This is a genomic window from Methylobacter sp. BBA5.1 (assembly GCF_000746145.1).
In the GTDB taxonomy this organism is placed as follows: Bacteria; Pseudomonadota; Gammaproteobacteria; order Methylococcales; family Methylomonadaceae; genus Methylobacter; species Methylobacter marinus.
This window is the reverse complement of record NZ_JQKS01000008.1, coordinates 57,672-115,342: the sequence shown is the minus strand read 5'-3', so window position 1 is coordinate 115,342 and position 57,671 is coordinate 57,672. Positions and strand designations below refer to the sequence as shown.

Annotated in this window: 47 protein-coding genes and 4 tRNA genes (2 of these 51 cut by a window edge); 35 read left to right on the top strand and 16 right to left on the bottom strand. The window is 45.4% G+C overall.

From position 1 onward, the window contains the following. A protein-coding gene (gene rlmN, locus EK22_RS07340) for a dual-specificity RNA methyltransferase RlmN (protein ID WP_036249420.1) crosses the window boundary here: on the bottom strand, positions 1–853 show its 5' portion. It extends 185 nt beyond the left edge of the window; 853 of the gene's 1,038 nt are visible here — the first part of the coding sequence; its start codon is at positions 851–853; the stop codon falls past the left edge of the window. A 784-nt stretch (positions 854–1,637) separates the two neighbouring features. Between rlmN and EK22_RS07335 the strand changes: the two genes are divergently transcribed. The 3 genes from EK22_RS07335 to EK22_RS24655 all read left to right on the top strand — a co-directional run bounded on the left by EK22_RS07335 (position 1,638) and on the right by EK22_RS24655 (position 2,809). Continuing rightward, the gene (locus EK22_RS07335) at positions 1,638–1,871 is read left to right on the top strand and encodes a hypothetical protein (RefSeq protein ID WP_036249418.1); all 234 of its coding nucleotides are present in this window, start codon (positions 1,638–1,640) and stop codon (positions 1,869–1,871) included. Then, complete coding sequence (locus tag EK22_RS07330; RefSeq protein ID WP_036249415.1) at positions 1,868–2,290, top strand: GTP pyrophosphokinase; 423 nt, start codon at positions 1,868–1,870, stop codon at positions 2,288–2,290. Before EK22_RS07335 ends, EK22_RS07330 begins: the two co-directional genes overlap by 4 nt. Positions 2,291–2,635: 345 nt before the next feature. Then, on the top strand, positions 2,636–2,809 hold the full coding sequence (locus tag EK22_RS24655) for a hypothetical protein (protein ID WP_161786398.1): 174 nt from the start codon (positions 2,636–2,638) through the stop codon (positions 2,807–2,809). A 296-nt stretch (positions 2,810–3,105) separates the two neighbouring features. On the opposite strand, the gene EK22_RS07320 is transcribed toward EK22_RS24655, so the two are convergent. The 3 genes from EK22_RS07320 to EK22_RS07310 form a co-directional block, all read right to left on the bottom strand. After that, a complete protein-coding gene (locus EK22_RS07320; protein ID WP_036249409.1) occupies positions 3,106–3,402 on the bottom strand; it encodes a hypothetical protein in 297 nt (98 codons plus the stop codon). Positions 3,403–3,989: 587 nt separating this feature from the next. Next, positions 3,990–5,264 (bottom strand): hypothetical protein, encoded by a 1,275-nt coding sequence (locus EK22_RS07315; protein ID WP_152565023.1) that lies wholly within the window; start codon positions 5,262–5,264, stop codon positions 3,990–3,992. A gap of 162 nt (positions 5,265–5,426) precedes the next feature. Beyond that, positions 5,427–7,517 (bottom strand): spermidine synthase, encoded by a 2,091-nt coding sequence (locus EK22_RS07310; RefSeq protein WP_152565022.1) that lies wholly within the window; start codon positions 7,515–7,517, stop codon positions 5,427–5,429. Between the two features lie 493 nt (positions 7,518–8,010). Between EK22_RS07310 and EK22_RS07305 the strand changes: the two genes are divergently transcribed. Together EK22_RS07305 and EK22_RS07300 are read left to right on the top strand one after the other, a co-directional pair. Beyond that, positions 8,011–8,823 (top strand): class I SAM-dependent methyltransferase, encoded by an 813-nt coding sequence (locus EK22_RS07305; protein WP_027147444.1) that lies wholly within the window; start codon positions 8,011–8,013, stop codon positions 8,821–8,823. A gap of 260 nt (positions 8,824–9,083) precedes the next feature. Next, positions 9,084–9,157, top strand: a tRNA-Gln gene (locus tag EK22_RS07300). Positions 9,158–9,422: 265 nt separating this feature from the next. Here the strand turns inward: EK22_RS07300 and EK22_RS07295 are convergent. The 4 genes from EK22_RS07295 to queF all read right to left on the bottom strand — a co-directional run bounded on the left by EK22_RS07295 (position 9,423) and on the right by queF (position 11,833). Beyond that, positions 9,423–9,926, bottom strand: a complete 504-nt coding sequence (locus EK22_RS07295; RefSeq protein ID WP_020160588.1) for an MgtC/SapB family protein — start codon at positions 9,924–9,926, stop codon at positions 9,423–9,425. Between the two features lie 369 nt (positions 9,927–10,295). Further along, positions 10,296–11,156: an archaetidylserine decarboxylase gene (gene asd, locus EK22_RS07290; protein ID WP_020160589.1), complete on the bottom strand. Its 861-nt coding sequence runs from the start codon at positions 11,154–11,156 to the stop codon at positions 10,296–10,298. Continuing rightward, positions 11,153–11,437, bottom strand: a complete 285-nt coding sequence (locus tag EK22_RS07285; protein WP_020160590.1) for an EscU/YscU/HrcU family type III secretion system export apparatus switch protein — start codon at positions 11,435–11,437, stop codon at positions 11,153–11,155. Before EK22_RS07285 ends, asd begins: the two co-directional genes overlap by 4 nt. Positions 11,438–11,443: 6 nt before the next feature. Then, complete coding sequence (gene queF / locus EK22_RS07280) at positions 11,444–11,833, bottom strand: preQ(1) synthase (RefSeq protein WP_020160591.1); 390 nt, start codon at positions 11,831–11,833, stop codon at positions 11,444–11,446. Positions 11,834–11,937: 104 nt separating this feature from the next. On the opposite strand from queF, the gene smc reads away from it, so the two are divergent. From smc to EK22_RS07260, 4 genes are all read left to right on the top strand, one after another. Beyond that, positions 11,938–15,447 (top strand): chromosome segregation protein SMC, encoded by a 3,510-nt coding sequence (gene smc, locus EK22_RS07275; RefSeq protein WP_036249406.1) that lies wholly within the window; start codon positions 11,938–11,940, stop codon positions 15,445–15,447. Further along, on the top strand, positions 15,447–16,151 hold the full coding sequence (locus EK22_RS07270; RefSeq protein ID WP_020160593.1) for a cell division protein ZipA C-terminal FtsZ-binding domain-containing protein: 705 nt from the start codon (positions 15,447–15,449) through the stop codon (positions 16,149–16,151). Before smc ends, EK22_RS07270 begins: the two co-directional genes overlap by 1 nt. Positions 16,152–16,158: 7 nt before the next feature. After that, positions 16,159–18,105 (top strand): helix-hairpin-helix domain-containing protein, encoded by a 1,947-nt coding sequence (locus EK22_RS07265; protein WP_020160594.1) that lies wholly within the window; start codon positions 16,159–16,161, stop codon positions 18,103–18,105. 303 nt (positions 18,106–18,408) lie between these two features. After that, the gene (locus EK22_RS07260; RefSeq protein ID WP_020160595.1) at positions 18,409–19,587 is read left to right on the top strand and encodes an OmpA family protein; all 1,179 of its coding nucleotides are present in this window, start codon (positions 18,409–18,411) and stop codon (positions 19,585–19,587) included. Between the two features lie 155 nt (positions 19,588–19,742). Here EK22_RS07260 and EK22_RS07255 read toward each other — a convergent pair whose 3' ends face one another. Further along, entirely contained in the window at positions 19,743–21,068 is a 1,326-nt protein-coding gene (locus tag EK22_RS07255; RefSeq protein WP_036249403.1) for an HDOD domain-containing protein, read from the bottom strand. Between the two features lie 478 nt (positions 21,069–21,546). Further along, positions 21,547–21,954 (bottom strand): ketosteroid isomerase-related protein, encoded by a 408-nt coding sequence (locus tag EK22_RS07250; protein WP_036249400.1) that lies wholly within the window; start codon positions 21,952–21,954, stop codon positions 21,547–21,549. A gap of 117 nt (positions 21,955–22,071) precedes the next feature. On the opposite strand from EK22_RS07250, the gene soxC reads away from it, so the two are divergent. The 3 genes from soxC (at position 22,072) to aqpZ (ending at position 25,029) form a co-directional block, all read left to right on the top strand. Further along, on the top strand, positions 22,072–23,340 hold the full coding sequence (gene soxC / locus EK22_RS07245; protein WP_020160598.1) for a sulfite dehydrogenase: 1,269 nt from the start codon (positions 22,072–22,074) through the stop codon (positions 23,338–23,340). Continuing rightward, the gene (locus EK22_RS07240) at positions 23,264–23,848 is read left to right on the top strand and encodes a c-type cytochrome (protein WP_235209242.1); all 585 of its coding nucleotides are present in this window, start codon (positions 23,264–23,266) and stop codon (positions 23,846–23,848) included. The genes soxC and EK22_RS07240 overlap by 77 nt, the downstream gene beginning before the upstream one ends. 488 nt (positions 23,849–24,336) lie before the next feature. After that, a complete protein-coding gene (gene aqpZ / locus EK22_RS07235; RefSeq protein WP_020160600.1) occupies positions 24,337–25,029 on the top strand; it encodes an aquaporin Z in 693 nt (230 codons plus the stop codon). Between the two features lie 113 nt (positions 25,030–25,142). On the opposite strand, the gene EK22_RS07230 is transcribed toward aqpZ, so the two are convergent. Further along, positions 25,143–25,997, bottom strand: a complete 855-nt coding sequence (locus EK22_RS07230) for an EAL domain-containing protein (RefSeq protein WP_020160601.1) — start codon at positions 25,995–25,997, stop codon at positions 25,143–25,145. 341 nt (positions 25,998–26,338) lie between these two features. On the opposite strand from EK22_RS07230, the gene EK22_RS07225 reads away from it, so the two are divergent. From EK22_RS07225 to EK22_RS07215, 3 genes are all read left to right on the top strand, one after another. Next, positions 26,339–27,190, top strand: a complete 852-nt coding sequence (locus EK22_RS07225) for a hypothetical protein (protein WP_036249396.1) — start codon at positions 26,339–26,341, stop codon at positions 27,188–27,190. Positions 27,191–27,321: 131 nt separating this feature from the next. Next, positions 27,322–27,966, top strand: coding sequence for an FMN-binding negative transcriptional regulator (locus EK22_RS07220; RefSeq protein ID WP_036249394.1), 645 nt, complete (start codon positions 27,322–27,324; stop codon positions 27,964–27,966). Positions 27,967–28,047: 81 nt separating this feature from the next. Continuing rightward, the gene (locus tag EK22_RS07215) at positions 28,048–28,485 is read left to right on the top strand and encodes a cupin domain-containing protein (RefSeq protein WP_020160604.1); all 438 of its coding nucleotides are present in this window, start codon (positions 28,048–28,050) and stop codon (positions 28,483–28,485) included. A 95-nt stretch (positions 28,486–28,580) separates the two neighbouring features. Here the strand turns inward: EK22_RS07215 and EK22_RS07210 are convergent, their stop codons facing one another. The 5 genes from EK22_RS07210 to EK22_RS07190 all read right to left on the bottom strand — a co-directional run bounded on the left by EK22_RS07210 (position 28,581) and on the right by EK22_RS07190 (position 34,115). Continuing rightward, positions 28,581–30,245 (bottom strand): glutamine--tRNA ligase/YqeY domain fusion protein, encoded by a 1,665-nt coding sequence (locus tag EK22_RS07210; protein WP_020160605.1) that lies wholly within the window; start codon positions 30,243–30,245, stop codon positions 28,581–28,583. 206 nt (positions 30,246–30,451) lie between these two features. Further along, a complete protein-coding gene (locus EK22_RS07205) occupies positions 30,452–30,715 on the bottom strand; it encodes a hypothetical protein (protein WP_020160606.1) in 264 nt (87 codons plus the stop codon). A 123-nt stretch (positions 30,716–30,838) separates the two neighbouring features. After that, positions 30,839–32,647: a Na/Pi cotransporter family protein gene (locus EK22_RS07200; protein ID WP_036249391.1), complete on the bottom strand. Its 1,809-nt coding sequence runs from the start codon at positions 32,645–32,647 to the stop codon at positions 30,839–30,841. A 124-nt stretch (positions 32,648–32,771) separates the two neighbouring features. Beyond that, positions 32,772–33,596 carry an MOSC domain-containing protein gene (locus tag EK22_RS07195; protein ID WP_081917790.1) on the bottom strand — a complete coding sequence of 275 codons (825 nt, stop codon included), beginning with the start codon at positions 33,594–33,596 and terminating at the stop codon, positions 32,772–32,774. 117 nt (positions 33,597–33,713) lie between these two features. Then, positions 33,714–34,115 (bottom strand): PilZ domain-containing protein, encoded by a 402-nt coding sequence (locus EK22_RS07190; protein ID WP_036249386.1) that lies wholly within the window; start codon positions 34,113–34,115, stop codon positions 33,714–33,716. A gap of 205 nt (positions 34,116–34,320) precedes the next feature. On the opposite strand from EK22_RS07190, the gene EK22_RS07185 reads away from it, so the two are divergent. The 20 genes from EK22_RS07185 to EK22_RS07085 form a co-directional block, all read left to right on the top strand. Next, positions 34,321–35,460 carry an ABC transporter substrate-binding protein gene (locus EK22_RS07185; RefSeq protein WP_081917793.1) on the top strand — a complete coding sequence of 380 codons (1,140 nt, stop codon included), beginning with the start codon at positions 34,321–34,323 and terminating at the stop codon, positions 35,458–35,460. A gap of 11 nt (positions 35,461–35,471) precedes the next feature. Beyond that, positions 35,472–36,434: a PQQ-dependent catabolism-associated beta-propeller protein gene (locus EK22_RS07180; RefSeq protein WP_036249384.1), complete on the top strand. Its 963-nt coding sequence runs from the start codon at positions 35,472–35,474 to the stop codon at positions 36,432–36,434. After that, the gene (locus tag EK22_RS07175; protein ID WP_036249382.1) at positions 36,431–37,171 is read left to right on the top strand and encodes an ABC transporter ATP-binding protein; all 741 of its coding nucleotides are present in this window, start codon (positions 36,431–36,433) and stop codon (positions 37,169–37,171) included. Before EK22_RS07180 ends, EK22_RS07175 begins: the two co-directional genes overlap by 4 nt. Further along, positions 37,168–37,971: an ABC transporter permease gene (locus EK22_RS07170; RefSeq protein WP_036249379.1), complete on the top strand. Its 804-nt coding sequence runs from the start codon at positions 37,168–37,170 to the stop codon at positions 37,969–37,971. Before EK22_RS07175 ends, EK22_RS07170 begins: the two co-directional genes overlap by 4 nt. 88 nt (positions 37,972–38,059) lie before the next feature. After that, entirely contained in the window at positions 38,060–38,968 is a 909-nt protein-coding gene (gene cysK, locus EK22_RS07165) for a cysteine synthase A (protein WP_036249377.1), read from the top strand. A gap of 45 nt (positions 38,969–39,013) precedes the next feature. Beyond that, positions 39,014–40,594 (top strand): hypothetical protein, encoded by a 1,581-nt coding sequence (locus EK22_RS07160; RefSeq protein ID WP_036249375.1) that lies wholly within the window; start codon positions 39,014–39,016, stop codon positions 40,592–40,594. Positions 40,595–40,882: 288 nt separating this feature from the next. Continuing rightward, positions 40,883–41,407 (top strand): hypothetical protein, encoded by a 525-nt coding sequence (locus tag EK22_RS07155; RefSeq protein WP_036249521.1) that lies wholly within the window; start codon positions 40,883–40,885, stop codon positions 41,405–41,407. A gap of 56 nt (positions 41,408–41,463) precedes the next feature. Next, a tRNA-Gly gene (locus EK22_RS07150) sits at positions 41,464–41,538 on the top strand. Between the two features lie 52 nt (positions 41,539–41,590). Continuing rightward, positions 41,591–41,664 (top strand) — tRNA-Cys (locus EK22_RS07145). 16 nt (positions 41,665–41,680) lie between these two features. After that, positions 41,681–41,755: transfer RNA gene (locus EK22_RS07140), tRNA-Gly, on the top strand. 1,487 nt (positions 41,756–43,242) lie between these two features. Next, positions 43,243–44,643, top strand: a complete 1,401-nt coding sequence (locus EK22_RS07130; RefSeq protein ID WP_020160617.1) for a mannose-1-phosphate guanylyltransferase/mannose-6-phosphate isomerase — start codon at positions 43,243–43,245, stop codon at positions 44,641–44,643. A 107-nt stretch (positions 44,644–44,750) separates the two neighbouring features. Further along, entirely contained in the window at positions 44,751–45,638 is an 888-nt protein-coding gene (gene galU, locus EK22_RS07125) for a UTP--glucose-1-phosphate uridylyltransferase GalU (RefSeq protein WP_020160618.1), read from the top strand. 363 nt (positions 45,639–46,001) lie between these two features. Beyond that, positions 46,002–46,973: an ExeA family protein gene (locus EK22_RS07120; protein WP_020160619.1), complete on the top strand. Its 972-nt coding sequence runs from the start codon at positions 46,002–46,004 to the stop codon at positions 46,971–46,973. 1,197 nt (positions 46,974–48,170) lie between these two features. Beyond that, positions 48,171–50,591 carry a tetratricopeptide repeat protein gene (locus tag EK22_RS07115; protein ID WP_020160620.1) on the top strand — a complete coding sequence of 807 codons (2,421 nt, stop codon included), beginning with the start codon at positions 48,171–48,173 and terminating at the stop codon, positions 50,589–50,591. A gap of 63 nt (positions 50,592–50,654) precedes the next feature. Continuing rightward, the gene (locus EK22_RS07110; protein WP_020160621.1) at positions 50,655–51,677 is read left to right on the top strand and encodes an NAD-dependent epimerase; all 1,023 of its coding nucleotides are present in this window, start codon (positions 50,655–50,657) and stop codon (positions 51,675–51,677) included. Next, a complete protein-coding gene (locus EK22_RS07105) occupies positions 51,670–52,953 on the top strand; it encodes a nucleotide sugar dehydrogenase (RefSeq protein WP_020160622.1) in 1,284 nt (427 codons plus the stop codon). The genes EK22_RS07110 and EK22_RS07105 overlap by 8 nt, the downstream gene beginning before the upstream one ends. Positions 52,954–53,089: 136 nt before the next feature. Continuing rightward, positions 53,090–53,704 (top strand): polysaccharide biosynthesis/export family protein, encoded by a 615-nt coding sequence (locus tag EK22_RS07100; RefSeq protein WP_232216386.1) that lies wholly within the window; start codon positions 53,090–53,092, stop codon positions 53,702–53,704. A 70-nt stretch (positions 53,705–53,774) separates the two neighbouring features. Continuing rightward, the gene (locus tag EK22_RS07095) at positions 53,775–55,337 is read left to right on the top strand and encodes an XrtA system polysaccharide chain length determinant (RefSeq protein WP_020160624.1); all 1,563 of its coding nucleotides are present in this window, start codon (positions 53,775–53,777) and stop codon (positions 55,335–55,337) included. A 9-nt stretch (positions 55,338–55,346) separates the two neighbouring features. Next, positions 55,347–56,264: an XrtA-associated tyrosine autokinase gene (locus EK22_RS07090; protein ID WP_036249368.1), complete on the top strand. Its 918-nt coding sequence runs from the start codon at positions 55,347–55,349 to the stop codon at positions 56,262–56,264. Continuing rightward, positions 56,254–57,671, top strand: partial view of a TIGR03016 family PEP-CTERM system-associated outer membrane protein gene (locus tag EK22_RS07085; protein ID WP_036249515.1) — the 5' portion only. The gene runs 160 nt beyond the window's last position; 1,418 of the gene's 1,578 nt are visible here — the first part of the coding sequence; it begins with the start codon at positions 56,254–56,256; the stop codon falls past the right edge of the window. Before EK22_RS07090 ends, EK22_RS07085 begins: the two co-directional genes overlap by 11 nt.

The window sequence follows — 57,671 nt, the reverse complement described above, 5'->3', positions numbered from 1 at the left end:
TACCAGCCAGTATCGTCCCCAATTTTTTAGCATCATCTGGAGAATCATTTAAATCTTTTATCAGAATATATTCATAAGTAATAAATTGTTTTTTATTTAAAGGTATCTTGTCAATATATGCCAATACCTCATCTAGCGGATATTTTTTATTAATGGGAATAAGTTCATTTCTCTTTTCTTCAAGGGGTGAATGAAGAGATAGTGCAAGGTTCACTCCCGGAATTTCCTGGCTCCATCTTTTAAGTCCAGGAATATAGCCAGCCGTTGAAATAGTGATTTTTTGAACACCAATTGAAGTTCCGTGTTGCGATAAAAAAATTTCACACGCTTTTTTAACGGCATCAAAATTATGTAAAGGTTCGCCTTGTCCCATAAAAACAATATTTAAAATCCTTTCTTCCCCAGGTCTGTTTGCTGCTAACCAATGCCAAGCTTGTAGAAATTGACCAACAATTTCACTGGTAGTTAAATTTCTTTTAAGTCCTTGTTTTCCGGTAAAACAAAAAGAACAATTCATTGCACAGCCGACTTGCGATGAAAGGCAAATTGAATATTTGTTATGAAAAGGAATAAGGACGGTTTCAACTTTATGATTGTCTTTAAGCTTAAAAAGAAACTTTACTGTTCGATCTTTTTTTGACTCATAAACCGTATCGATTTCGGGCAGAGAAAAGTCGAAATTATTTTGAAAAAAGGCCAATGAGCATTGGGCAATTTTATCAAAGCATTGAGTATTTTCTTTTTTCTTATAATGCCAATTAAAAAGAACTGATGCTGCTGAGGGATTTAAATTATTTTGATTTATAACCGTTTCTAAATCAGAGTAATTTAGGTCATAAAAGGATTGTTTCAAAAATGTCTCCTGGTAATATCAATATATTGCCAATATCTAATAGTTTTAAATATTGGATTTGATATCGTAATTATATTGAACCTGTTTATAAGGTTTGATTTTTGTTATGTACAGAGGATAATGTTTTTTATTATATATAAGCATCCGGACTTTTTGCCTATCCTCCGAAAGGAAAGGTTTTCGCCCAAGCTTTACCGCACTTCATTCTGCCATATTTATCGTCATAAAGCTGTCAGTTACGACAGGCAGTTTATGGACGATACTAGTACTCAGTCAGTCTTGTTCTGACGAGTAAAATTTGCAGAGTATTCATAGCGTGCGAATAGTGCGAATACCCTGAAGGGCATAAATAAATTCGCACCTACAATTTACCCGCCATAATTAAATTGACTGACTACTAGTACTTAGTCAGTCTTATTCTGACGAGTAAAATTTGCAGAGTATTCATAGCGTGCGAATAGTGCGAATGAATTCGCACCTACAATTTACCCGCCATAATTAAATTGACTGACTACTAGAGCAATCAGCAGTTACCTGAAAGCAACGGCTGTTGTAAAAACTCTCTGTACGCGACAAAAAGCTAACTGATTGATTTACAAGGCAGGAAAAATAAAGGACTTAGGAGATGAAATATATAATTCTGTCGCAACTAAAATCGGTATTGCTGGTGGGCAAGGCCACAAATTTTATGAACAATGGAGAACGCTCGCAGATGGAGATCCAATGAGACCAATAATAGAATCTCAAAGCAAAGCTTATTATGAATCAATCAGGAATTTGACAAATGGCAATTAAGACAGGCGAATATTTGAACACAAAAGATATCTATATTGATTATCCATATGAAGAAGTCATGTTCAGACGCACCTGCTCCAACGTACTGATATATAGAAAATTTTATGGGAAAAACGAAAATCCTGTGCCAATAAATTATGATAATAAATTGTATAATGAAGCGTTATTGTCAGGTCATGAAATTACTCAAGAGGAATATAACAAAGGAAAAATAAGAAAGTGAGTAATTTGGAAACAGCCATTGCAATATCATCTCGTGTTCATACTGGTCAGGTTGATAAAGCGGGGCAGCCTTACATCCTGCATCTGCTGAGGGTGATGTTAAAATTTCAAAACGAGCACGAAAGAATTGTTGCTGTTTTGCACGATGTTATCGAAGATAGTGAGATTTCGCTTGATGATTTAAAGAGGTTAGGTTTCTCGACGATAATTATTGAGGCTATCGGTTGTTTGACAAAGAGGGGCGAGGAAACTTATGAAGAATTTATTTCACGAGTATCTCTTAATGATTTGGCTAGAAAAATAAAAATCGAAGACATTAAAGATAATATGGATTTGACCAGAATCGACTCAATTAATGATATAGATCTGGCAAGAGTAAAAAAATATCATCGAGCGCTAAAGTTTCTAAGTAAATCTTGAATGTATACCTCGTAATCTTTTACCTGTCGGACTGGAGGTCAGCTTCTTCCCGAACTCTGGTCCAGTCACGGGAGATGTGCTTTCCATTATGGAAATGCATACTATGGGCGATAAGGCCTTATGCAGACATCCTCTGTACACGACAAAAAAAGCTAACTGTTTGATTTACAAGGTAGGAAAAATAAAGGACTTGAAAGTCCATCGCTAATCGATTTCACTCTCTTGCGACCAAACAGGAGGTGAAATGAAATTAAGCGATGGACTAAGAGTGATTCTAAAAGGACATTTAGGCTGGGCAAGTGCCGATTGGATTGTTTTATTGGGATGCTGTTGGCGTTAGTGCGAATGAAGCACATTAATCTGACGCAACTGGCGTTGGCTTTCGCGAGCCAGGCAGACCTGAAGTCGCGCTATCGCCGGCTGCAACGATTTTTCCGGGAAGTCGTCTTCGACTACGATGCCATAGCCCGCTTAATCATGGCCCTGTTTGATTTATACGATCAGTCCTACTATCTATAGCAATCAGCCGTTACTTGAAAGCTAAAGCTGTTGTGAAAGTTGAGTTTTGTTATTGACTGGCCTGCCTGAAAAATACAGTAGGGTACGCAGTGCGTACCTTTTCCAGCGGTTCCGGTGAAAGTCATCTCAAAAGGTACGCGATGCGTACCCTACCGGATTTATGAAAACCTCTGGTGCCCTGTCGGTCAGTGAATGACTTGTTTTCATGGCGACGTATGTCTGAAGGTAATGTTTCCGACTAATGAATAAACGCTCTAGACTGTCAATATCAAGACTAGGTATCGTTTATTTCCCCGTCATATCTTGTCAATATTATTAGCGTTTCCTTGTGAAGTTTTCCGTTGCCGGTGTTCGGTTTCTAAATATTCTGCTGATCGAATGCCGGAAGCGGATAGCAAGTAAATTGCATCCATCATGGCTACGCCGAAATGGTCTGTCTTAATCTGGCTCGAAATCCCGTTATCATTATCCGGGTCTGATCTGTATTTGCTCAACGAATCGCTTAATACGTTGATAGTCACTAATACCTGTTTGATCCTCTCAATGTGATGCTCTACTGAATCAATTGATTTGATTGTGTCCATTCTTTCCATAGCGTTTTTCTTGTTGTTAACGATGATATGCCACTGATGGGCGACGGGCTTAAATGGCGTTAGAAAACCACATTTGCTAGCGGCCAACCCAAATAAGCAAGCCGTAGTAGATCATTCATGAATTAAACGTACGCTGAATGAGGGGAATGAAAGTCATTCAATTTGTCAATAGGGCGCGGTCCGATTCTTGTGGTATTTTTTTGAACTTCATCACGTTTTCGATAAATTTTAATCTCGCACTGTTGTAACAATGGCTTAAAAAATGTCCGCCTGGTCGGAATACAAAGGCTGTATATGTATGGCGAGCGGCTCAGCGTCTGCTGCAAGATGGCCTATAAGTCATTGATTGTGGCTCTGATCGATTCGCAGACCTGAGAACAAAAGACGATATAACCATGTTCGAACGCTATTAAATGATAGCCATGTTCTGATAAATTCTTTTTCCGGTACGACGGCTTCCCAGTTACGACAAGGGGCTTCAATCCCGCATCATTGATGCACTTGGAGAAGCCATCAATCACCTGATGAGCAGCAGCAATACTCCCGTGCCGAAACCGTGCCGCATAGCTGTCCACTTGAAATGCCTATTAAAATTTATCGGCACCCCACTGAGGGCTTTCCATAATGCCTTTGCAGAGACCGGGTTCCTCGCCTTCGATCCAGCCTTTGCCTTCATCAAAGCCTTCCGGAAGGTCGGCCAGGGTAGGGCCGAATTTCCGGGTTTTACAGCCTTGGGAATGAGGCGCGTCGCAACAACACTTCATGGCGGCGACGTGCTTTTTAAACAGCGCCGAATCCACCTGCATGGGCGGCATCCACCTGTTTCGGGCGCTGGTGGTCAGCCACGCGCTCAATATCGTGTCGGGATGATCGGTAGCGGAATCGATGATATAGCCGCAGGTTCCGGAGGTGGTCATGTTATGGCATTGGTTGCAGAGCTGATTGGCACCGTCTATGGGGTCGGTCGTCACCTGCAGGATTTCATGATTGTAGAAAAAATTCCTGAAAGGTTCGCCTACCGGTAAAAAAGGCAAATTGGCCATAGAGCGAATATCTGGCAAGCCGTGCCTGGAATTGATGTAGGGGCTGTATTTGACGCCGTGCGCATTGTGGCAGGCAACGCATCCGGCGGATGCCGTAAATTCGGGGGATTTGAAGGCCTTGTTGGCATCGCGATACCAGAGTTCCTGGGGGAAATCCAGGGGCGGTTTTGCCTGTTCGGGATTGAATTTGGCTAAAAATTCGTTTTTTGCCGGCAGCGGAGTGTCAAGCGGCGGTAAAAAGCCGGCCACGGCATCGCCGTATTGCGTGAGGTAGCAGCTTTTTCCGGTCGTTGTATTGCGCAGAATAATGCCGATATCGTTGAAGGTATTGTAAAGATAATAAAATTCTTTCTTTTCAGCAGCGGGGGCACTTTCATACTGCGCCTTTCTTTGTGCCTGGTTCATGCCGAGATTCGCCTTGGTTTCGCGGAACCAGTTTTTCTCCAGTTGATTGCCTTTCTGGCGGCAATTGACCACCATGATATTTTGATCATCCAGGTTGACTACCTGAAGATGCGAATAGGTCCAGCAACCCTGGTCGCCACCCAGCCAATGGGGGTTATCGCATTTTTTTGACGTGGAGAGTAATTCCCAGTTGTTTTGTTCTATCTCCTGTTTATCGACATAAATTGGAACCTGCTTGCCGTCCAGGCATGACAGTAACGGCAAGTCGCGGGTGATGCCAAGCTCGGCCTTGCATTCCTTGACGTATTGATAAACATCATAGCCGGATGGGGGCGGCTCCTCAGTTGAATCCGACCTGAAAACCAGTAAGAATGAGAAAATACCCATAAGAACAATTGCTAACGCTGTTTTCATATGCCACCTCTTGATTGATCAAGCTCATTGTGGAAAAGAGGCTGTTTATTATGTTGCCGGGAACGGTTGTCCCCGGTTACTGCAATGCTTGCGATCGGTAGTTTTCGACTTAATTGACCGCTCGGCTGGTCACGCGAAAACCCATCGGGGCCTCGCGCCAGTTCATTTCAATAAGCGGAACAGATTGGAAAAGTCGTCAGTCCACATGATGCTCTTGACGGGTGTTGTACTAGCGCTTTTAGCTTTTTGCAATACCGGATTTTGCAGAAATTTCCGGTTGTTGCTGAGCAAGGCCCAGTCGGCGCGATACCAGCCCAGACTGTCTGATGGTTGCGATTGCACAAATAGATAGTCGTAGCCGGCATGCTCGGCCATGCCTCTCACCAGGGGCCGTAGATCCAGGTAGTGGTTGGTAATGTGAATGGCCAGTACGCCATCGGGACGTAGATGATGCAGATACAGTTCCAGAGCCTGCATGGTGAGCAGGTGCATGGGGATCGCGTCGCCGCTGAAGGCATCGAGAATTAACAAATCGAAGCCCTGGGGCGTTTCCCGCTCCAGGGCCAGGCGCGCATCGGACACGACGAGGTCGTAATTGGCGGCCGTATTTTTCAGGTAGGTAAAATAGGTCTGCGCCAGTTCGACGACGGCAGGATCGATGTCATAGACACGGAAATAGTCGTCCGGTTTGCCATAGGTCAGCAAGGTGCCCGTACCCAGACCGACCACGCCGATGCGCCGTCCGTGATCCCGGATAAAATGCGTCAGCGCCAGGCCGACCCCCGACTCATTGCCGTAATAAGCCGTGGGCAAATGCTGCTTGTCGGCCACCAGAAACTGAAAGCCGTGATCAATGGCGCCATGCCTCAAGACACGTTTGGCCAGTGCCGGATTGTTTACGGAACGGTCCTCGACGCGCAGCACCCCGTAAAAATTGCGGTTAACCAGCGTTTTTTCCGAGGCCGTCTGAAAAGCATGGTTGGCCAGATTCACGCCCAGCCAGATCAAGCCGGCGCCCGCCGATAACCAGACCAGCGGCTTGCGGCGTTTATCGTCCGATAATTGCTTGTCGACAGCTACAGCCCATAAGGTCAGCAGGCAGCAGGCGAACAGGGCAATATGGAATTCGAAATAAAGCGGAAACAGCAAGGGCGCCAGGAGGGCGACGAAAACGCCGCCCAATGCTCCGCCCGCTGAAAGGGCAAGATAATAAGCGGTCAGCCGGTTGGGTTGGGGACGCATGCGATAAAGCTCGCCGTGACAGGTCATGCAGCAGCAAAACAACCCGGCGCTGTAAATGCCAATTTGCGCTTCCAGCGTGAAATTCTCCCTGCCATACAGCACCATGACCAGGGCGATCGCCGCAACAAACAGGGCGGGAATGAAAATCCGCCGTTGATACCAATCCTTGCGGGCAAAGCAGAAAACGAACGACAGCACATACAAGCTGAGCGGTACTATCCACAGAAACGGCACGCTTGCCACATCCTGGCAAAGCTGATTGGTGGCCGCCAGCAACAATGTCGTGGTAGCGGCAGGCAAGGCCAGCCAAAACAGCCACAACATGGCGGGAGACATCCGGTCCGAGATCAGCGTTTCATCGTCAGTGGCAACCGGCCTGGCAACAATGGCCTCCGCCTCGGCGAGGCGGCGAAAATCCAGTGCGACACCAGCGCATAGCAGCAGATAAATGACAAAGCCCACGGACCAGCCAAGCGTCTGTCCCCCCAATTTAAAATAGGGCTCAAACAAAAACGGATAGCTCAATAACGCCAGCAAGGAACCGAAATTGGATAGAGCATATAATGTGTAGGGCGAACGATACGGATTGATCCGGACGATCCAGGCCTGGAGCAGGGGGCTGGTGGTCGAAAGGATGAAGTAGGGTAAGCCGATGCTGCTGACCAGCAGTATGAGAATATCAAAGGTAGGCTGCTCGCTGCTCTCGGGCTTGAAGGATGGGTCGGGTGTCACCGGCAATGTCAACAGTGCAAGCAGCAATAACGCGACATGCAGGACAGCCTGGCGGCGAGCGGAGAAAAAATCGAGATTGAAGTGGGCGTATGCATAGCCCGCCAGCAAAAAGACCTGGAAAAAAAGCATGCAGGTAATCCACACCGCCGGGCTTCCGCCAAACCAGGGCAAGATGAATTTACCGATGAGCGGTTCGAGCTGGAATAACAAATAAGCGCCCCAAAAGCTGATAAACGCATACATGCTCCAGCGAAAACCCGCATATAAAGAACCTGGCATAAAGTTAACTCCAGAAAACAAAATCACAATATGTATAAGACTGAATAGGATTTGGTCGTCAATAATTTCCCTGTTTAAACATAGGATGTGCCGACGACAGGAGGCGCATCGTTCGCGAGCGATGCGCTTCGCTGTGCCGCCTGGAGCGCCTACTTTTGGTCAGCGCATCCTATGCAAGATTCCAGTTTCAGGAAGTCATTTTTAGCCAAATCCTTAGGTGTCATGGTTGGGGCGCTCAAATCGCTTCGAAAGGATTTATTTAGCCACAATTTTGGCAATTTTGCCATGTAAGGAAGAGGTCGGGCAGGTCGATGCGGCTAATGTTGTCATTGCCCATGCTCGTCAAGCATGCCGGGAATAAGGATTTGGGCGCTGTCAACAGACGAGGTCCTGGCCGTTGACACCTCACAAGGGTATTTAATATTATGAATTTCTAATGTTGCGTTCTTAAAACGGCACGGATCATTTTGTATTTTTACCTTGGAGAATCATCATGTCAGCATCCCACACAGATTATTCGGCTATCTGTGAGCTTTTCGACCGGTGTCTCGGACCGGTCATGTTCGAGCCGTACGCGGCCGATCTCGTCTGTCGCTTGCCCAAATTGGCCAATGGTTCCGTGCTTGAGATGGCCTGCGGTTCCGGCATTCTCACCGAGCAGTTGCGTCCCTATCTTACGTCCGGCGTTTCTCTGGTTGCAACCGATATCAGCCAGGCGATGCTCGATTATGCACGGACAAAACTGCACAAGCTTGAAGGTATCGACTGGCAACAGGCGGATATCGCCGACCTGCCATTCTCCGATGCTTCGTTTGACGCAGTGGCCTGTCAATTCGGACTGATGTTTGTGCAGGATAAGCACGCAGCCTTTCAGGAAATCCGCCGGGTGATGGTCAAGGGTGGCTTGCTTGCCTTCAATGTGTGGGATCGTATCGAGGATAATCCGCAGAATCTCATCGCACATGAAACCATCGGGCAATTTTTTCCTGAGAACCCGCCGAAGTTTTTCGAGGTGCCGCATGGATTTCATGATGTCGACCTCTTGCGGACTTTATTGAGCGCAAACGGATTTGATCAAATACAGATTGAGGCCGTGCCGTTGGCAGTATACAGCGATACCGCCAAGTCGCTTGCAACCGGACTGGTTGAGGGCGCGCCGGTGATTGCCGAAATTCAAGAGCGGGGTGGTTCCTCCGAGCCAATTGTCGAGGCTGTTGCGGCAGCCCTTGCGCAGGCCGGCGGGGAAGCTCCATTTCGCGCAACCATGCAGGCGATTGTAGTGACTGCGCGAGCGGTTGGCGTTTAACAAGTGCCATTCTGTCCGTCCGGATTAATCTTGACGGTCGCTTGCCATGATCGTCAGGAACAATCCGATTTATTGGCTGATGTTACGCGGACAATTGCCTCGGGTATCGGCAGGGTCGAATATTGAATTTCAAGACTCAATTATTGTCACTATTCCAGTTTTTGAAAAACCTGAACGTTTGGTACTACCACATTACTCTCTTATCGTAGTAGAATACGCGAACTCAATGGAGGCCGCCTTGGCGCCTCTTCAGCAATTACTGGCCCTTCGTCTAGCGGTAGGACTCTGGATTCTGATTCCAGCTGCCGGGGTTCGAATCCCTGAGGGCCAGCCAACTATTCATCAAGTCCCCTTTGGTTTATTTCCACTGTTTCTCTGTATTGACCGCATCGGGTCGGCCGGATTCGATCCCTGTCGTTGCGGCGTTTGCCTGCTTAAAGCGGCATACGGGGGCGGAATGGCTTGCCAGTTAAGCGCAGCCTCGGTCAATCCCGCAAGGGCAGCCAGGGATTAATCTCATTCAAAGTGTCGGTACAGGCGTTATGCCTGTTTTTTACGGATACTCCTGAAATGCATGGAATTTGACACATCCGATCGCTTCACTCCGGTTCCGATCCGTTCTTCTTCCCACGGCTTTCAAAGAAGCGCTCGACCATGGGAACCAAGGACAAAATCGCCAAGGCCAGAAGCGTACTCAATACGGCTGTCGCTTCCCGTCCAATGCCTACGGCCACGCCGATTGCCGCCGTTAGCCAAATGCCAGCGGCCGTGGTTAATCCCTTAACCTCCTTGGGTTGATTGCCCATAATAATGGTACCGGCCCCAAGGAATCCCACTCCCGCGATCAAGCCCTGCAACACGCGCGCTAGATCCGTAGTCGAGGCGCCGGTTTGTTGGGGAATGAGGATGAAGAGTGTCGCTCCGAGGGCAACCAGCATATGCGTTCGCAACCCTGCCGCCTTGCCCTTCATTTCCCGCTCGTATCCCAGTAGGCCGCCAAGGGCCGCGGAAATCAGGAGGCGCAGAGTAATAAGGGTTGCTTGGGTCGCATCGGGAATATCGGAGAATTCCAATAGCACGGTGTTCCATATCTCTTGCCACATACTTGTAGTTGCTCCTTGGTTTGTTTGCACTTCGTTAAGGGACCTTTAATGACCGTCTAAGGCACAGTCCAAGCACTTAGTCATCCTTGTTTCTGACAAGCGAAATTTGCACAATATTCATATAGTACGAATATCCTCAAGGCACGAGTGAGTTCGCATCTATAATTTACCCGCCAAAATAAAATTGATTGAGTACTGGCGGTGGTCAGCCGGGGGAGGGGGGGGGCGGCTTATGGCCGATAATTGTTTTCTTCGGCTTGCGATCCTGGTCTTGGACGGAACGTACCGGCATTCATCAGGCTACCACCCAGAGTGAAGAATGGCAGCCTGTTTTTTGTTTCCATCTCAAGCTATGCAGGTGATTGATGGTTATCCCAATGTCCTGCCTATCAATTCGCCCAATCTAACCGTCTTGCCGGCCTTGAATTCGGCCTCCCATTGCATTTTATGCTGGCCGAATAAAACAATAATTGTGGAGCCCATGTTGAAACGGCCGACCTCTTCGCCGATTTTCAACGTAGGAGCATCATCCTGATACTGCCAACTGCGTACGGAGTGTATGGTCGGCGGTGACACGACACCATGCCAGACGGTTTCAATGCTGGAGACAAAAATGGCTCCGACCAGTACCAGTGCCATGGGACCTGCCTCCGTATCAAAAATGGCGGCCACGCGTTCGTTCCTGGCGAACAGCCCCGGTACGGAATTGGTCGTGGCGGCATTGACGCTGAACAGGCGGCCCGGGATGTGCACCATTTCTTTTAATGTGCCGGTCAAGGGCATGTGCAGGCGATGATAGTCTTTCGGCGATAAGTAAATGGTGGTGAAGGAACCATTATTGAAAGGTTCGGCGCGTTCCGGGCTGCCGCCCAGCAAATCCGTGGCGGTAAAGCTTTTGCCCTTGGCCTGAAAGATATCGCCGTCGGTGATGGCGCCCGCCTGGCTGACGGCACCGTCCGCGGGGCAGGCAATGGCGTTTCTGTCGGCGCAGAAAGGCCGGATGCCCGGCTTGAGTTCGCGGGTAAAGAAATGGTTGAAGCTTTTGTAGGCTTCGATATCCTGCTCCAGCGCTTCATTCATATTGACGCCGTAATGCCTGATGATCTGTTTGATGAACAGGTTTTTCCAGAGGCGGTTCTCAGAATGCGTCAGCACGCTCATCATTTGGGATAAGGTGTGATGCGGTAAAGCATATTGCGGTAAGGTCGTCAGGGCTTCTTTTATATTCATGAATGATTACTGTCGGGTATTTTGCCGCTTAGGAAATAGGCAAAAGCGATGACTTCCGCGACGGCAATATAGAGTTCATTGGGTATTTCTTCACCTAACGGAATTTGAGCCAGAATTCTTGCCAATTCCGGCTCGGTTTGTAGCGGGATTCCGTGTTGTTCGGCGATTTGCAGAATGTGCTCGGCTGTAAGGCCTTGACCTTTGGCGGTCACTTTCGGCGCATTCGTGCCATCGTACTTCAACGCGATGGCGATATCGCTGGTGAAATAGGTCTTGGGCATATCCGATCAGGGTAGGCTGACCAGTTCCGGTGCGCGCCAGTCGCTGTTTCTATGTTCTACGACGACAGTCGTGTAAATCCCGCCGCGCACATTAAATTCGGCGCGGATGCGCATGAAGTTGGGAGATATGGCTTTGACGATATCATTCAGTATTTCATTGGTGACGGCTTCATGAAAAGCGCCTTGCTCGCGGAAAGACCACATATACAGCTTCAGTGATTTCAATTCCACGCAAAGCGCGGCCGGCACATACTCGATCGTAATCTTGGCGAAGTCCGGCTGGCCGGTTTTTGGGCACAGGCAGGTAAATTCAGGAATATCGATGCGTATCGTATAATCGCGGCCCCGTTGCGGGTTATCGAAGATTTCCAGGTCTTTGCTCGGTTGTGTTGTCATTGTTGCGTGATAAGTAAAAAGTAAATAAAAAGTCGAAACTCAGCAGAATATCGTTAATAATACGCGGTTATTTTAATTCAAGTGCAGGGATATTCATACCAGTTATGAAACTGGAAAAAATCAAGCTTTCAGGTTTCAAATCATTTGTCGATCAGACGGTCATCCCGATTACCGGCAATTTGACGGCGATAGTCGGGCCTAACGGCTGCGGGAAGTCCAATATTATCGATGCGGTACGCTGGGTCATGGGTGAAAGTTCCGCCAAGCACCTGCGCGGGGGCAGTATGGCGGACGTGATTTTTAACGGTTCATCCGGGCGCAAGCCGGTCAGCACCGCTTCCGTCGAATTGGTTTTCGACAACAGCGAAGGCAAGTTGGGCGGCGAGTATGCGCAATACGATACCATTGCCATCAAGCGCCAGGTCAGTCGCGATGGTCAATCTTTATATATGCTGAACGGCTCGCGTTGCCGGCGCAAGGATATCACCGACATATTTCTGGGTACGGGTCTGGGCTCCCGCAGTTATGCCATTATCGAACAGGGCACGATCTCGCGCATGGTCGAAGCCAAACCCGAGGATTTAAGGATACATATCGAAGAAGCGGCCGGTATTTCCAAATACAAGGAGCGTCGTCATGAAACCGAAGCGCGCATGAAGCATACGCGCGAAAACCTGGAGCGGTTGAATGATCTGCGCGAGGAAGTCGAGAAACAGCTCAAGCATCTGCAAAAGCAAGCGGAAAAAGCCGAAAAATACACCGAACTTAAAAAGCAGGAACGCCAGTTCAGGCTGGAACTGCTGGCCATGCGCTGGAATGCCTATCATCAGGCCGCGCAGCAGTTGGAAATAAAACTGCAGGCCGTGGCTGCCGAGCATAACCGCCTGTTCGTTCAGTTGCGTGATATCAATAACAGCCTGGAGGACAAGCGTGTAGAGCATAAAGTCCAACAGCAGCATACGGCCAGCTCTCAGGGCGAATATTATCAGGTCGTCGCGGAAGTCAGCGGTCTGGAACAGGCAATCAAGCACAATGAGATGAGCCATGAGGAAACCCGGCTGGAAATCAACCGTTCCCGTCAGCAGGCTGATCAGGCATTAAGCGAACTTCAGGCCGATGTGCAGCAGTTGGAAGAAATACGACAGGCTCTGGAAGAATCCGAAGAAGCTTTGATTGTCGCTGAGGAAAGGCAAGATGAGGTTTTGCATCTTCAGCAGGAATCGCAGCATCAAAGAACATCCTGGCAGCAGCAATGGGAAGCGTACCGTACTGAAAGTGCGAAATACAAGGAACAGGCTGAAGTGCATCGGGTAAAGACCGGTCAATTGGAAAGCCAGAGCCGGCAATTGCAGATCCGTCTGGATAAATTGCATGGCGAGCGTGATGAGTTGTCGGCCAGCCAGCTGCAAACGGATATCGAGACGCTGGATGCCGGCATCGAGCTGATTGAATCGCAACGCGCCGATCTGCAGAGCCAACTGGAGCAGCTCCATCAGCAAATTCGCGAGCAGCGCCAGCAGGTCAATGTCTTGCACGATGAGCTGCATGCGCGCCGCTCGGAAATGCATGGCGTGAAAGGCAAGATCACCTCGCTGGAATTACTTCAGCAGCATGCCATGGGCAAGGATAATAAAAATCTGACTGCCTGGCTGGCGCAAATGAATCTGGCCGATAGCCAGCGCCTGGCGGAATTTCTGGAAGTGGATTCAGGCTGGGAGACGGCCGTGGAAACCGTGTTGGGCGGTTATCTGGAAGCGATCTGCATCGACAGCGCCGATGCCGTCATGCCGGGATTGCCGCATTTGGCAAACGAATCGCTGACGTTGGTTGAGACCAGTCGCAGAAATTCGGCAGAAGCAGGTGCGCCGCAGACGCAATTGCTTGATAAAGTAAAGGCGCCGTGGGATTTAAGCGATCTGCTGTCCGGGGTTTATTGCGCTGACACGGCTGAAGCGGCAAGAACCCTGTCGACCCGGCTCAAGCCGTACGAGTCCGTCATTACGCCGGACGGGACTTGGTTCGGACCGGGCTGGCTGAAAATTATCCGCGCCAAGGACAGTAAAACCGGCGTGTTGCAGCGCGAGAAAGAGCTGCGCCTGCTGAAGCATAGGCAGGAAGAATTACAGTTTGAAATTGAAGGCTTCGAAGATCAGTTGGAAACAACTGAAGCGAGCTTGAAAGAGGCGGAAGTCAATCGCGAGTCCATGCAGCGGCAGGATAGCAGTCTGGGTTCTGAGTTATCGCTTAAAAATGCTGAATTCAGTGCCTATTCGGCACGTTGGGAGCATCAGCAGCGCAGGCTCGACCAAGTTCGCCAAGAAATAGACGATATCGTCCACGAGACTACCGAAAACGCGGCGTTGATTGCGGAGTCCCGCTTGCTGCGGGAAGAAGCTGAACAGGCTTTGACAACACTGGATCAGGAAAGGCAAAGCCTGGAAGCGCTGAACCAGGAACTGCAGTCCCGGCAGCATGAGGCCGAACAATCCGTTCATGAAGCCCGGCAGCAGGTCTATAGCATCAAGGCGCAGGTTGAATCATTAAAGTCGTCGGAAAACCTGACCGCCAGACAGATTGAACGTTTGCAGGTACAACATCAGCAGGCGGTTGAGCGCATTGGCGAGCTGGAGAAAAAGCTACAGCAAACCCTGGCGCCGCTGGACCAAGAGAAGCAGCAACTGGAGCAATTGTACTCAAGCAAGGACCGGCTGGAGGCCGATCTGAAAACACAACGCCAGGCCCAGGATGAACTCGAATTGGTGATTACCCATTTATCGGAAGAGCAGGTTCGTGTACAAAGGGCTCTCGAAAGCGAGAAGGAAGCGCTCGATAAAATACGTTTTGAGCTCCAGGAAAGCAAGGTTCGCCAGCAGACAGTCAATGAACAGCTTAAGGAAATCGATGCCGATGCCGAACAGGTGCTGAAAAACCTGTCCGAGCAGGCCGAAGAGCAAAGCTGGAAACGAAGAGTCGACGATTTGACGGCTCAAATTGAACGTTTGGGTACAATTAACCTGACCGCGATAGAAGAATACAAAGCGCAGTCGGAACGCATGGATTTCCTGAATGAGCAGCACGCGGATCTGATTGAGGCCCTGCAGACGCTGGATCAGGCGATCAGCAAAATTGATAAGGAAAGCAGGCTGCGTTTTAAAGAAACTTTCGATAAAATAAACGGCGGTTTGCAGGAAAAATTCCCCAAGTTGTTTGGCGGCGGTCAAGCTTATCTGGAATTGACCGAGCAGGATTTGCTGGAATCGGGTGTCAACATCATTGCCCGGCCTCCCGGTAAAAAGAACAGCTCCATTCATTTGTTATCAGGCGGAGAAAAAGCGCTAACGGCCGTTGCGCTGGTGTTTTCGATCTTTGAACTTAATCCGGCGCCTTTCTGTTTGCTGGACGAAGTCGATGCGCCTTTGGATGATGCAAATGTTGGAAGATTTTCACGAATGGTTGAAGAAATGTCGGCATCTGTTCAGTTTTTATATATTTCCCATAACAAGGCCACCATGGAAATTGCAAAACAACTGGCAGGTGTTACTATGAAAGAGCCGGGCGTCTCCCGGATGGTCGCGGTTGATATTGAAGAAGCAGTGAGTTTGGCGGAAAACTAATGGATAAAGAAATATTGAGAATTGTAATTATAGCAACCGGACTGGTTGTCATTATCGGCATGTTGCTTTGGGCTTTTTTAAGAAACAGAAAAACACAACATGACATGGATTTTTATGGTGGCGGAGAAGCGCCTAAAGGTGCCGACGAAACGCTGTCATTCAAAGAGGATTACAGCGATGACTTTGAAATTAGGCCTATAAATTCTACTAAACGCGGCACTCATTATGCCGAAAAATCGAATCATCATGATGAAAGCGATGATGACTATTATGAGCCGGAAGACGATGATTATGTCGAACCGCCGCCTCGGTTTGTCGCTCCTGAAATTATCCAGTTCAGCCTGATGGCCAAAAACGAGGAAGGTTTTAACGGTGTGGATCTGGTGAGAGCGTTTGAAATGGTCGGGCTTGAATATGGCAGTTTGAAAATCTTTGAGCGACTGGATGCTAACCGGTTGGTCGATTTCGGCGTTGCCAGCATGGTTGAGCCAGGCACTTTTCCGTCCACGGATCTGGATACATTCTATTGCCCGGGCATCGTGTTTTTTATGCAGCCTGAAGCAGTTGACGATGCGCAGGCCGTTTTTGACGACTACGTGCAAACCATCCAATTATTGGCTGCAGAATTGAATGGCGTGATCCGTGATCATCAAAGGCAGCCTTTGACGGAAACCACAACCCGACTGATTCGGCAAAGCTTGTAAATCACTGATGCTTAACAGCGTGCAATTAAAAATTCTTCATGACTCCGAGCCGGATACAATATTATCACCCGATCTTATCGGACAAATCGCCGCCCAGGCCGATGCCAGTCAACTGACGGATGAGCAACTGCTTGAGTTTTTAAAAATCTGCAATGTGCTATATCGCGGCGGTGAACCGCTGATTTCCGATTATCTCTATGATTCGGTGTTTTTGGCTGAACTGCAGCGCAGACATCCGCATCATCCTTATCTGGAAGCGGTGGAGCCGGAAAAAGCCTTTGTCGGCAAGACGGTCGCTTTGCCCGAGAAAATGCTATCCACTGATAAAGCCTACAAGCCGGACGAGATTAATCGCTGGTTAACACGCATAGAGAAAGCCGCTGAAGAAATCAATGTTGATCCATCCGGGTTAATGTTTAGAGTTACCCCTAAACTGGATGGTTATGCGGCATACGATGACGGGAAGATCCTGTACACGCGCGGGGATGGCCGTAAGGGCACCGACATTAGCCGGGTTTTTGAACGAGGACTGATCGTTGGCGGTAACGGTCAAAGAGGGCAAGGTGCGGGCGAAATTGTCGTCAGCCAAAACTATTTCAATACTTACCTGGCCGATTATTTCGAAAATGCCCGTAATTTCCAGGCCAGCATTATCCGGGAAAAAGAGCTGGAACCACATGCGCTGGAAGCGATACGAAATCATGCCGCGATTTTTTATCCATTTTCGCAGTTGCCCGGGAGACACGTCTCTGCCGCGGAGATCCGGGCTGATTTCTCCAATATTGTTGAAGAAGTGCGTTCAATGGTCGATTATGATGTTGATGGCGTGATTTTCGAAGTAACGCATGATGCGGTAAAAAAGCACATGGGCGCAACGCGGCATCATCACCGGTGGCAGATTGCCTATAAAAACAATATCGAAACGGCCACGGTCAAGGTATTGAGAGTCACGCCGCAAACCTCACGTTCCGGGCGCGTTAATCCGGTTGCCGAGTTGGAGCCTACCAGGCTCAGCGGTGCCATGATTTCCAGGGCGACAGCGCACCATTATGGCATGGTCAAAGGGCAGGGCATAGGCGCTGGCACTATTATAGAATTGACCCGCAGTGGTCTCGTTATACCTAAAATTGAGCGCGTCATTACACCACAATCTCCGCAGATTCCGGACAGATGCCCCAGTTGCGGCAGCGAGCTGGTCTGGGACAGTGATTATTTGTATTGTTTGAACACAACGCAATGTCCAGCCCAAATTGAAAACACAATTGAGCATTTTTTCAGGACGTTGGCGAATGTCGACGGTTTTGGCCTTAAAACAATCGAAAAACTGCATGCTGCAGGAGTCAACTCGGTTTATGCGGTTTATCAATTGGATATGGAACAGCTTCAGAAGATGGGGTTTGGCGATAAAACCGCTCAAAATTTATTAGATCAATTGCAACGCAGCAGAAATGAAGCGATCGAAGACTGGCGGTTTCTGGGTGCCTTCGGGATTTACAGAATGGGGCTCGGTAATTGTGAGCGTCTGCTTCAGCACTATCACCTGACGGATATCTTTAAACTGACGGTTGAAGATATCACCGCTATTGAAGGATTTGCGGAAAAAACCGCCGTGGCGGTGGTAGAGTGTCTAAAAAAAGTTGAACATGACTTTATGCAAATTTATCAATTAGGCTTCAATCTGATCCCAACGCCTTTGATAAGCGAGCAACAGCAAACAAGCAGTCCGGTTTCAGGTAAAACGATCGTGTTTACCGGTACAATGCAGCACGGCAAACGCGATGATATGAAAAAAGAAGCCAAGCGCCTAGGGGCGAAAGTCGCCGATTCGGTCACGGGAAAAACCGACTATCTGGTGACAGGCGCCGAGGTGGGGGCGGCGAAAATCAATGCCGCCATGCAAAAAGGCGTCCGTGTCATCAGTGAAGAAGAGTATCTGTCATTATTAAGCGGGTAGCTCTCAGATCTCACCTTCGTTTAAATTTTAGTTTAGCGAAGCACTTGGGGCTAGAGTGCTGATCGGCAATTAAGCGAAAACAAAGCCTATTCGTCTAGTATGGGAATATTTTCATAAGTATTTTTGTGTGCGATAACGCACATATTTTTTTACTGTTGCGATTAAACTACATTTTATTATTTTTAAACAACGGGTATACTGTCTAACAGGAAGATCGTTCTTCGTCGACTCTCGGCATTTGGAGCATTACTGGCCGAACCAAAACTAACATGCTAACGCAGATCAACATTTAAGGATTAATTTATGCAAACACAAGATGAGTACAAACAAAAACAAACAAACCAACTGCATGAGTTGAGCGTTAAAACCGACGCTGGAATTGCAAAGAAAAATGCTCTGGTAAAAACCCGCTTACTGGCGCTTGCATTGTCAGGCATGAGCGTGGTGTCGGCTGCTCAGGCTGAAGATTACCGGGAACATGATTCGGTTACTGATGATCGTTGGTATGTTGCACCTTTCGGTACATTTATTAAATCCGGCGGTGACCGGAACGCGAAGGATGGCTGGGGCGGCGGTATGGGCTTCGGTAAAATGCTCGATGAACATTTTAACATTGAGCTGAGAGGCTTCTACCAGGGCTTTGGCGGTTACTCCGATCCTGTGACTGACCAAGGCGGGCGCTGGGATTTAACCGGCGGCACTGCGGATCTTCAATATTATTTCTTCCGCGATAAATTCTCGCCATATGCGGTAATGGGTATAGGTGGCATGAATACTAGCGTCGGAGGCAACAGCGGAGCATCCATTATTGGTGAGGGCGGTGTCGGCTTTACCTATGAACTACATGATAACTTTTTATTACGCAGCGATGTGCGTTACCGTTACAACAACAATTTCAACGCACATTTTCTCCCAGGAACCGACGAATATCATGACATGACGGTTAATGTTGGTTTCGTTATTCCGTTCGGCGACAAGCCGAAAGCGGCAGTAAGATCCGAAGCTCCTGTGGCGCCTGTTGCAGCAGCTCCTGAGCCCGATTGCTCAGCGCTTGATTCTGATAACGATGGTGTCAACGATTGCCTGGACAAATGTCCGAACACAATGAGTGGTACCAAGGTCGATTATTCGGGCTGTCCTATGAGTATCGAACTGAAAGGCGTCAACTTCGAATATAATTCAGCCCAGTTGACTGAAAACGCGAAAACGATTCTGGACGGTGTCGCTGCGAACTTGATTGAAACTTCCCAGAAAAAGGATATTGAAGTACAAGGTCATACCAGCAGCGAAGGCAGCAGTGCGTATAACTTGAAATTGTCGCAACGTCGTTCGCAGTCGGTTGCCAATTACCTCAAGAGTAAAGGCGTTACCGACAAATTATATGCTAAAGGTTATGGCGAGGATTTCCCAATAGCGGATAACAGCACGGAAGAAGGCAGAGCTCAAAACCGTCGCGTGGAATTAATCTGGATTGGTGATTAAAAATCCCGAAGCCGAAAGGCTAGGCGAATTTTTGTCATGAATAAAAAACCCGCTGTATAGGCGGGTTTTTTATTGGATAAGCAAATATTCAGACAGATGCATCAGGCTGCCCAGTTATTAAGTTAGATAACTAGAAAAACTGGCCTTTGTATCTATCAACTGACAAATAGATTGATGGTATCTGAAATTTGTTGTTTAGCATCTTGCAGAATTTGTAATGACATATTAGGCGATAATGTTTTATTGCCGAATTTTTGATAAGCCGGCAAGGTGCTGATTAACGGCAGGGTTGCCGCTTCATGAGTGCCTATCAGGCTATGAAACTTCGCCAATAAAACGATATCACTCAAGATTAGTGATTTACCGCTGTCGTAATACCAATCTTCAACGTCTGAAGGAATTCTGGCCAATCCATTAGAAAATCCCCATTTGTCAAGAATCCAGGAACCTAGATGGCCTTGTATCAATAACAGGCATTGATCAAGTTCCTCAGGCTGATAAGCATCATCGCTCAGTTTTTCCGCAAATTTCAGGATGGGCAAGGAGCCAAGGTTATGTAAAAGTCCGGCCAGCAACGCTTCCTCAGGATCGGCTTTTTGGGTCAGGACGGCTAAGGCATGGCTAATGCTGGAAATCCGGATACTTTCTTTCCAGAGATTTTGAATTCTCGTGTTGAAGCTTTTTTTGTTACTCCGGAAAAGGCTGTTCATGCTGAGGCTGGTGACAATATTGCGGGTTGTGGCTATGCCGAGTCGATTGACTGCATCCAGACAGCTGGAGGTGGGATTTATGGTTCGGTATAAAGGACTGTTCGTGAAGTGGATCAACTTTGATGTGATGACAGGATCCAGGCTGATAATTTTAGCGGCTTCGCCGGTACCGAGATTTTTTTGTATGGCGGCATGTAATTTTAAAGCGATATCGGGAATACTCGGAATTTCCAGTTTATCTTGTTTGAAATGATAAGAAAACAGTGTAAAAAAGGCGTTGTTTTCTAATTGCTCCGGAATAAATGAATCGCAAATCAGAGGATTTATTTTATTTTTATTTCGAGGAATATCGGACTGAGCTATGTAAATAACCGTGGTTTCGGATTTTGCGATTGCGGTGAGCAGATGCTCTGGGCCATTGGATAAAGGGTAATAGGCCTGTAATGTATTTTCAGTGATTTCCTGCCCCGTGCCATTACCGGCTTCCAGGTAAACGGTGCCTTTAAAAAGGTATATCAAACACTCATTTCGAGAGCCCTGATTGAAAATTATCGAACCTGAGCGAAATACTGCCGAATGGATGGGTAACTGCCGCAACTTTTCGGAAGACAAGTAACATACCGGAACTAACTGCTTCAAAAAATCAAGCGGCAGGTCAGCAATATCGGTTTTAATGCGATCAGCGAGTTCGGGTTCTGGATTTATAGTAGCTACAGAAGACTTTTTAAATTCCGTTAATAGCTTTCTTTTTTCTAAAAGTTTCCTGAACATAAAATGCAAATATAAAAAAGAAGTTCAGATTGAGAGAATAATCCAAAACAGCATTTATTGTCTCATTTTTAATATAGTCGCGGGGGATGAACAAGCCTTCAGCAATAGCTGATCGGCCTAAAGCTGAGAGACTTTATATGGCGTTTGTTGTATTTGATAACGCTTGAATTAGCGCTGATAAAGATATTGCAGGGGCACTTCAATCGCCAGATTAAACAGAGTGCCGGTCAGTCTTAGGATATATTTTTGCAGGTTTGATGCGCGACGATTCCAAAACGCTGCACTCATTGCAAAGTCGCAAGTTGATTTTTTGCCAGCACTGTACCGATTTTTTAATGCAGTGCTGGCGTCAGCATTTTTGCCGGGTCGTTCTTGATATGATAGCCAGCACTTTGAGTGAATTTATATAGATCAACTTCGCCGCTATCGGATTCGTATTGACTCGGCAAACACGACAGATCAGAGAAAGTCAGTAAAATTACTTACTGACCTGAGCGATCCAGTCTTGCAGATTGTAGTAGTTGGTGATGCGCGCGACTTTGTTATCACGGATTTCAAAAAAAGCACCGGCCGGCAGGCGGTATTTTTGACCTTTTGCTTCAGGCAAACCTTCGTCGGTTTTCAAATACTCGCCCAGGACGACGAATTCAGCTGCGGCACGGCTGCCGTCCGGTGTCGCCATGATAACCATATCGACAAGTTGCTCTTTGTAATTGTTATTCATGCCTCCCATAAACTGCTTGAAAGCTTCTTTACCGATTTCGCGTTTGCCCTGGTTGATGTCATGAATGACATCGTCGGTGAGCAGGCTCAGAAAAGTATCCATGTCCGCGCTGTTGAAAGCGGCATAATATTGCTCAATCAGTTTGATACTGTCTTGGTTCATAGTGATCCTATCGTTCGAGTTAAAAAATAACGCCTATTTTATAGTTAAACCGCGTTTTTGCCTTATTATTTTGCAATAAATAGTTTTCCAATTAACGATTGGCAGGAGTTTTGATAAATGGTACGGCAAACCGATTTGCAACCCGTTGCAGGCGGGGGACTATTGGACCGGCGCTTGTTTTTAAAGCGCGGTTTGTCTTTTTCCGTTGCTGTCGCTTTAGCGCCCGAAACGCTCGCTTCGGCCAGCGATAATGAACGTTTGGCGTGGATGCAAAAACCGGGCGAACCTTTTTCCAATTATGGCCAGCCTTCGCCGCACGAGCGCAAAACCATCCGTTGGACCATGGGCAACAGCATGGCGCCTGGCAATGGAGTATCGTGGGCGCCATTACAGGATATGGAAGGCATCATAACACCCAGCGGGTTGCATTTTGAACGCCATCATAACGGCGTGCCACAAATCGATCCCGATAAACACCAATTGTTGATCCATGGTCTGGTCAACAAGCCACTGGTTTTTGACATGGCAACTTTGCAGCGTTACCCGATGCAGTCCTGTTACGCGTTTGTCGAATGCGGTGGCAACAGCAATGCCGGCTGGCGCGAAGAGCCGATTCAAACTGCTGTTGGTTATTTTCATGGCATGGCTTCGTGTAGTGAATGGACAGGCGTGCCTTTGCGGATAATACTTGACGAAGCCAAGCTAAAAGGTAGGGCGAAATGGATGGTTGCGGAAGGCGCCGATGCTGCCGTCATGAATATCAGTATTCCCATGGAAAAAGCGCTTGATGATTGCCTGCTGGCTATCTATCAAAACGGCGAGCGCATCAGGCCGGAGAACGGCTATCCCTTGCGCCTGATCGTACCGGGGTGGGAAGGCGTGCTGAACGTCAAATGGTTAAGACGCCTGCACATCACCAACAGGCCAGTCATGGCCAGAAATGAAACCGCAAAATATACCGAATTAATGCCTTCCGGAAAATCACGGCAGTTTACTTTCGTCATGGATGCCAAATCGCTGATCACCAGTCCGTCGTTCGGCCATAAGCTCGATAACAAAGGTTTGTATCAGGTTAGCGGCCTGGCCTGGAGCGGGCGGGGCAGGATCAGCAAGGTTGAAATCTCGGCGGATGGTGGCCAGACCTGGGCCGAGGCTCAACTTCAGGAACCGGTGTTACCCAAGTGTTTTACCCGCTTCAGAATTCCCTGGCAGTGGAATGGCAAGAAAATGATATTGAAAAGCCGCGCCATTGATGAGACAGGCTATGTGCAGCCGGAGCGCGACGCACTGATCATGCGGCGCGGCCGGTATGGCTATTTTCATTACAATGCCATCGTCAGCTGGGAAATATCGCCGGAAGGGAGTGTCAGCCATGTTTTCGCGTAGCTTGATGCTCTGTTTTTGCTTCTGTCTTTGTCATGGGGTGCAGGCGGAAAAGAGCGGACCCAATTTGGGCAGGGCCGCCTCCGAGGATCTGATAAAGAACTGGAACATCGATGTCTTTCCTGACGGTGAAGGTCTGCCCGCAGGTAACGGCAATGCCGTCACAGGTAAACGGGTTTACGAAGCGCATTGCCTGTCCTGTCATGGTGTCGATGGTGAAGGCAGCAGTGCCGATGAACTGGCCGGAGCCCGACATTCATTAACCGATAATCCACCTGATAAGACAATCGGTACTTATTGGCCTTATGCGACGACAGTTTTCGATTTCACGCGCCGGGCAATGCCATTGAATGCGCCCGGCAGTCTGAGCCATGATCAACTTTATGCCGTCACTGCCTATTTGCTCTACCTGAACGGGATTATTAAGGAAACTGATATTATTAATGCCGAAACACTACCCAAGGTTGAAATGCCGAATCGGGAGGGGTTTATACAAATTGGAACAGAATGATCCACTTTAATCAATATCCCTTGCTGGTTTTAAACCTCGGCCTTCAGGCTGAAAGGAGTGCTCCGCAAAAAGCGAAGCGCGGTTGTTTTCTCGGTTGCGGATTGGGAAACCATTTACCAATAATTGGTTCCATCCCGCAGAGATGGTTCCTTATTGCTCAATAGCTTAAAACTTCGTTCTCTCGATACCAGTGCTTGAAGTGCTTGAGTCAGCCTTGGATTGAGATCCGTTTGCTGCTGTCCACTTTGGTTGATACGCCGATCGAAACCATTCCGAGGATCGCCGAACAACACGGAGGCGTATAAATTAGTCCAGTCAAGCATGTTGATTAATTTCTTGACATGCTGAACCTAGAGTTTAGACTTGGGCGCTATATTATATCTAGATAATGCATTATTTTTGTAGTAAGCAAGCTTATATCCTGTTCGCCGTAATGGCTGCTTAGTTATTACGTAGGACATAACAATAACCATAAAAAGGAAATGAGTATGAAAAAATATTTTGCAGAATTCTTTGGAACATTCTGGTTGGTCCTCGGTGGCTGCGGCAGTGCGGTATTGGCGGCCGGGTTTCCAGATGTCGGTATCGGTTTTCTCGGAGTTTCGCTGGCTTTCGGTTTGACGGTATTGACCATGGCTTACGCAATCGGGCATATTTCCGGTTGTCATTTGAATCCTGCGGTTTCCGTCGGGCTCTGGGCAGGCGGCCGGTTCCCGGCGAGCCAATTACTGCCTTATATCGTCGCTCAAGTCCTTGGTGCCATTGTGGCGGGAGGTGTTCTTTATTTGATCGCCAGCGGCAAGGCAGGGTTTGATGTTTCGGCAGGCTTCGCTTCCAATGGCTATGCCGAACATTCTCCTGGCGGCTATTCCTTGTCCGCGGCCTTGCTCACGGAAGTTGTCATGACAATGATGTTTGTGCTAGTCATTCTTGGCGCGACAGATGCGCGCGCGCCGTTGGGTTTGGCACCTATTGCTATCGGTTTTTGCCTTACTCTGATTCACCTGATCAGCATTCCTGTGACCAATACTTCAGTAAATCCAGCACGTAGTACCGGCGTCGCCATTTATGTTGGCGATTGGGCTATAGCTCAGTTATGGCTATTTTGGGCGGCGCCTATCGTTGGTGCTCTGCTGGGTGCGGTAATCTACCGTTTCATTGGCAGCCCGGAAGAAGATTGAAAAGTTTCGTTCAATGATTTGCTTCAATGGCGCTATGCGTCGCCTTTGAAGTCAATTCAGAATGATTAGCTAATTTATGCTCGTCATTTCAATCATCACGAATAAAATTCTGCTCATGCTTCACTGATGGCTGTTTCGGATGCCCCGGTTTTTATATATTCGGCTAGATAAGGTGCTTTTCTCAGGTTAAACAGATTGGGTTCGTAATATCCTACATAGCTAGCTGCAAATAACGAGCTATCGAGTTTTTTTATTGGGGTCACCATCGGTCTGCCGAAGTGGTAGCCTTGGGCATAGGCAATGCCGATTTTTTCTATGGCCCTAAATTCATCGGCTGTTTCGATACCTTCGGCAATGACTTTACAGTTTAATGCCGTCGCTATGTTTTGAATGGACTTGACAAAATTCATCTTGACCGGGTCCTCGTGCAGTTTTTGAATAAAGTGTTTATCTATTTTTACATAGTCGGGCAGTAATTCCGACCATAGCCTTAATCCCGAATAACCGGCACCCAAATCGTCCAGTGCGATTTCAAACCCCATGTTCCGATAATGAATGACAGCTTCCCGCATCAATTCATAATCATCAGTCGGCTGATGTTCCGTGAGTTCAATGATGACAGAGTGCGGATCAACGCCAAATTGTTTCAGAAGCCTCAGCGTTTCGCCTTTTTTGAATTTCGGTTGCAAAAGTACAGAAGGACTTACGTTTATAAACAGTTTTTCCTTGATGTCTAAATTTGCATAGCTTTTTATAGTGATTTCCCGGCAGATGAATTCCAGTTTGGTGCTTAAATCGAAGTTTTCGGCGGCGGCAAACAGATCGAATGGACTATGCAACGGGCTATCGTAAGGCCCCCGAATCAATGCTTCATAACCCATGATTTTTTTTTGAGTTAAAGACACGATGGGCTGAAAATGGGGGGTTAATTTTTTGCCGCCTATAATGGCGATTAATTCATTAATCATTTGGAAGAATAATTGCTGGAGACTTCTGTTGTTCCGCAAGAATAGGGTGCCTTTATTACAAGAATATGACAAACAGAAAAAATGCCAGCAAGACTTCTTGAGCTGGATTTAATGGGTTACAAAAGTTTTATTGTTCGCCTATTTATTGATACAGACATTCGGTCAAAATATACTCGATGCATAAGGATGAAGTAATATCTGGGCGGTAGAATATTGAAAACTTGCGCTGCTAAATAGAAAAATCTTTAATTCGACATAAAAATTAATACATGTTTTTGAGGCCGGTTATCTCGTAGCGTCAGGCTTCGATCTTTTAATTAACGGATTTAATAAGAAAGAAAATGAACCAAAAATTATCATTGAAACAATCAAAACTCATCGCCATTTTGGCAGGAGTATTGATTATTACCATAGCAATCTCTGTATTTTTTTATATTGAAGAAAGTAAGAAAAATTCGGGGTTTTTATTGAAAAATCACTCCGGCAAGCCCGATCATATAATGGCTTTGAAAGACTTATTCGGCGCCGCCGATCCAAGCGGCAAGGCGAGGGTTTCGGCTAATGAATTGAGCAGTATCTGGTTTGAGCAATCATTCAAGTTGGGCAGCGATGATTTTTATGTCGTATTCGCGAAAACTCAGGAAGTCGATCCGCAAACCGGAGCAATCGTTGAAGCACACGCGCAAGGTGTTAAAGTGGGTGCCGTCACTTACAAGCAGACCGACGGCCGCTGGCAGGTCGTGTCAAAACAACCGAAATTTGGCGATTTCGGAGAGTGGGGGGATGCCTCGGAAGTCAAACAGGCGGAAGTTCTGCAATTATCGCCAGATAACATCGCATTTATGATTGATACCGGGGCCGGTATGGGGGGATTTTTCGAGTCGGGAAAAGCACTGTTTGCCTTTTCGAAAAACAACTGGCGCGATCTTGGATACGTTCAAACGGATGCGGACAACTCCGGCATATGCGACGAAGCATCTGAACGGGCATCTTCTGCTGAAGGCGGCTCGATACCGTGCTGGAGTTATACGGGGGCCATATCGACGGTTTCCGGCCAAAATACTGAATACCCTGATTTGCTAGTCACTCGTACCGGCACTGAAAGCGGTGAAAACGGTGTTTCCATAATGCCCGCCAAGAATGTGATTTACATTTTTAACGGTGAGAAGTATATCGACGCTTCAAAGCTGTAATAGCTGGGAGTAAAAATGGCGCAGAAAAAGTTGCTTAGGCGGCAAGCTTGGCTTCTTATAAAAAGCGTACTTTGACCAGCATGAGCTCAGCTCCTGCTTATTTTTAAGGGAATATATCAGCGTGAAAATCCATGTACATACCGAAGCACTTTGAAGAACCCAGGACCGAAGTCATGCATGACCTGATCCGGGGCCATCCTCTTGCTACTTTGATTACGCTGTCCAAAAGTGGACTGGATGCGAATCACATTCCGTTGCTCTTATCGACAGCGCCATCGCCGTTTGGCGTTTTGCAGGGCCATGTCGCTCGCTCCAATTCCATGTGGCTCGACTTGGCAAAAGATGTTGAGGTACTGGCTGTATTTCATGGCCCTAATGCCTACATTACTCCATCCTGGTACGCTTCCAAGCAGGAAAACGGAAAAGTGGTGCCGACCTGGAATTATGCCGTTGTCCATGCCTACGGCTGGCTGCGCGTTATCGACGATACAGCATGGTTGCGTTCTCAGCTTGAGGCGCTGACTACCCATAGTGAGGCGGCTTTTTCCGAGCCATGGGCCGTATCGGATGCGCCCTCTGAATTTATCGAAAAACTGATCGGGTCTATCGTCGGCATCGAAATTAACATTACAAAATTGTCAGGAAAATGGAAAGTGAGTCAGAATCAGCCGGAACGAAATCAGGACAGCATCATTTCCGGGTTAAGCACGTGCGGAAACCCTGAGGCTATATCAATGGCTGTGCTGATGGAGGCCGAGGCCAAAAAGGCGCGCTGATTCCTCAATAGAATTAAAAAGAAATTGTATAGCCGGCCGGTTACTTCACGTCAATCAATACTTGGAAGGAAATAAAGATTAATGAACAACGACAGCGCAGCGCTTTGGGTGCTTGGTCATAGGATTCGCCCTCTCGATACCGATGATTCTTATGGCTTGATAGAAGTTACCTCGCCGCCTCATGTACCGGGCCCGCCTCCGCACTACCACAAGAGCGAAAATGAGTTTTTCCTGGTCATCAAGGGAACTTTGGATGTTATGAGCAATGGGGAATGGCAAAAACATTCCGCCGGCAGTTTTGTCGATCTGTCGCCCAACACTGTTCACACATTCATCAACAATACGGAAGAAGCGGTTGTGTGGATCACGGGCTGGCGTCCCAAAGGCTTTCAACAATTTTTTCGAGACTTTGGCATTCCGGTGCATGAATCTCAGGCTCAGGAGCGATCCGTTGAGGGCGATTTAATTCAGAAGGTAGTGCTTAGCGTAGAGCGATACGGAATGTATATGGCCGACTAACGGTTTATCATGCCCTCAAGGCAAAGTGAAGAAAAGGGTTGTCCTGGCTATGAACGGGACAACCCTTGATTGAAGCCGGTTTAGATTTTAAAGGATCAGTTTTTTTCCCAGGTGTCGCGCAGAGTCACCGTCCTGTTGAATACCAGCTTACCGCCAACGCTGTCCTTGGCATCCAGGCAGAAATAGCCGGTGCGTTCGAACTGGTAGCGGCTTTCAGGCTTCGCATCAGCCAGGCTGGCTTCGACGCGGCAGTCCGTCAGTACTTCCAGCGAATTCGGGTTCAGTGCCTCAAGGAAATTTTCTTCATTATCCGGATTGGGCACTTTGAACAGGCGGTCGTACAGGCGCAGTTCGGCCGGCCGTGAGTGCGCTTCGGCAACCCAGTGTATTACGCCTTTGATTTTGCGGCCTTCCGGGTTCTTGCCCAGTGTATCAGGGTCGTAAGTGCAGCGCAGTTCTGTAATGTTGCCGTCGGCGTCTTTGATGACTTGATTACATTTAATGACATAGGTACCACGCAAGCGGACCTCACCACCTTCTACCAGGCGTTTGTACTTAGGAGGCGGTACTTCGGCAAAATCATCTTGTTCTATCAGCACAACTCTCGAAAAGGCAATTTCGCGTTTGCCGAATTCGGGTTTCTGCGGATGATTGCTGATTTCCAGATATTCGGTTTTGTCTTCAGGGTAGTTCTCGATGACCACGCGCAAAGGTCTCAGTACGGCCATCGCGCGAGGCGCGTTTTCATTGAGGTCTTCGCGGATGCAGTATTCCAGCACGCCCATTTCTATCCATGAGTTTTGTTTGGTGACGCCGATGCGTTCGCAAAAATCGCGTATTGATTTAGGCGTAAAACCTGCGCGGCGCAGACCGGCAATGGTCGGCATTCGTGGGTCATCCCAGCCGCTGACATGTTTTTCAGTGACCAGTTGGTTGAGTTTGCGCTTGCTGACAATGGTATATTTTAATTGCAGCCGGGCGAATTCTATTTGTTGCGGATGGCTGGGTGTTTTGAGTTGATCCAGTACCCAGTCGTAAAGCGGACGATGATCTTCAAACTCCAGCGTACACAGTGAATGCGTAATGCCTTCAAGCGCGTCGGAAATACAATGCGTATAATCGTACATTGGATAGATGCACCATTTATCGCCGGTACGTTGATGATGAACGCGGCGAATGCGGTACAAAGCCGGGTCGCGCATGTTGATATTCGGCGAAGCCATATCGATTTTAGCGCGCAGCACGTACTGACCATCGGCGAATTCTCCCTCGCGCATGCGTTTGAACAAATCCAGGTTGTCTTCTACAGAACGGTTTCTGTCCGGGCTTTCCTTGCCGGGTTCGGTCAGGGTGCCGCGATAGGCTCTGATTTGCTCGGCCGACAGGCTGTCAACGTAGGCTTTGCCGTCTTTAATCAGTTGAACGGCATAATCGTAGAGCTGTTCAAAATAGTCCGAGGCGTGACGTAATTCCGACCATTGAAAGCCCAGCCATTGCACGTCGCGCATGATGGCTTGCACATATTCGTCACTTTCTTTTTCAGGATTGGTATCGTCGAAACGCAGGTTACAGGTGCCTTTGTATTCCTCGGCAATGCCGAAATTCAGACAGATCGATTTTGCGTGGCCGATATGCAGATAGCCATTGGGCTCAGGCGGAAATCGGGTAGCGACTTTACCGTTGTTTTTGTTTTCCTTGAGATCATTGTCGATGATATGACGGATAAAATTAGACGAGGGCGGATTTTCGTTTGTGGACATGATGTCTATATGTAATTGTCGCGTTATGGAATTTAATAGTCAGGCATTATCGCTAAATCAGCCGGTAAACTCTTCGTAAGTTTTTTGCTTTTCAAGCTATTGGAGGCATTTTGGCTTTAATGGGATTGTTTGGCGAGCATACTACTGTACGTGCTCATTTTAGTAAAGACCATGCCTGTAGGGAGAGAACAACACGATGGGGCGATTTAATCCGACGGGCGACTGCGTTCCCTAAGCTGTTGCAATACATCAATGCCTTTTTTGCGTTGCAGACGGATGATTTCCAGTTCGGTTTGGTATTGTTTTTTCAAACAGTCATCATCCGTCTGTTCGATTTTATCCATGATTGTCCGTTCTTTCTTCTTGAGTTTCTTCAAGATCTTTTTTAATTCTTCTATATGGTGTTTTTTTCTTTTTTGGGCCGGATCAAAAAAGGCCTGTAATTTAAGCAGTAACTTTTCTTTATGCATGGCTGGTAGACGCAAGAATTAAAAGGTAGCGTTCAGTATAGTCGTAATAATTCACGAATTATCGTTATTGAGTATGTGAAAGTATTGTCCCTGCCAAGTTAAAAATGAGTTCTCTCACAGTCTCTATTGCGCATCCACCGCCTGAACGACTTCCTTGATCTCGGTTTCGTTCAGTGTTAATTGGTGTTCAACGTGTATGGCGCGGGTATTGTCTTGCACAAATAGCGTTTCGGCGGTTTTGAGCAGGTTTTTCTTGATGTTGTACATATAGGTACTGTCATTAATTAATGACGAGCCGGTTTCGGGCGTGATTTTCCGCTCCCGAATCAGTAAGTCAAGGGAGCGATTCATCTGCATGTCCTCGTCTTCAATCGAGGCTTTTAAAATATCCAGCGATAACAGCGGCAATTCGTTCTCTGCTATCTCCTTCCTGAATTGTTCTATCTGCTGGATCAGCAAGACTATCTGATAAGCGATTTTTTTATATTCGTTTTTGATGGCTGCATTATTTGAAATTCGGGATCGAGCCCAGTTTTTCTGTAAATGCTTGGTGTCCTTAATGGCTTCGACCAGAGTCCGATTGGCATCGCGCAGCCAGGAGAGCCTGGACGATTGTTTCATTTCCCAAGAGAAAGCGGCTTGGCTGATAAAGGCAATGATGGCGCTATAGATGCCTTTTATTCTTTTTTCATAGCCTGCGTCAATATCGTATTCGACGGGGTCGTTATTGAGCTCTATCAATTGTTTGAGATCGGATTGATCCGATAGATGGCGTTTGCGCAAACCAAACGTATGCAGGATGATATGAATGGCGTGATCATATAAATGAATGCTTTCCTGCCTGACGGACTCGACGGCCGTTTCAGGAAATTCGACGGCGGACAAGTTTAAATATTTTGGCCTGAAAAGGTTGGGGCGCTTTTCTATGAATATTTTTTCAAGCAAGACGACCAGTTGGTGGATAAATGGCAACATAATGGCAACGCCGACCAGGTTAAACAAACTATGAAAAGTCGCCAGTTTCAAGGTATTGTCGGCCGCGGGAATATCCAGCCATGCATTGATCATATCAACAGCATTCATAAATTCCTTGATGAATGTCAAGGCGATAATGCCGGTCAGCAGATTAAACAGCAGATGCGCGCCGGCCAGTCGTTTACCCTGAACATTGGCGCTCAGGGCGCCGATGATGGCGGTAATGGTCGTACCGATGTTGGAACCGATGGCCAGGGCCAGCGCATTGTCGTATGTGATTTGATGCACGGATAATGCCGTGATGATCAATACCATTGTGGCATGACTGGACTGCATGATCACGGTAGCGATGGTGCCTAACAGAGTGTAAATCAGTAAGCCTTGTAAACCCGGCATGGCGTAATCGGCCAGATTGATCGTGTTTTCAAAAGTCTCGAAGCCCTCTTTCATATAGTGTATGCCAAGAAAAAGAAAGCCCAATCCGGTCAGGATGTAACCGATGCCTTTCAGTTGTTTGCTGTTCTGGAAGCTGCATAAAACGCCGAAAACCAGCAGGGGCATGGCATAAGTGGATATTTTGACTTTTAATCCCAGTCCGGCAATCAGCCATGCGCCGGCGGTCGAGCCAAGATTGGCACCAAATATGATGCCGATGCCTGCGACTAAATCAAGCAGGCCGGCGCTTAAAAAGGAAATGGTGATAATCGAAACCAGGGAGCTCGACTGCATCAATGTTGTTGAAACGATGCCAAAACTGAGACTTTTCCAGGCTGTATTCGTGGTCTTTTGTAGAATTCGTTCCAGTATGCCGCCTGTAAAGGTTTTGAAGCCTTGTTCCAGTAACAGCATGCCGAAGAGAAAAATCGAGATGCCTGCGGCAATGCCTTTAAATTCATCGCTCAGCCAGAAACCGTAAGACAAAAGAAGGATAACAACAAGCAGAAAGGGTTTGGGCATGTTTGAGTAAAAAAATAAGGCAAAGGCTGATGGGAAGCCAGTTTAACAAATGGCACAGGTTAAATGTGAAGGCGCCTTTAAACGCCTGATTTTACGCAGGCGGTTGGATTTGATTGAGGGGCGGCTAAATAGGCGGCTGGTTCGGGCCGGTCAATTTGATTTGCACGATATCGCCGACAGCCAGTACACCGCATTGATCATGCAAGGCATTTTGGCCGAAATAGACCTGGTTTTCCCATTTCCTGACGCGGTTAAGTGTTGTAAGAGGTTCTTTGCCTGTTTGCGCGGTTTCAGGGTCTATGGTTGGCATAGCGCAGCGGGAGCACGGCTTGGTAAGCCTGAAGTCGATAGCGCCAATGCGGATTTCGCGCCAACTGTCTTCGGCGTAACCGGGGCAACCGCTAATGACCAGGTTGGGCCTAAAGCGGGCCATCGGTAAATCCAGTTGCATCTCATGATTTAATGACGCCAGCGAATTTTCCGAAATAATCAGAAAAGGAAAACCGTCGGCAAACGAGACTTGATCAGTGGCATGGGCATAATCAGGGGCAACCTGGCGGATTGCGTTATCGGGCTGATAAACAAGCTGGCAATCGGCATTTAGAAAACGGCTCAGCCATCGGTCGGCTTGCTCTGATACGCGCAGGGCATCGCACCGGTCCCGCCAGATGGTGCTGCTGATGATTTCGCCGTCGACGGGCATCAGCGGCAGCATTAGATTGTCCATGCCCGGCGCGGACAGTGTCAGGTGTTTATCGGACAGCGCGGTTTTAATCAAGGCCATGCGCGGATGTTGGCGTTGGCTGAGAAATTGCCCGTCGTTATCGATAAGCATCCATTTTCTGTCGTGCTGAAGTCCGGTTTTAGTCACTTGCCAACGGGCCGCATTGATACCCGCCAGTGATTTCACCGGGTAGATGTACAGGCCGCTTAATGTGAAATGTGTCATTCGGATTTAACCGTTTTTTAGCTTAATTGGTATTAGGGAGCTGAAGGACATCGGTTTGTTGAATATCGGCAATGCTTGAGGCAGCGATTTTACATGGAAGTCCCAGAGGGGAATGGCTTATTTGAAGACTAATTTTTTTTGCGTTTCGAGCAGATAATCACCGAGTTCATCATTGTAGCGATCGAATCTTATCCCGTAATGATTACCTTGCGGGGTGGATTTACGAACCACGGCAGCCTTGATTTTAAATGTCTTTCCGCTGTCGAACTCAAGTTTCAACGTGACCTTGTCATGAATACTGAATTTTTGATTGCTGAGGACTAATACACCTTTACTGCTGATGTCGATTAAGTCAACTGGCGTTTCACGCCCTAAATGAAACAAGCGTTTTTTACAGAGTGTGGCTTTGATGTCTTCTCTTAGGTATCGGGTCGTTATACGATTATTGATCAGTTGATTCCGTGACGGATCAAAGTCAAATAAATCATCTGGCGTTTCGGTATTATCATCAACGTTCATGAAGCATTGGTTGGCATTGTTATTTAGATCTAAGGTCAAGTATTGTCCGTAAATTGATAAATTTCAATATAACGATGCGCTGAAACTTCAACGAAAAGCTAAAAAATGTCGTTGAATCCGTTAAAATTAATATCCTGTTTGTTTTTTATTGCTGGGAAATACCGTGTTTTATAATGTGTCTCTTCGGATAATTGTTAAGTTTTTATTGGTTTTTCAACTGCTTATCACTAGCCCGGTTTATGCGGAAGCTAAACAGACGGTCAATATTGCCTATTTGGCGCAAGAGCAAAAAGTGCCTCCGGCTTTGTCCAATTTAGACCCTTTCATTGAAAACAAGGGGGTGTTAGGGGCAGAGCTGGCGATTAGCGACAATAATACGACAGGGCAGTTTACCGGTCAGCAATTTTCCCTGAAAAAATTCATTGTACCGATTGATGGCAATGTTGCTGATGTGTTCAACAAAAGCATCGATGGTCAGTTTCAATTTGTTGTGAGCACATTGCCTGCCGAGCAAATGATCGGCATTGCCGATTTACCCGCGGCCCAGCAGATGGTGTTACTCGATGCATCCACGCGTGATGATGCCTTACGCAATGAGCAATGCCGTAAAAACGTATTGCACATATTGCCCAGCAGGGCGATGCGGGCCGATGCATTGGCGCAATATATGATGAAAAAGCGTTGGAATAAATGGTTTCTGGTGATCGGTCCGAATCCGGAGGATCGGCTGTTTGCACATGCAATCAAACGAGCCGCCAAGCGATTCGGCATGAAAATAGTGGAAGAAAAAATCTGGGAGCATACTTATGATGCAAGACGCACGGCGCAATCGGATGTGCCCGTGTTTACTCAAGTGGATGACTATGATGTCTTGGTTGTTGCCGATGAGCAAGGGCTGTTTGGGGAATATCTGGACTACCGTACCTGGCACCCTCGGCCGGTAGTCGGGACTCAGGGCTTGATTGCCACGGCATGGCACCGGACGCATGAACAATGGGGCGCCGTGCAGATTCAGAATCGCTTTAAAGAGCAATCGGGACGCTGGATGGAAGAGCAGGACTATGCGGCTTACCTGGCGGTCAGAGCCATAGGCGAGGCAGCTACACGTACGAAATCCAATGAATTGAAAGCGGTTAAGGAATTTCTGCTGAGCGAACAGTTTACATTGCAGGGGTATAAAGGCAGGCCCTTGTCCTTCCGCGCCTGGAATGGGCAATTAAGGCAGCCGATTTTGCTGGCAGCTCCCAGGTCATTGGTTACCACGGCGCCAGTTGAGGGTTTTTTGCATCCAAGAACCGAACTTGATACGTTGGGTTATGATCAATCCGAATCGACATGTAAGTGAGGCAGATACATATGAAAAAAAATTGTTTAGCGCTGTTTTTGGCGGCGGCATCCATAGGAGCGGTACAGGCGGAGACTGTTTTCGTCACCTTGGAAAAAGATAACGCCCTGGCTGTCGTTGATCCAGTGGAAGGCAAGTTGATCAAAACAGTACCCGTCGGTCAGCGCCCCCGGGGTATCGCTATCAGTCCCGATAATAAATACTTGTATATTGCCACCAGTGATGACGATACGATCAAAATCGTTGATGCGGCTAATTTAGCGGTAGTGGGTGAGTTGCCATCCGGCGATGATCCCGAAACATTTGCGTTAAATCCGGCTGGCGACAGGCTTTATGTATCCAATGAAGATGATAGTCTGGTAACCGTCATCGATACCGCTAGCAAAAAAGCCATCAAGCAGATCCAGGTAGGCGTTGAGCCTGAAGGCATTACAGTCAGTCCAGATAACCGCTGGGTGATCAGTGCCTCCGAGACGACGAACATGCTGCATTGGATCGATACTCAAAGCCTGGCGATTTCAGATAATACGCTGGTTGATCCACGTCCGCGCGCAGTCAGTTTTACGGCGGACAGCCAGCAATTATGGGCGACATCGGAAATGGCTGGTACGCTGACAATTCTGGACGCCAATACGAAACAAATCCTCAAAAGCATCAGCTTTGAAATCCCCGGCGTCAGTAACGATAAAATTCAACCGGTGGGCGTCGCAATCGACAAGGACAGGAACAGAGGTTATGTGGCATTGGGACCTGCAAACCGTGTCGCAGTGATTAATGCACAGACTTTTGAAGTCGAAAGATATTTGCTGGTTGGACAGCGTGTCTGGAATCTGGCCTTTTCTCCCGACCAGAAAAGGCTCTATACCACTAACGGTACCAGTAATGACATTTCCATTATTGATCTTGAAAGTCAAAAAGTGACTAAATCGGTCGGCGTGGGGCTTTATCCTTGGGGAGTTGCAGTCAAGCCATGAAAGCGCCTATAGCATTGTTGGTTAAAAACTTAAGCTTTTCATATAGCGGCAAGAAAGCGCTTGATGACGTTAGCTTCAAGATTCAGCAAGGGGAATGCACCATTCTGTTAGGCCCTAACGGCGCCGGTAAAAGTACGTTATTTTCATTGATTACGCGGCTGTATGATACGCGCAGCGGGCGTATCGAATTATGCGGTTTCGATATCAAGCGGCAAACGCGCAAGGCCTTGGCAAAACTGGGCGTGGTTTTTCAACAGACGACCTTGGATATGGACCTGACAGTCATGCAGAACTTGCGTTATCACGCATCCTTGCATGGCATGAGCCGGAAGCAGGCCACGCAACGGATTCAGGAAGAATTGGAACGACTGGATATGGTCGATCGTCGTTTTGAGCAAATTCGCGAGCTTAACGGTGGGCATAGACGGCGAGTCGAGATTGCAAGGGCGCTATTGCATAAGCCGTCGTTGCTGTTATTGGATGAGCCTACTGTCGGTCTGGATGTACCCAGTCGCCACGATATCGTAGAACACGTGCACAGATTGGCCGTCGAGCAACAGATGGCGGTTTTATGGGCGAGTCATTTAATAGATGAGATTTATCCGCAGGATCGCTTGATCGTGCTTCATAAAGGCCGCATTAAAGCGCAAGGCACCGTTGATGAAGTTCAGGCACTTACCCATGCCGCAACGATTAAAGAAGCTTTTTACAAATTGACGCAAGGAGAGCAGGCATGAAACTATTGCATTACTGGCGCGCAATGTGGGGCATTATTTGGCGTGAATTGTGGCGTTTTGTTACCCAACGTGAGCGTTTTATTTCGGCTCTGGTCAGGCCTTTGGTCTGGTTATTTGTATTCGCTGCCGGTTTTCGAGCCGCATTAGGTCTGGCTATCACTCCACCATATGAAACTTATATACTTTACGAAGTTTATATTACGCCGGGGTTGATCGGCATGATACAGCTGTTCAATGGTATGCAAAGTTCATTGTCAATGGTCTATGATAGGGAAATGGGGAGCATGCGGATACTGATGGTATGCCCGTTGCCAAGGGGTTTTTTATTGCTTAGTAAATTATTGGCCGGTACGGCAGTATCCATTGTACAAGTTTATGTATTTTTAGCCATTGCGTGGTTTTACGAAATACAAGCACCATGGCAAGGTTACTTGTGGGTATTGCCGGCGCTTATGCTTTCAGGATTGATGCTAGGGGCTTTGGGTCTACTCTTGTCGTCATTCATAAAACAACTTGAAAATTTTGCAGGCGTTATGAATTTCGTGATTTTCCCTTTATTTTTCATGTCCACAGCGTTATATCCCTTATGGAAAATCAAAGAGTCCAGTGAGCTGTTGCATAATCTGGCTAAATACAATCCCTTCTCGCAAGCGGTCGAGTTGACAAGATTTGCCTTGTACGAGCAGTTTAATCAGGAGGCTTTTATTTATACTTTTGTCGCTTTTGTTATTTTTATGACAGCAGCAATCATTGGTTATAATCCTTCGAGGGGCATGATGGTGAGAAAAGGTGGGGGGTGACAGCCTATTCTCTCATTCAAATTGATTTGCTAGTTTGGTCTAAAATTGTCTCATTACCTTAGATTTATAAATTTATAGAGGTGGAAAAATGACTTACGCTCAGGATATTGGTGAATTGATTGGCAACACCAGTTTATTGAAATTACGGCATATTGCAGAGGCTGGTTCTGCCGATATATTGGTTAAGCTCGAGTCTCGCAACCCTGGCGGTTCCGTAAAAGACAGAATTGGCCTCGCCATGATAAAAGCGGCCGAGCAAGAGGGGCGGCTTAAGGCGGGCGGTACTATAATCGAACCGACCTCAGGCAATACTGGCATTGCTCTGGCAATGGTCGCCGCAGCGCGTGGCTATCGGTGCATATTGACCATGCCTGAGACCATGTCGGTGGAAAGGCGTCATCTAATGGCGTTGTTCGGGGCGGAGATTGTTTTAACTCCTGGTCCCGAAGGGATGAAAGGGGCTATTAGTAAGGCAGAAGAACTTGTTGCGAATACATCAGGCGCATTTATGCCTCAACAGTTTGAAAATCCCGCTAATCCGGAAATACACAAACAGACAACGGCACAGGAAATATGGTCCGCTACCGAGGGAAACATTGACGCGTTTGTGTGTGGCGTTGGTACCGGTGGAACGATTTCAGGCGTTGCCGATGTCATTAAAAAAAGAAAAGAAAATTTTCAGGTTATTGCAGTAGAGCCCGCTGAATCTCCTGTTATATCCGGTGGTACCCATAGCCCACATAAAATTCAAGGTATCGGTGCCGGATTTATTCCCAAAAATCTGAACGTGGATTTATTGGATGCTATTGAGTTAGTCAGCACGGACGAAGCATTCGCAATGCGCAAGCGGTTAATTGAGGAGGAAGGCGTTCTTGCCGGCATTTCATCGGGTGCCAGTGTCTGTGCCGCATTAAGAGTGGCTAAAAAATTAGGGCCAGGAAAAACGGTGGTAACCATTGTCCATGATACCGGTGAGCGCTATTTGAGTATGGGATAATGGCTTTGTTAATTACTAAAGAGCGAAGTTAAAATCGGTGAATATGTGAAGAACTCTTTTTTTCTGGTCATTCCAACGCAACAGAATAATCCTCTGCGTCTAAAAGAATTTTCAATTAAGGCACTGCAACAATGGATTACCGAATTGCCGACGGCCAATCCTGGTTTGGCTACCCGCCTGCTTTACGATTTTATTAAAGATTGTAATGCTATTGAGATGGATAGTCAGATGAGGCTGGATGCCTTGGAGCTTGTAAGGCCCAGTGCATTGGTAATTGAGGACTATCTTCGTTCAAGACTCATTAAAACAGGATTTCCGAAAGAAGAGAATGACAAGAAAATTCTCGATGTATTAGTTTCAATTGAAAAGGAATTTACTATCGGTTACTGGATAGTACTTAAAGAGTTAACCAGGCGCAATGTCAGCTGGTTTCAGGGAAAAAATGCAGCATTAGCAATTCAGCGATGCATTAGCGGATTAAGTAGCATTGTAATCAGTCATTTTCTTATGGGAATGTCTATTCCGGATTGGGTATGGATAGATCTTCATTCACTTTATAAGCTCAGTATCGAAATAAAAAAAGATACGACTAAAATTGTCAATGACATAAATCAGTCCAATAAAACAAGTACTCCTGAAGAATGTTATAAACAAATCCTGTTACTCAGCCTTGCTGATCCGACCGGCTTGATGCAAAAAGAAATTTTGTTGGTTTATAGCTTCATTGAAACCATCGATTTTCTAGTGAGCTTGAAAAGCGAACCTGTTGCTGGTCAGCAGATGCAGTGTATTATCTCAACGGATGAAGATAAACCACCGTATTATCAGGACAGTATAAGTGTTAAAAATGATCCGGCTGCACTGTATATAGATTTTACTAGGCTATTTAAAGCTTTACAGCAGAAGGAGAAGATGATTAGTGCGATCGAAGCAAGATTTAGCCCAATGTATGTGTCAAAAAATAATAGTGTAAAGCTATCGGCAGAGCTACTTGACTATCTTGGACAAAGATGGTCTGGCATCGATTTTCAAGGAGCTCTTTTTTTTAGCGATAGACTGGATCGCTATATCGCTATTGGCCTGGATACGACTTTCGATCTACAGAATTCATTGGAAACGGATACTGAAAAAAATATGGAGTTTCTTGCTCAGTCAAGCTCTGATCAGTTGTTATCCTGCGTATTTAAGAAAACCGGCGTTCTATCTGTGGGTAGTCTGGTTAGTTTCCGAAAAACAGATATGCCGGAATATAAGCGTTCCTTAGGGATAGTCAATAAAATTGTTGTATCGAAGCAGAATGGAAAGATAGATTTTGGCATGCAGTTGTTAGCGGAACAATCTTCCGCTGTATCTTATAGACAGGCCGATGCGTCGGAAAAAGATGAGCCGCAAAAAGCCTTGCTATATACAGGAAATGAGCAGAAAAGCGAAAAAAGCTATATCATTACCGAGACTTGCATGCTGGAAGGCGATAGTATTCACTTGTTTGTGCACGACGAAGAAGGCTTTCCTGTTGCATTAAAGAACAGGAAAAATGTCGGATTAGGTTATTGGCAATTCGAATGCCAACGTATAGCGGAAAAAGAAAAACCGGCCCAAACTAAAAAAGGCTATGACTTTATTTAATTAGATAAAATAAGAGCGCACATAGCACTTGAAAAGTTTTTTCATCATGGTAAGTTGGTGCATTCATTTGGATCTATCAATGGACTGTTGACTTTTAAAATTGTTTAAAGCTGGATGAAATAGAAGCTCTTGCTCTAAGTAAAAATTTATTAACTGTTTTTCATTATTTTAACCCAGGAAGCTAGTCAGGCAGTTCTTGTTTCGGATTACCGAGCAAGCGGATGATGGTACTTTGGGCGGAGTCTCAATAAATATAATAAATAAAATTACAATATCGTGAGGATGAAAATGAGTAACGAAGAAAATGTTAACAAAACCGAAGAAAATGTTAACCAAGCGGAAGAAAATGTTAACAAACCTGAAAGCTCGGCAAAAAATATAGTAGGAAACCTGATTTCTTCAATGTCGAGTTTAAAAGAAAAAAACCCAAAAGTTTTTTTTGGCGCCATTGGCGGGGTCGTTGTCCTTCTAGTAATTGTCATGATGAGCGGTGGCGGTTCCTCGAAATCTGTTTCCGGGCCTGCGATTAAGAATCTTGTAGTAGGACAGAAATATGTTTTAAAAAGCCCAAATACATATGATAAAGCGGCAACCATCCGTTTAGTTGCTGTGCCGGGTACTATAGCCGCATACGATGATACAGAGGAAGATGACAGAAACGCGGCTTGTAAACATATGCCTCAAGGGACTCCTGTGACTGTCACAGATTTGCAGGATTTTTCTGGAAAGAAAAATGCATTCGCCAAAGTTCAAATGCTGGAAGGCGAATGCCAGGGTAGAGATGGCTGGGTTTTATCAATTAATGTTCAATAAATAACAAAGTTTGACAATATTAAAAAAGCCTATATAATGTGCGAATAAATTGAAACGCGGGAATAGCTCAGTGGTAGAGCACAACCTTGCCAAGGTTGGGGTCGCGAGTTCGAATCTCGTTTCCCGCTCCAATATATTAAAAAAAGCCGCGTATGCTCGCGGCTTTTTTATTTTACCTTTTAAGGCTGCGTAGCAAAGTGGTTATGCAGTGGCCTGCAAAGCCATCTACAGCGGTTCGATTCCGCTCGCAGCCTCCATTCGTTAAATTGAAATGCGGGAATAGCTCAGTGGTAGAGCACAACCTTGCCAAGGTTGGGGTCGCGAGTTCGAATCTCGTTTCCCGCTCCAATATATTAAAAAAAGCCGCGTATGCTCGCGGCTTTTTTATTTCCGTTGAATAATTCCTTAAGCCTAATCTAAAGTAGACTTATCAAATGAGACAAATCACAGAGCCGATCCGAATTCAAGAGTGCGGATAATCCCTTGCTGAACCTGTGCTCATCATTTAAAGCATCAGTAAAAATTTCAATCTTTGAAAACGGTTAAACCAACGATTGCGTATCTTAATTAAAGAATGCGGCTAACATTTGTTGATATTAATGAGTGGTATTTTCGAGCAATAAGGAAATATCCCTGCGGGATGAAGCCAATGCTTGGGAAGGGTCTGCATCTCCTTCCCAAACCGCGCCCGAGAGAGCAACTTCGCTTGTTGCGGGCGCTCCTTTCGGCCTGAAGGCCGAGGTCTAAAACCAGTGATGAATATTGATGGCCGGTATCGCGTTGTTCGCGGTTATGTTGCTAAAACAGTTGGCCCGGATAGATGAACACAAAAAATTCGTGAATCATCAATATTTAAAATCAGTATTATCAAAAAAATCGCTCTCATTATCTACTTCATGCAACTGGCTATGTCATGCGTATAAAGCCGATGCAATGACTACAGGCTTTTTGCAGTTCTCGATAAGGCGAACTTCTACAAGCCATCCATACACGACCTCAAAAATTCCTGTCTTTTGCTTCTGGCGAAGGAACGCGCATAAAATAACTTCCTCAAGTGCGCGGATGAATTTCCGGTGTAGGTGCGGATTTACTTGTGGCCTAGAGGGTATCCGCACAGTGCGAATACCCTCTAGGCCACAAGTACCCATAGGGCATAAATGAATTCGCACCTACAAATCCCTGATTTATTCCATGCCCATTACTAAGTTAGGTAAGGGGCGGGCGTGAGCATGACTGCATGGTTGCAGGAGGTAGAGCACCAACAGTAGGCGCTTTAGGCGCAGCTTCCGCTCCTGCTCACGCTAAGTACCTACATCCCTGTAGGCAACGCAGGAGCGGTTTTCTACCTACCTTCTGCATGAGCCCCATGGATGGGGTGAATGCAGAGAAATGACGGGATCATTTCCTGTCCATGCTGTCGTTGAACAGGAACAGGAATCCTGCCACACGCGGGTCTTATTTCATTCCCGTTCCTAAGTTATTTGTATTTACTGCACATCATTAGAACATAAATAAACGCCACCTGTTTCATCTCAATGGTAACTGCATACATTATTTCAAGCAGGCAGTAAAATATGCTCGAGACTTTATTTAAGGCAAAGTCATATAAGCGTTCACAACAATAGTTTTAATTTGCCATTTAATGATAGGTGTAAACATAGCTGAATGAGGACAAATGAAATATCAACTTTTGCAGATATGGCTTTGCCTCTTCTTCTGGATATCTGGCTTCAGTAGTTGATTGAAAACAAGTTAGGCTTAATAAAGAAGTGTTAAAATAATTTTCAATTAGGATTTAAGAAACTCTTCATAAAACAAAGGAAGGAGTAAGCGATATGATCCCCGTTATCTTATCCGGTGGCTCAGGTACAAGACTTTGGCCCTTATCTCGAGGACAGTTTCCTAAGCAATTTCTGCCGTTAATTTCTGATTATACTTTATTGCAGGAAACCGTGCTCAGGCTCAATGGCGTAGCAGAAATGCAAGCGCCAATCGCTATTTGCAATGAAGATCATCGTTTTATGTTGGCGGAGCAATTATGGGAAATTGGTGTCAAGCCAGCTGCAATGATTCTGGAGCCTATAGGCAAAAACACTGCACCGGCTGTCGCTATGGCGGCCTTAACAGCGGAATCCGAGGATGATGTTTTGTTGGTATTGCCGGCAGACCATGTCATATCGAATCTGGAAGCCTTTCATCATGCTATTGACCAAGCACGGGTTTTAGCTGAGCAGGGGCGGTTAGTGACGTTTGGTATCGTACCTACTGAGCCTGAAACAGGGTATGGTTATATCAAACGAGATAAATTGCAACAGGGAAACGCTTTTAATGTTGCAGCTTTTGTTGAAAAACCAGATTTAGATACAGCAAAGTATTATTTAGAAAGTGGTGATTATTTCTGGAACAGCGGAATGTTTGCCTTTAGAGCGGGTAGTTTTCTGCAAGAGCTGAATAAGTTTAATCCGGATATATTGCTAGCCTGCCAACAAGCGCTTAACGCCGCTAAAGTGGATTTGGATTTTATCCGCTTGGATAAAAAACTCTTTTCCGCATGCCCGGCTGATTCCATCGACTATGCAGTGATGGAGAAAACCGATAAAGCTGTAGTGATTCCGTTGGATGCCGGTTGGAATGACGTAGGCTCTTGGTCAGCTTTATGGGATGTTGCCGATAAAGATGAGTTCGGCAACGCTATTAGCGGTGATGTGTTAACGGTGGACACCGAAAATTCTTTTGTGCGAGCCGAAAATAAGCTGGTTGCAATTATTGGATTGCGGGATCTGGTTGTTGTCGAAACTGCTGATGCATTGATGGTCGCCCCGAAAGACAGAGTACAGGAAGTAAAGGATATTGTTGCTCAGCTAAAACAACTTAAACGCAGTGAGGCGGAATTGCACCGTAAGGTTTATCGACCTTGGGGCCATTATGATTCAGTGGACGGCGGCGAGCGGTATCAGACTAAACGTATTGTAGTCAAGCCAGGAGCCAGGTTATCAGTACAGAAACATCACCATCGTGCTGAACACTGGGTTGTGGTAAAAGGTACTGCTTTGGTAACCAAGGGGACTGAAAAGATTTTACTCTCCGAAAATGAATCTACCTACATTCCTTTGGGGACGGTGCATTGCCTTGAAAACCCGGGTATCATTCCATTGGAAATGGTGGAGGTTCAATCGGGTAGTTATTTGGGCGAAGATGATATTGTACGCTTTGAAGATTCTTATGGGCGTGATTAATAATTTCTAGTTGCAGCGCCTTGGCAGCGTATAAGTTTTCCAGCCTGTTAAATTCAAAACAACATTAAATAAACAGTCAAATAATTATATTGATAAGGAAAAAATTAATGAATAAAAAGATTACCAAGGCGGTTTTCCCGGTGGCGGGATTAGGCACACGTTTTTTACCGGCGACCAAGGCTAGCCCGAAAGAAATGCTGCCGATCGTTGATAAGCCGCTGATTCAATACGCTGTAGAGGAAGCTGTTGCAGCCGGTATTGATACTATGATTTTTGTTACCGGCCGTAATAAAAGAGCTATACCGGACCATTTCGATAAAGCTTACGAACTTGAAAAAGAACTTGAAGCAAAAGGTAAATTTGAAACATTAAATATGATTCGGGAAATTTTGCCTGCCCATGTTTCATGTGTTTTTATCCGACAATCTGAAGCATTGGGCTTAGGCCATGCCGTATATTGCGCCAAATCTGTGGTTGGCAATGAGCCTTTTGCCGTTATATTGGCGGATGACCTGATCGCAGACGCCGGCAGGGGATGCATGGCACAGATGGTGCGCCTCTATGAGCAAATGCACACCTCTATTCTTGGCGTGGAAAGAGTCGATCCCTCTGAAACCGGTAGTTACGGTATTGTCAAGACAGGTGAGTTTTCAGGCTCTTTCGCTCCTGTCGAACTTATTGTCGAGAAACCCAAACCAGTGGATGCGCCATCAAACTTAGCGGTCGTAGGTCGATATATCTTGACTCCCGCTATTTTTGACAAAATTGAAAAAACCGGAAGGGGAGCGGGCGGCGAAATTCAATTAACCGATGCTATTGCTGATTTATTGCTTGATGAACAGGTATTGGCTTATGAGTTTGAAGGAAAACGCTATGACTGCGGTTCCAAGCTGGGTTTTTTAATAGCAACGGTAGAGCATGGATTGCTGCATAAAGAGCTTAAAGACGACTTTTTAGCGTATCTAAAAAATTTGACTAAAATGCATAAAATCTAAGACTAATCCTGTAAAGATAACCGGAGGAGCTCTGGGTAATTAAATTATTCTGGTTAAAACAAAAAGGCTGCATTTCCGGTAGCCTTTTTATTTAGAATGTTTTTTCTTAATTCAAAATTCTTTATTCGTTGTAATGCTGTTTCAGTAACACTCGAAAGTCTCATTTTAAGATGATTACTTTAATTTCTAGAAGTGTGTTATAAAAAAAGCAGGGAACGCAGTGTAGTTTGTTTTTATTCTGATATGGGACATAGCGGAAAGCCTGGTTGTATCATTTAATATCCTGCCATGGATTTCCATAGAATCAGCTTATCCAATCATGCAGGGTAGTCTGTTCTCCGAAATGCTCTCGGCGAGTTCTTGATGATAAGCTTGGATAAACCTTTAAACGAACTTATTGCCATAAATATGTATAAAAAATTTTTTGGACTCAAGAAAAAACCATTTGCTCTTATTCCTGATCCTGGATTTCTGTATTTGAGCTCTAAACATAAAAAAGCCTTAACCACACTCCACTACGGTTTAGTCAGTCAAGCGGGTATTACAGTTATTACCGGCGAGATAGGTTCGGGCAAAACAACCTTGATCAGGTGTATGTTAAGCAAAATTAAAGACCAATGCGCGGTAGGATTAATCACTAATACGCATAGTAGTTTTGGTGATTTGCTAACATGGGTATTGGCTTCGTTTAATATACAGCATGATGCCAAGAATAAAACCGAGCGCTATCAAGCCTTTGTTAAATACATAACGGAACAAAATCAAAAAAAACGACGTGTTGTATTAATTGTCGATGAAGCTCAAAACATGGATATTGAAACGCTTGAGGAGTTAAGGTTGCTGTCTAACATCAATGTAAGCCGGCATGTGATGCTTCAACTTATACTGGTAGGACAACCGGAACTGGTCGATAAACTAAATTTGCCCGAACTGGCTCAATTTGCACAACGGATCTCCATTGAATATCATTTAAAGCCCCTTAATTTTGAAGAAACAAAGCATTACATAGCGCATCGTATCCAGGCTGCCGGCGGAAGGCCGTCTGTGTTTAAGGAATCAGCCTGTGCGGCAGTATTTTATTATACTGAAGGCGTTCCTCGACTAATTAACAATATTTGCGACTTGGCAATGGTGTTTGCTTTTGCTACCGATACACATGAAATTGGCTGGAAAACCATATTGGAAGTGGTGAATGAAAGAAAAACAAGCGGCATTAATCAATTTACAGGAACCATTTCTCCCGATCTAGGGTTGAGTGAACGTATTGCCGAAGCGGAGAAGTTCCATAAAGCTATCCTCGAGAAAACAGGTTTCGATACTTCAACGTGCTTATGATGAAGGGAATGAAGCCGTCCATGAGCAGATAAAAAATGCCTGATATCATTAAATTAAGTCACTCTCTATCTTGATATGCGAATATAAAATGATTGATGATGGGCATTTGGCGTCGTAATTCCCGACAGTCCAGCCTATATTTGATTAATTCAATTTTATATCCAATTATCAATCAGTTCTAAACCGACCGGCATAACTACTTCATTTACTAAATTCGTTGCTGACTCTGATTGGCTAAATTTTGGTTGTATGTCTGGTTCAACGCATGCCCTCAAACTGGGCAATAAAGTTTAAAAATTAAAAAGTCTGCCAAGATACGTTATATCACCTATTGAAAAATTAGGGATAGAGAGTATTTTAAGCTCAAACAGACAATAAGGTTATAAACACTTTTTTGCCTAATCTGGAAAGGTTTGTTTAGACTTTGTTATATCACAACAAACCATACCAAATCGAAACCGTTAAGCCGCGTAAATGATTCCAGGAGTAGCGGGAAAAAGGTTTAAACGCATATTGAGGGAAACTTCCATTTTTGTAGACAGCCGTTCCATAAGCAGGCTCGCAAATCCGGAGCTGAAAACCAGACAGCTGAATTTGATAGTTTGCGCAATAAAACAATCGGCATGACAAACTATTAGTAGAAATAATGATTAAGCGGTTCATGGCAACTTTTTAGTCTGAGTTAATTGATCCCTTTATAAAGATCAAATTAAAACTGATTTAATAAGTTAGATATTCTTGTTCTTTAAACTTAAAAGCGTATTTGAAGATATTGGAAATTCGCAGTTCCATGCCCACAAACACCGGATGTAGGACAAGTTATACCGAGTGGTTGATGCCATGGCACAAAAGACATTACCGGGTGAAGATACCTATGCAGACTACCGCCCATTGTATGAATGGAATATATTTTCAACCATTAGTGCTTAATTAAAACACTGAGTACAAACTGGAAACGCCATCCTTCTTGCAACATTATGAGGGGCTGGTACAGCCGTACTTCTGTCTGTGAGTGAATCAATACGTTATGTACTAGGCGGAATCCAAAGTCTGATGCAATTAATTTTCTGAAGGTTAGATACTGAAACTTAACGGACAGCTCTATGAAAAACTATGATTATTGGATGTGTTAGGTTTGCTGAATACATTCTATATCGACTCGTAAAGTTATCAAATTACATAAACAAGGTTAAGAAGATGATGGATTATTCTTGCATTAACAGAAAACTGACTATCGCTTTATTGTTTACCGTTTTATGGGTACTAAATGCATGTACTAATCCTGAAGAAGAGGCTAAGGATCATTTGCAGCGAGGGATTGAGCTTTTTAAGGAAGGAGAGTTCGATAAAGCAAAACTTGAATTAAAGACATCCAGTCAGGCAGATAAAAATGCTGCGGAAACTTATTATTATCTGGCTTTAATGGATGAAAAAAACAGGCAGTTCAAGGCAATGCGCGATAACTTGATAAAAGCCATTGAGTTAGCCCCAGGTAATATTGATGCGAGACTAAAATTAGGGAAAGTACAGCTTCGGCTCGGCGAAGTGGATAAAGCATTAGAGCAGGCAGAAACCATTTTGCAGGATTCCAGCCAGAATGTGGGTGCGCTTACGCTAAAAGCTTCTGCTTTATCAAGGCAACAAAAGCCGGAAGAATCACTTCTCATTGTAGATAAAGTTCTAAACATAGATCCTAATTACACGGATGCCTTATCGCTGAAGTCTGCCATTTATATGGAAAAGGAGAACTTCGATGAAGCTCTGGCTTTAATAAATGCCGCAATAAAATCCAATGACCATGATGTTTCATTGCGTCTTTTTAAAATTCAATTAGATGCGAAAACAAAAAATATAGATGCCGTTATTGATGATTACCAGAATCTAATTGAGTTATCCCCTGATAATCAGGACTTTAAAATCACGCTGGCGAAGATTTATTCGCAGGCCGGCAAGAAAAAAGAAGCGGAAAATCTTTTACGGATGCTTGTAGATGCCGACCCTGACAAGGCAAAGCTAAAATTGCTGCTGCTTGATTTTTTATCGGCTTCAGCTAGCGACAAAGTTTCGGAGCAATTTCACCAATTCGCTGAAAAGCATAAAGATCAGTCACAGATACTATTTGAACTATCAAACTGGATGATTGCGAGAAAAAATTTTGATGAGGCAAGGAGCACACTTAACAGAATCATAGAAATTGAAGATCATTCGAATGTTGGCCTTTCCGCAAAGACGCTATTGGCAAAGCTGGCATTAGAAGAGAAGGATTTTGACAAATCACAAAAGCTTATCGAAGAAATATTAAAAGCGAATTCAAATTATGATGATGCGAAAATTTTGCAAGCCCGATTACTGCTTGTAAAAGAACAATATGATGAGGCGATTGATTTACTAAATAGAGTACTTTGGAATCGGCCGGATTCGGAAGAAGCGCTGGTTTTGCTGGGTCAATCATTTCTAGTTAAAGAAGATCACAAACAGGCCAATGACAGCTTTACCAGGGCCTTGAAAATCAACCCGGCTAATTTACAGGCGCTAGCCTATGTATACGATAAAGCGCTGAAGGCAAAAAATATTAAGTATGCGAAAGAAGTCCTTATAAAAGCGATAAGGCTGACACCCGGTAATATTGTTTTGCTGGAAAAGCTGGCGAAACTAAATCTGGTTGAAAAGAACTGGAATAATGCACAGGTAACGATCAAGGAAATTGCAAAAAGCCCAAATCCGCTAGCCCCACGTTTGGCGAAGTATTTAGAAGGACAACTTCAGCAAGAGCAAGGCAATTTTGTCAAAGCGATCGCGATATATAAAGAATTATTAGATAAATTTCCCGGTAACCGGGATGCTATAACCAACATGGCGCGTTGTTATCAAAGCTTGAACAAGCAAGAAGAGATGGTTGTTTTTTTAAACGGACTGCTTTCCAAGAATCCCAATAATATCTCGGCCGGCCTTGTACTGAGCGATTTATATTTAATCAATAAAGAGTTTGACAAGGCTTCCGCGGTATTAACTAAGCTGATTAAAAATAAAACTAAAATTCCGCAAGTGTATATGTCCCTGGCCAATGTCAAATTGGTGCAGAATGAATCCAAAGCCGCTATATCTGTTTATCTGGAAGGGCTAAAACAGAATCCGGATAACATCAAGTTATCACTGTCATTGGCATCATTATATGAATTACAGAAAGATTATGATGCCGCTATCGCTATTTATGAAGCATTACTGCGGAAACATCCTCGTTTAGACCTGGCTGCAAATAATCTGGCTGCTATTTTGATTGAACATTTCGAGGAAGAAGAAACTTTAAAAAGAGCAGTTCAGTTGGTTGAAAAATTTAAAGACTCAAAGCAGGCTTACTATAGAGATACTTATGCCTGGGCGCTAGTCAAGCAAGGCAATATATCCGAGGGTTTAAATATATTGAACCAAATCAGCATTGCTGAACCGGATGTGCCTGTATTCAAGTATCACTTGGGCGTTGCGCAATATAAAAGCGGGAATCATGGAGCGGCGATGTCAGAATTGAAGCAAGCGCTTGAGTTAACCAAAAGAAAAGGATATTTCTCCGATAAAAAGGCCGCTGAAGAATTATTGCAGGAAATTATCGCCGCGAGATAAGGCGGCTAATCTCTTGGGCTAGAGGATGGCTAATATAAGCTGGTTATAAACGAGGAGGAAGTTTTGAAGATACTAGTAACAGGAGCGGCTGGATTTATAGGGGCAGCGCTTAGTATTAGATTGCTGGAACGAGGAGATGAAGTTGTCGGGATTGATAATCTTAACGACTATTACGATGTCAATTTGAAACTGGCAAGATTGAAGCGGTTAAACAATTATCATCGATTTAATTTTCTAAAACTAGAAATAGCCGATAAACAAGCAGTAGAGGCGCTTTTTGCCAGGGAAAAAGTGCAAAGAGTCATGCATTTGGCCGCTCAGGCGGGCGTGCGATATTCTTTAACTCATCCGCACACTTATGTAGATTCGAATTTGGTAGGGTTTATCAATATATTGGAAGGGTGCCGACATAATGGTATCGAGCATCTGGCCTATGCATCTTCCAGCTCTGTGTATGGCGCAAATACCAAAATGCCTTTTTCCATCCATGATAATGTCGATCATCCGGTTTCATTGTATGCGGCAAGTAAAAAGGCAAATGAACTGATGGCTCACACCTATAGTCATCTTTATAACCTGCCGACTACGGGATTGAGGTTTTTCACCGTTTACGGTCCGTGGGGGCGCCCGGATATGTCTTTATTTATGTTTACCCGTAATATTCTTGAGGGTAAACCGATAGATGTTTTCAACTATGGTAATCATCGGCGGGATTTTACTTATATAGATGACATTGTCGAGGGGGTGATCAGAGTCATTGATAAACCGGCGCGGATAAATAGGGACTGGTCGGGCAAAAGTCCTGATTCGGGCACAAGTCAGGCGCCTTATCGTCTCTATAACATTGGTAATAACAATCCAGTTCATTTATTAACGTTTATCGAGATACTCGAAAAATGTTTAGGTAAAGAGGCCATAAAAAATCTTCTACCTCTACAGCCAGGGGATGTTCCCGATACTTATGCGGATGTCTCTGATTTAGTAAATGATTTGGGCTATAAGCCCACCACTTTGTTAGAAACCGGGATCAGTAATTTTGTTGAGTGGTATCGAAGTTTTTACAAAATTGGAGATCACTATGCATAACAGAAAAATATCAGTGGTTGGTTTAGGTTATGTCGGATTACCTGTCGCGGTCGAGTTTGGCAAAAACCAGCAGGTCATAGGATTTGATATAAATTCAATTCGCATCGAAGAGCTAAAGCAGGGCATTGAGCGCACTAATGAAGTAGACGCGGAAGATTTGACGAAAGCCGATATTTTATATACCTGTAATGCGGAAGATTTAAAAAAAGCGGATTTTCATATCATTGCCGTGCCAACGCCGGTTAACAAAGCCAAACAGCCGGACTTAAGGCCGGTCATCAAGGCTTCAAGAACTGTGGGCAAACAACTTAAAAAAGGCGATATTGTCGTCTATGAATCAACAGTTTATCCGGGGGCTACGGAAGAAGATTGCATCCCAGTCCTGGAGCAGGAATCGGGCTTAACCTGGGGTGTTGATTTCAATGTTGGATATTCACCTGAACGGATTAATCCGGGCGATAAGGTTCACACGTTTAAAACCATCTCTAAAGTAGTATCGGGAGATACGCCCGAAACACTGGAAACCGTAGCCGCTGTTTATGAATCGGTCGTCACGGCTGGCGTGCATAAAGCCGCTACAATCAAAGTCGCGGAAGCAGCAAAGGTGATTGAGAATACTCAGCGAGACTTAAATATTTCATTAATGAATGAATTGGCCTTGATTTTCAATAAAATGGAAATTGATACGAGGGATGTACTCGCCGCAGCCTCGACAAAATGGAATTTTTTACCATTTGATCCCGGCTTGGTCGGGGGGCACTGCATAGGCGTTGATCCTTATTATCTTACGTATAAAGCCGCCGTCTTAGGTTATATCCCGCAGGTCATCCTCTCCGGACGTAGTATTAATGACAGTATGGGTAATTTTATTGCAGCTCAGACAGTCAAGGAATTGATCAAGGCTGAAAAATGTGTAAGAGGCAGTATTGTCACTATTTTAGGGTTTACATTTAAAGAAAATGTACCTGATATAAGAAATACACGTGTTATCGATATCTATAAAGAATTACTGACTTATGGCATTAATGTGCAAGTGTTTGATCCTATGGCTGATCCAGATGAAATCATGGAGGAATATGGGATTAAATTATCAGCTGAAAACCAATTGAAACCGGCCCATGCAGTACTACTGGCTGTGCCACATGATTATTTCTTGACTAAGGACTGGTCCTATTTAGAGAATCTATTACACGACAATACCGGTATCGTCATGGATATTAAAGCCAAGCTTGAAAGAAACAAGACTCCGAAAGGAATTAAACTCTGGCGGCTTTAAATCAAAAATCAAGGATTGTTTTAGTTACTGAATGTAAATTTAAAGAACTCAGGTGATTGGTATGCAGTGTCTAAAAATAATAAAGCCATTATTGATAATGTCTATTATGTTGTGTTCGGGGTGCGCCTATCCCCCCATGAGCGAGGAGGCGGATAAGGAGATCTCTACGGATTACACCTACAAAATAGGGGTGGGAGATAGTGTTACTATTTTTGTCTGGGGAAATCCGGATATTTCGACAACAGCCACGGTAAGACCTGATGGAAAAATTACCATTCCACTTGCCGAGGACCTTTTGGCCAGAGGAAGAACACCGTCCGAGCTGGCCAGAGTAATGGAAAAGGAGCTGGGAAAATATGTCAGGGATCCGCAGGTCGTCATCATGGTCAGTGGTTTTAAAGGGATTCCTACCCAGCAAGTCAGAATCATAGGCCAGTTAAGCGGTAGCGGTGGCGGCGGATTCGGTGGCGGCGGAGGCTTTGGCGGCGGATTCGGAGGTGGTAGCGTCGGTAGATATACTGCAAAATCCGTTCCCTATGAAAGGGATATGACGCTGCTCGATCTGATGATAAAAATCGGTGGACTGGGACCTTACTCCGATGGAAACAGAGCCAGCATCATTCGTGATATTGATGGAGAAACCGAGCAGTTCGGCATCAGAATTGATGACTTAATTGATGATACGGACATGCGCGCGAACGTAAAAATATTACCCGGCGATATCGTCATAATACCGGAGGCATTTTTTTAATTAAGCCTGACCTGACAGATGATTTATATAGGGTCAATGAAGTTTAAATTATCAGAGTAGGCAAAAAACAATGCAAGAACAGATTTCTGAAGTGATTTATTATGCCAAAGGCATACTACGATACAAATGGATCGCAATAATTATGGCTTGGATTGTTAGTTTGTCCGGATGGATTTTTATCTACAACATGCCTGATAAATATAGTTCAGAAGCCAGGGTTTATGTTGATACGCGGACTATGCTACGGCCATTGCTGAGCGGCTTGGCGATTCAAGTCGATGTCAACGGCTTGCTCCGGGTGATGAAACAATTAATGTTTACTCAACAAAACCTTGAACAAATAGCAAAACTGTCGGGTTTGAATGGCTTGGAATCCCATGACAGGCTAAAGGAAAATATTAAGATTTCGGGAGGAAATAACGAAATATTTTCAATTAGTTATGAAGCGGAAAATCGTGAAGAAGCCAGAAATGTCGTACAAGCCGTGTTAGCTGTTTTCTCCGAACAGACGCAAAGAAGTTCACTAGGAGACACGGCCGAGGCTCAACGATTTATTGAGGGCCAGATACGGGAATATGAGGACCGCCTGCGCAATGCGGAAAAAGCCCGGGAAAATTTCAAGCGCGCTAATTTGGGATTGTTGCCCGGTCAGGGAGTGGATCAAATCAGTCAGATTCAGCGAATGAAAACGGCATTGGAAGAAGCCGAATTAAGTTTAAAAGAAGCCAAGTCAAGAAAAGAGGCTCTGAGTGAACAATTAGAGGAAGCGTTAGGTTCCGAAGATGAATGGAGCGACTTAATCGGTACGGAATCCTCTTCAAAGAACGAAAGAATAAGCGCGCTTGAGCAAAGAAAAGATGAGCTGCTGATTAAATACAAGGAAAATCATCCAGAAATCAAAAACATTGACAACATCATCAAAGAGTTGAAAAGGCGCGAGGATGAGAAACAGAATTCGGGAGAAAACGAAGGGCTTGATTTGGAAGTCATGGCGAATCCTTATGTTCAGTCGATAAAGGTCGCAATGAATGAAGCTGATGCGAATGTCGCATCAATTTTATCGCGCGTTGATAATTACAATACCCGATTAGCGAAGTTGCAAGAAGAGCTGAATACCCGGCTTTCCATTGAAACGGAAATTCATAATCTCAACAGGGATTATGAAACGATTAAAAGAAATTATTCCAATCTTATTCAGCGCAGGGAACAAGCCAATATTTCTACGAAAGTAGATAGTCAAGTCAATGCACTCAAATTTAGAATCGCTGATCCTCCCAATAAACCACTGGAACCTTCTTCGCCCAATAGATTACTTTTAACATCGGTGGTCTTTTTTGTTTCTATTCTGTTAGGAGTGGGATCAAGTCTCCTGGTGACATTTATCCGGCCTACTTTTGTCGCTACGCAACAGGTCAGAGCGGATACCGGTATTCCTATATTAGGAACCGTATCCATGTCGTTTGATTCTCCCGATACTAATGGCCATAAAATCGATTATAAAAGTGGTGGCGCTATTCTAGGACTGATAATCATGTATATCGGATCGTTACTTTTTGAAACATTTAAATCCACTCTATTTGATATAGAGGGGCTGGTGCAGGGGATTTATGCGAAATTGTCGTTTTTGCTATAGGAGTGATTGATGAATATTATCGAAAAAGCACTAGAGAAAGCAAAAATTGAAAATTCTGTGTGGGATCTTGATCCGATAAATCAAACAGATAACTTAGCGGATTTAACATTTCACGAAGAAGAGCCAGTTTCGCTCGTCCGTGATTCCGAGCACGTCTCCATTAAAGCGGATAAAGAAAAAATAGTTGAAAAAAAAAGCAAGAGCAGAATAACCCGAATCAATTGGGAATTACTTAAAAAAAATGGTTTTCTTACCAGAGAAGATGCGCATACACAAAAAGCCGAGGAATACAGGATAATCAAAAGGCCTTTGATAGATAATGCCACCGGAAAAGGCAAAAAAAACGTTCACAAGTCGAATCTGATTTTAGTAACCAGCAGTTTGCCTGGGGAAGGAAAAACTTATTCGGCAATAAATTTGGCAATAAGTACATCAACGGAAATGAATAAACAGGTATTGCTGATTGACGCGGATGTTGCCAGACCTTCGATTGCAAGGTATCTTGGGATAAAAGAAGGCGTTGGGCTGATCGATTATTTGGAAAATGAGCAAACGGATTTTTCCGATATTATTATGGAAACCGATATTCCTAATCTGCGGATAATATGCGCCGGAAAGCAACACCGCCATTCAACGGAACTGCTTGCAAGCAATAGGATGGTTCAGTTATCGGACGAACTCAGTCAAAGATACCCTGATCGCATCGTTATTTTTGATACACCGCCCTTATTAGTCGCCAGTCAGACGCATGTATTGGTAAATCTGGTTGGCCAAGTCGTATTGGTTATCGAAGCGGAAAAAACATTGCGGTCTTCAGTGATGGAAGCGGCTGAAAAATTAAATCGATGCGAGATAGTCTTGGCTTTATTAAACAAAGATAAAGCAAGTACTAATAATGTTTATGGATCCAGACAGCATGTACATTAAGGTATTTTTTTTAACAAGAAAAATTGAATTATGTTTATTGTTTATAAGATTTACCATTACTATCTACATTCTCTCTCACTCAACTCAGCTTTACGCAGGTAGCTGGACAGCCATTCCATCTCTTCAATTACAGGAGATCTATTCCGATAATATTGAATTGTTGCCGCCTGGTCGTGAAAAAGGGGCGTTAGTGACGGTTGTAAGTCCGGGCATTTCAGCCCGTTATATATCCCCTAAGTCAACATTGAACTTAGACTATAGAATGCAGAATATATACAATTCCGGTGGTGATGACGGCCTGAGAATAGCAAATCAGCTACAGTATAATTCGCATAATACATTCGTCAGGAATTTACTGTTTCTGGATTCTGAAAGTTCGATAAGCCAACAAAACTTCAATAATAATCGACTCGCCGTTGACAATATTGCAGGCTCGGGTGATACCACAACGGTTACTACATTTAGTTTGTCGCCGTATATAACGCCGCATTTTGGAGGTTTTGCCAATGGATTGTTCCGGGTCAACTTCAATACAATAACAACCGGTATCTCAGCCGACGAAGGGACAGCCACTGATACCATCAATCTTGAGGAAATCGTCCAATTAAACAGCGGTTCCGATTTCAAACGGATTTCCTGGGCGTTATCTTTTAACAATAATGAGAGCCTCAGATCTGGCGGGGATGATGTCAAATTCCAGAGTTCGAATGCCATAATCAGGGCTTATTTACACAGAAAATTCAATCTCTTCGCCCAGGCGGGGCATAGCAATAACAGTTTTCGGTCCAATACCGACAGCAGCAACAATGGCATTTTTTACACGTTTGGCGCGCAATGGATACCCAGCCAGCGCTTTAACATTGAAGCGGGCTATGGCAATAACAGATTTGTGACAGTCAATATTGCACCTATCCGGCGCGTAAACTGGAGTACAACGTATCGAAACCGCGACATAGGATTAAACGCCGGCGAGACATGGCAATCCAGGCTAAGTTATCGAACCAGAAGGTCGATTTGGTCACTGACTCATGATAATGACACGACCACAACCCAACAAATTTTACTCGAGCTGCAGCCTTTTACGATTACGGATCCGTTCGGTAACCCTATCCTGGACCCGGTAAGCAAACAGCCCGTGCTGTTCGCCACCTTTCTTCCCAATTTCACCAATGAAGTCATAGTTAGAAGGCTATGGAATTTTTCTGTTGCGTACAACACCGGAAAAAGCACTATCAGTGCCAGCGCTTTTAATGAAAGACGGGTGTTCCAGGTTAGCGGCTATAAGGAAACGGTCAGGGGCTTGAATGCATCATGGATATGGCAGTTTGCTCCGAGAACGAGCGCTTATGTTACGCCTAGATGGCAACAAATCGATAGAGCTGTTTCAACGCTTAATCCCATACCCGT

Coding starts and splice junctions, on each gene's coding strand:
- EK22_RS07260 (WP_020160595.1), top strand. CDS start 18,409: ATGCAAACACAAGATGAGTACAAACAAAAACAAACAAACCAACTGCAT.
- EK22_RS07250 (WP_036249400.1), bottom strand. CDS start 21,954: ATGAACCAAGACAGTATCAAACTGATTGAGCAATATTATGCCGCTTTC.
- EK22_RS07115 (WP_020160620.1), top strand. CDS start 48,171: ATGATGGATTATTCTTGCATTAACAGAAAACTGACTATCGCTTTATTG.
- EK22_RS07190 (WP_036249386.1), bottom strand. CDS start 34,115: ATGAACGTTGATGATAATACCGAAACGCCAGATGATTTATTTGACTTT.
- aqpZ (WP_020160600.1), top strand. CDS start 24,337: ATGAAAAAATATTTTGCAGAATTCTTTGGAACATTCTGGTTGGTCCTC.
- EK22_RS07265 (WP_020160594.1), top strand. CDS start 16,159: ATGCTTAACAGCGTGCAATTAAAAATTCTTCATGACTCCGAGCCGGAT.
- EK22_RS24655 (WP_161786398.1), top strand. CDS start 2,636: ATGAAGCACATTAATCTGACGCAACTGGCGTTGGCTTTCGCGAGCCAG.
- asd (WP_020160589.1), bottom strand. CDS start 11,156: ATGAATATAAAAGAAGCCCTGACGACCTTACCGCAATATGCTTTACCG.
- EK22_RS07200 (WP_036249391.1), bottom strand. CDS start 32,647: ATGCCCAAACCCTTTCTGCTTGTTGTTATCCTTCTTTTGTCTTACGGT.
- soxC (WP_020160598.1), top strand. CDS start 22,072: ATGGTACGGCAAACCGATTTGCAACCCGTTGCAGGCGGGGGACTATTG.
- EK22_RS07100 (WP_232216386.1), top strand. CDS start 53,090: ATGAGCGAGGAGGCGGATAAGGAGATCTCTACGGATTACACCTACAAA.
- cysK (WP_036249377.1), top strand. CDS start 38,060: ATGACTTACGCTCAGGATATTGGTGAATTGATTGGCAACACCAGTTTA.
- EK22_RS07170 (WP_036249379.1), top strand. CDS start 37,168: ATGAAACTATTGCATTACTGGCGCGCAATGTGGGGCATTATTTGGCGT.
- EK22_RS07220 (WP_036249394.1), top strand. CDS start 27,322: ATGTACATACCGAAGCACTTTGAAGAACCCAGGACCGAAGTCATGCAT.
- EK22_RS07215 (WP_020160604.1), top strand. CDS start 28,048: ATGAACAACGACAGCGCAGCGCTTTGGGTGCTTGGTCATAGGATTCGC.
- EK22_RS07105 (WP_020160622.1), top strand. CDS start 51,670: ATGCATAACAGAAAAATATCAGTGGTTGGTTTAGGTTATGTCGGATTA.
- EK22_RS07295 (WP_020160588.1), bottom strand. CDS start 9,926: ATGTGGCAAGAGATATGGAACACCGTGCTATTGGAATTCTCCGATATT.
- smc (WP_036249406.1), top strand. CDS start 11,938: ATGAAACTGGAAAAAATCAAGCTTTCAGGTTTCAAATCATTTGTCGAT.
- EK22_RS07315 (WP_152565023.1), bottom strand. CDS start 5,264: ATGAAAACAGCGTTAGCAATTGTTCTTATGGGTATTTTCTCATTCTTA.
- galU (WP_020160618.1), top strand. CDS start 44,751: ATGAATAAAAAGATTACCAAGGCGGTTTTCCCGGTGGCGGGATTAGGC.
- EK22_RS07225 (WP_036249396.1), top strand. CDS start 26,339: ATGAACCAAAAATTATCATTGAAACAATCAAAACTCATCGCCATTTTG.
- EK22_RS07155 (WP_036249521.1), top strand. CDS start 40,883: ATGAGTAACGAAGAAAATGTTAACAAAACCGAAGAAAATGTTAACCAA.
- EK22_RS07175 (WP_036249382.1), top strand. CDS start 36,431: ATGAAAGCGCCTATAGCATTGTTGGTTAAAAACTTAAGCTTTTCATAT.
- EK22_RS07210 (WP_020160605.1), bottom strand. CDS start 30,245: ATGTCCACAAACGAAAATCCGCCCTCGTCTAATTTTATCCGTCATATC.
- EK22_RS07310 (WP_152565022.1), bottom strand. CDS start 7,517: ATGCCAGGTTCTTTATATGCGGGTTTTCGCTGGAGCATGTATGCGTTT.
- queF (WP_020160591.1), bottom strand. CDS start 11,833: ATGACAACACAACCGAGCAAAGACCTGGAAATCTTCGATAACCCGCAA.
- EK22_RS07120 (WP_020160619.1), top strand. CDS start 46,002: ATGATAAGCTTGGATAAACCTTTAAACGAACTTATTGCCATAAATATG.
- EK22_RS07095 (WP_020160624.1), top strand. CDS start 53,775: ATGCAAGAACAGATTTCTGAAGTGATTTATTATGCCAAAGGCATACTA.
- EK22_RS07285 (WP_020160590.1), bottom strand. CDS start 11,437: ATGCCCAAGACCTATTTCACCAGCGATATCGCCATCGCGTTGAAGTAC.
- EK22_RS07130 (WP_020160617.1), top strand. CDS start 43,243: ATGATCCCCGTTATCTTATCCGGTGGCTCAGGTACAAGACTTTGGCCC.
- EK22_RS07335 (WP_036249418.1), top strand. CDS start 1,638: ATGGCAATTAAGACAGGCGAATATTTGAACACAAAAGATATCTATATT.
- EK22_RS07320 (WP_036249409.1), bottom strand. CDS start 3,402: ATGGAAAGAATGGACACAATCAAATCAATTGATTCAGTAGAGCATCAC.
- EK22_RS07255 (WP_036249403.1), bottom strand. CDS start 21,068: ATGTTCAGGAAACTTTTAGAAAAAAGAAAGCTATTAACGGAATTTAAA.
- EK22_RS07195 (WP_081917790.1), bottom strand. CDS start 33,596: ATGACACATTTCACATTAAGCGGCCTGTACATCTACCCGGTGAAATCA.
- EK22_RS07205 (WP_020160606.1), bottom strand. CDS start 30,715: ATGCATAAAGAAAAGTTACTGCTTAAATTACAGGCCTTTTTTGATCCG.
- EK22_RS07230 (WP_020160601.1), bottom strand. CDS start 25,997: ATGATTAATGAATTAATCGCCATTATAGGCGGCAAAAAATTAACCCCC.
- EK22_RS07090 (WP_036249368.1), top strand. CDS start 55,347: ATGAATATTATCGAAAAAGCACTAGAGAAAGCAAAAATTGAAAATTCT.
- EK22_RS07240 (WP_235209242.1), top strand. CDS start 23,264: ATGGCTATTTTCATTACAATGCCATCGTCAGCTGGGAAATATCGCCGG.
- EK22_RS07180 (WP_036249384.1), top strand. CDS start 35,472: ATGAAAAAAAATTGTTTAGCGCTGTTTTTGGCGGCGGCATCCATAGGA.
- EK22_RS07270 (WP_020160593.1), top strand. CDS start 15,447: ATGGATAAAGAAATATTGAGAATTGTAATTATAGCAACCGGACTGGTT.
- EK22_RS07305 (WP_027147444.1), top strand. CDS start 8,011: ATGTCAGCATCCCACACAGATTATTCGGCTATCTGTGAGCTTTTCGAC.